Raw genomic sequence first — 57,671 nt, 5'->3', positions numbered from 1 at the left:
TTAAAGCCATGTAAAATTACATGCGATTGAAGGAAACAAAAAAATTTTGCGTCTTTATTAGTTTAAGCGTTTGATTAAATCTTTCACGTGTTTTTATTTACAAATACTTCCGATGAAATAATCCTCTAAAACATTAGTTTTCTGCTAAAAAACCAGTTATTAAGTTCTGAAAAATGAGATAAATGCATAAAAAAACACACATAATTAAATGTGTGTTTCATGCAATTTAAGGAATTCCCCTTTTTACATAACCTTGTTGTTAAATAGCAATTTAACTGTAACTCAAATGAGAGATTTGAATTACAATTCAAATTTAAACAAGTAACTTTTTTAAAAACTTAATAAAGCTGAATGAAATTGACATTTGTCAATTTTACCTCATTTTTACATTTCAACCGGATTTAAAACCAGTCTTGATAACGTCTCTGGTCGCATATTTAGTAGTGATGCCAAATATTTTTTGGGCAATCGCTTTATTATTTCGGGGTTGAAGGTTTTTAAAAAATGATCGTATCTGTCTTTTGCACCAGGAATTCTGGCCAATAAAGCCCTGTTTTCAGCTTGCAAATAATAATATTCCATCAAAATACGATTTAAGGCTGCCATATCTGAATAATTTTTAATGGCATAATCCATATCTTCAAAACTCAAACTCTCTGTATACGTATCTTCAAGGCATTGTATGTTTTCTAAAGCCGGTTCATTTTTAAAATAGCCAGAAATTGATGTAACCATTTCACTATCTACACTTACCCATGTTGTTACCTCATTACTGTTAAAATCAAAATATCCTCGTATAAGACCTTTACGTATTAAATGAATCCTATTACATGTTTCACCACTTTTCACAATAAATTCTCCTTTCTTAAAATGTGAAGAAATCATCCTTTGCGATAAAAAACTTTTAAGGGGTTTTGATAATGGTGAAATAGAATTAAGTAATGTGACACTAAAAATATTGTTGTATTTAGTTGTTGGCATATCAATGATTTTGGTACAATATATTTTATTCTAATACTATCATAAAATGATATATATCAGTTTTCATTTAATGAGCATAAATTTTTTACATGTTTCTGCGATATTGGCCTCCAACTTCAAATAGAGCATTGGTAATTTCACCTAATGAACAAACCTTGCAAACTTCCATTAAAGCTTCAAAAATATTTTCGTTATGGATTGCTTTGTTTTGTAAATCTTTTAAAAGACCACTTGTATCTTTTGTTTTGTGAAGATTTTGTAACGTTTTAATTTGAAACTGTTTTTCTTCATCGGTAGCCCTAATAACTTCTTTAGGTAAAATCGTTGGAGACCCTTTACTACTTAAGAAAGTGTTTACTCCAATAATTGGGTATTCGCCATTATGCTTTAAAGTTTCATAATACAAGCTTTCTTCCTGAATTTTTGAACGTTGATACATGGTTTCCATGGCTCCTAAAACACCACCTCTTTCAGTAATTCTATCAAACTCTAACAACACTGCTTCTTCTACTAAATCTGTTAATTCTTCAATTATAAATGAACCTTGTATTGGGTTTTCGTTTTTTGCTAAACCTAATTCTTTATTTATAATTAATTGAATTGCCATAGCGCGACGAACAGACTCTTCTGTTGGAGTTGTTATCGCTTCGTCATAAGCATTGGTGTGTAATGAATTACAATTATCGTAAATAGCGTATAATGCCTGAAGCGTTGTGCGAATATCGTTGAAATCAATCTCTTGAGCATGTAAACTACGACCAGACGTTTGAATATGGTATTTAAGCATTTGTGCTCTTTCATCAGCTCCATATTTATGCTTCATGGCTTTTGCCCAAATTTTTCTGGCTACCCGACCAATTACTGCGTATTCCGGATCGATACCATTTGAGAAAAAGAACGATAAGTTTGGTCCAAACTTATTAATATCCATACCTCTGCTTAAATAGTATTCAACATAAGTGAATCCGTTTGAAAGTGTTAAAGCCAATTGAGTAATTGGATTAGCTCCTGCTTCTGCTATATGATATCCAGAAATAGAAACTGAATAAAAATTACGCACATTGTTTTCTATAAAATACTCTTGTACATCACCCATTAAACGCAATGCAAACTCCGTTGAAAAAATACAAGTGTTTTGAGCTTGGTCTTCTTTTAAAATATCGGCTTGAACAGTTCCTCTAACTTGCGTAATTGTTTTAGCTTTAATGTCTTCGTATATCGCTTTAGGCAATACCTGATCTCCTGTTACACCAAGTAGCATCAATCCTAAACCATTATTGGTTTTTGGTAATTCACCGTTATATTTTGGTCGTTCTTTATCTTTAAAAAGATTGGAAATTTTATTCTCAACCTCATTTTCCAATCCATTATCCTTGATATAAATCTCACATTGCTGGTCAATGGCAGCATTCATAAAAAAGCCTAATAACATAGGTGCAGGACCATTAATAGTCATACTTACCGAGGTCATTTCATCTGCTAAATTAAAACCTGAATACAACTTTTTAGCATCATCTAAACAACATATTGAAACACCTGCATTACCTATTTTTCCATAAATATCCGGTCTTAAATCTGGGTCGTTTCCATAAAGTGTAACACTATCAAAAGCTGTTGATAATCGTTTAGCTGGCAAACCTTCACTTACATAATGAAATCGCCTATTTGTTCTTTCAGGACCGCCTTCGCCAGCAAACATACGTGCCGGATCTTCACCCATTCTTTTAAACGGATATAAGCCTGAAGCAAAAGGAAATTCTCCTGGCACATTTTCTTGTAAAATCCAACCCAAAATATCACCCCAAGCCTTATATTTTGGTAATGCCACTTTTGGAATTTGAGTATGAGATAATGATTCAGTATGCGTTTTTACTTTTATTTCTTTTTTTCTTACTTTAAATGAATATATGGGGTCTTTATACTTTTTAATTTTATCATTCCAACCAACTATTACTTCCCAATTATATGGATCGAGATTTAATTTTACTTTATCAAATTCAGCTAAAAGAAGTTTAATAAAATCATCATTTGCACTTGTTTTTATAGTTTCTGAATTGATACCATATTTATCTAATTCAGGAGTATTTCCTATTACAGATTCTATAGTTTTAAAAATTCCATATAATTTTTGCGCAACTTCCACTTGTTGACTGGTAGTTTTATCGTAAGAACGATTGTTTTCTGCTATTTCAGATAAATAACGTGTTCTGGAAGGAGGAATGACAAAAATTTTCTCACTCATTTCATTTGAAATAGTAAACGTAGACTTTAAATCTGCGTTTGTTTTTTCAACTACTTTATCTATTACTGCTTTGTAAAGCGTATTCATTCCTGGGTCATTAAACTGTGATGCAATGGTTCCGTAAACAGGTAATTTATCCTGAGGAACATCCCATAAATTATGATTTCTCATATATTGCTTTTTCACATCACGTAACGCATCTAAAGATCCTCTTTTGTCAAACTTGTTGATAGCAACCAAATCTGCAAAATCGAGCATATCAATTTTTTCTAACTGCGTAGCTGCACCAAATTCTGGCGTCATGACATATAATGATACATCGCTATGCTCAATAATTTCTGTATCTGATTGCCCAATACCAGAAGTTTCCAAAATGATTAAATCAAATTCAGCAGCTTTTAAAACCTGAACGGCTTCATTTACATATTTTGACAAAGCCAAATTAGATTGGCGTGTTGCCAAACTACGCATATATACACGAGGATTATTAATCGCATTCATACGAATTCTATCACCCAAAAGCGCACCACCAGTTTTTCTTTTTGAAGGGTCAACCGAAACTATTCCAACTGTTTTATCAGGAAAATCTATTAAAAATCTACGAACCAATTCATCTACTAAAGACGATTTTCCGGCTCCACCAGTTCCTGTTATACCTAAAACTGGGGTTTTAGAAATTTTGTTTTTAACATGAATTTCTTCAATTACTTTTTTGGCTACTTCAGGAAAATTTTCAGCTGACGAAATAACTCTGGCAATTTCAATAGCATTTTTAGCTTTAAGTTTATTTACATCAACATCTAATTTGTCGCCTATTGCAAAATCCGATTTTTCAACCAAATCATTAATCATACCTTGCAATCCCATTTCACGTCCATCATCAGGAGAATAAATACGAGAAATGCCGTAATCCATTAATTCCTTAATTTCAGAAGGTAAGATTACGCCGCCACCGCCGCCAAATATTTTTATATGCTCTGCTTTTCTTTCTTTAAGCAAATCAAACATATACTTAAAATACTCGTTATGTCCACCTTGATATGAGGTTAAACAAATAGCGTTCACATCTTCTTGAATAGCTGTATTTACAACTTCATCTACACTTCTGTCATGCCCTAAATGAATCACTTCAACACCGGTTGCCTGAATAATTCTACGCATGATGTTTATAGAAGCATCATGACCATCAAACAATGAAGCTGCAGTTACAATTCTAATTTTATGCTTTGGCTTATAAAGAGTAGTTTGTTCCATTGATAAAAATATCTTCTTTTTGACGTGCAATTTACGGAATATTCAAAAAATTACGCTATTTATCTTTAATTATCTAAAATTAGATCAATTAGAAATTCCAATAATAAATTAGTTAATTTTGAACATTAATTGATAATGTAAATCATGAATAAAGTTACCCTATTAATATACTGTAAAGACAGACCAAACATTATTGCTTCGGTCACCAATTTTATTGCTAACAATCAAGGTAATATTGTTTATATAGATCAGCATGTTGATAGAGAACAGGACATATTCTTTATGCGTTTAGAGAGTGAATTTGATGTTAATACATTTTCCATTGAAACTTTTAAAGAGTTGTTTAAAAATACATTAGTTGATCAGTTTAAAATAAAATGGCGCATGTATTCATCAAACAGAAAACCAAAAATGGCTTTGTTTGTATCAAAATACGACCATTGTTTATATGATATTTTAGGACGCTACAATTCCGGGGAATTATTTTTAGAAATTCCTTTTATATTGAGTAATCATTTAGATTTAAAACCTATTGCCGAAAGTTTTAAAATTCCTTTTTATCATGTTCCGGTAACTAAGGAAACAAAAAAAGAAGCAGAACAAAAGCAATTAGAATTATTAATATCCCATGAGATTGATTTTATTGTGCTAGCAAGATACATGCAGATAGTATCAGACACCTTAATAAACAAATACCCAAATAAAATCATAAATATACACCACTCCTTTTTGCCGGCTTTTGTCGGTGCAAAACCTTATCATTCGGCTTATAAAAGAGGTGTGAAAATTATTGGAGCCACCAGTCATTATGTTACAGAAGAATTAGATGCCGGTCCAATTATTGAGCAAGATGTTGCTCGTGTATCACATACACATTCTATAGAAGATTTAATAGCAAAAGGCAGGGATTTAGAAAAAATTGTGCTAGCCAATGCCATTAAATTACATACTAACAGAAAAGTTTTAGTTTACAACAATAAAACAATTATTTTTTCTTAATATTGAATAATTGACAAAAACCTACTTTATTTTAATCATTAAAAACCCCTGAATATGATTCGTAAATTTTTATTTTTCATCTTAATTTTTAATTTAACTGCTTGTGCAGAATTACAACAAGTAGTCAACCAATTACCTCAAAGTGGAGGTGTTTTAAGTAATGCCGATATTGCAGCTGGTTTGCGTGAAGCATTAAATTTTGGAATTGAAAAACAAGTAAGCAAACTAACACAAACAGATGGTTTTTATAAAAATGAGTTAGTAAAAATATTATTACCAGATGAACTTAAAAAGGTTGACAAAGCCCTAAGAGATATAGGTTTAAGCAGTTTAGCTGATGATGGTTTAAAAGTACTTAATAGAGCAGCAGAAGATGCTGTTAAAGAAGCTACTCCAATATTTGTCGATGCCGTTAAGGGCATTACATTTACAGATGCAAAAAATATTTTAATTGGAAATGATGACGCAGCAACAAAGTATTTAACAACAAAAACACAAACTGCTTTATATGATAAATTTAATCCAGTAATTAAAAATTCCTTTAGTAAAGTAGGAGCCGATAAGATTTGGAGCAATTTAATTTCTAAATACAATAATATTCCTTTTACTGCTGATGTAAATCCTGACTTAACAGATTATGTAACCAATGAAGCTTTAAAAGGTGTTTACACAATGATTGCCGTTGAAGAAAAAGATATTAGAACCAAGTTGTCTTCAAGAACTACAGACTTATTAAGGAAAGTTTTTGCTTTACAAGACTAAAACCCTTATAGGTTCGTATCTCTTTTTTAAATTGTTAAAAAAAAAACGCATGTTTCTTTTCGTTTCTGAATAAAAAATGTATATTTAAATACTTGTTATTCAGTTATATATCATGGGAATAAACGATAACATAAAAAATCGCCAGAATAAACTTAATGAGCGCTACAAAGAACTTATTGAGCAAGCTTATAATTTCCGTCAAACTGATTCAGAAATTAGTGATTTTTCTGAATTTAGAGCTATGAAACTTTTAAATAGGCTTAATACATTAAGATATTTTTTCAGAAATCAGGCTAAACTTTAAGTTTAGAATTATTTATCAATTCTTTAACTTTTTTATTACATCCAAAATTTTCAAACTCACGTACTTTATATAAAAATAAGTTATGAGTTCACATTTTTGTAAAGTTGGAAAAATTAAGCCCAACTTAAATAAGCTAATTAGTTTGACTGAATTTGAAAAAAGAATTTCAAACTTTGTAGAAGATATTAATAAGGTAGATTACCCAAAAAACTTTAATGGAATAACTATTTAAGCATAATTGCTTTCATTTCCTGCTGAATCTCTTCAGCTTTTTTGGCAGCAACGAATGCGAAATCTTCTTTATTTGAAGCATAAATAATTCCTCTAGAGGAATTAATAAGCAGTCCTATATTATTATTTATACCATATTTACAAACATCTTGTAAGTTTCCTCCTTGTGCTCCAACTCCTGGAACCAACAAAAAGCTGTCTGGTATGATTTGTCTTATTTCTGCCAAATACTCAGCTTTTGTAGCGCCAACAACATACATTAAGTTTTCAGAATTTTTCCATGTTTTTGAAGTTTCTAAAACCTGTTTATATAATTCTTTCCCATCAACCGTTTTAGTTTGAAAATCGAAGGCTCCTTCATTAGATGTTAAAGCTAAAAGAATGGTATGTTTATTTTCAAAAGCTAAAAAAGGCTCTACTGAGTCTTTTCCCATATATGGTGCAACTGTAACAGAATCGAATGATAAATCTTCAAAAAAAGCTTTGGCATACATGCTGCTTGTATTTCCTATATCGCCACGTTTTGCATCGGCAATAGTGAAAATATCTGGATACCTTTCATTCAAATAATTAATGGTTTTTTCTAAAGATTTCCAGCCTTTTAATCCATAAGCCTCATAAAATGCCGTATTAGGTTTGTATGCAACACAAAGGTGATGTGTAGCATCTATAATGGCTTTATTGAATTCGAAAATTGGATCTTCGGCTTTTAATAAATGCTGAGGGATTTTATTTAAATCAACATCCAATCCTATACATAAAAAGGATTTTTTTTTGTGAATTTCCTGTATGAGTTTTTCAGTAGTCATAGTATAAAAAAGCCTCAATAAAGAGGCTCAAATTTTTAAATCACATCACTATTAGCTTTTAATTTTTCTGTATTTTCGGCTAATTGCAATTCGTCAATTATTCTTTGAATGTCGCCATTTACAATGTTTGATAAATCGTAAAGCGTTAGCCCAATTCTGTGGTCCGTAACACGTCCTTGCGGATAATTATAAGTTCTGATTTTTGCGCTTCGGTCACCAGATGTTACCATAGAACCTCGTTTTGCAGCATCGACCTCATTCTTTTTAGCAAGTTCAATTTCATATAATCTAGAGCGTAAAACCCTGAAAGCTTTTTCTTTATTTTTATGCTGTGACTTTTGATCCTGACATTGTGCTACCAATCCTGTTGGAATATGGGTTAAACGCACTGCTGAATAGGTCGTGTTTACCGATTGTCCTCCAGGTCCAGAAGAACAGAAAAAATCTATTCTAACATCTTTTGGGTTGATTTCCACATCAAACTCCTCGGCTTCAGGAAATACCATCACTGTGGCAGCACTTGTGTGAACTCTTCCTTGAGTTTCAGTTTGCGGAACACGTTGTACACGGTGTACACCAGCTTCAAATTTTAAAATTCCGTAAACATCTTCACCATTAACTTCAAATTGAATTTCTTTAAAGCCTCCATTGGTTCCTTCACTAAAATCTACAACATCAACTTTCCATCCTTTGCTTTCGCAGTATTTAGAGTACATTCTGAATAAATCACCTGCAAAAATACTAGCTTCATCTCCACCTGTTCCTGCTCTTAATTCAACAACCGCATTTTTTGAATCTTCAGGATCCCTAGGTATTAAAAGAAATTTTATTTCATCTTCCAGTTTAGGGATTCTAGCTTTGGCTTCTTCATATTGCATTTTTGCCATTTCTACCATTTCTGCATCACCACCTTCAGAAATAATAGATTCAGCTTCAGCTAAATTATCTAAAAGTGTTTTATACTCATCACGTTTTTCAACAAGAACTTTTAAATCTTTATATTCTTTATTTAATGCTATATAACGCTTTTGATCTGTCATAATATCCGGCTGAATGATTAAATCACTCACCTCATCAAAACGTTGCTTAATTATTTGTAATTTATCTAACATTTACTTTTTTACTTATGCCGCAAAAATACGATAATTTATGAATTTTCAATATCTGATAAGTGAGTATTAAAACTATACCGACATTATTGAAGAACCAAAGATTCTATAATTTTTATACAATATGGAATTATAATAAAAAAGGAAGCTAAATAGCTTCCTTTTTTAAACTCTAATACTTTATTATCCACATTTTGAGGAGCCACAATCTTTACATGTCAGGCAGCCTTCTTGATAAATTAAATTATCTGATTTACAATTATCGCACACATGCCCTTTAGCTTTTGTACCATCTTCAACATATCGTTTTAAAGCACGTACTACTCCATTTTTCCAAGTGTTAATAGATTCACTATCAAGTTGTAAGCTATTAATTAAATCTACAATTTTATCAATTGGCATACCATGACGAAGCGTACTTGAAATTAACTTTGCATAGTTCCAAAATTCAGGATTAAACTTATGCGACAGACCTTCTATAGTGGTTTTATAACCTCTTTTGTTCTTGTATTGAAAGTCATAACGAGACGTACCATCTTCATTCCTGTTCTTAATAATCAACCCATCATTTACCCAACGCGGTATTAAAATACCATCTTCATCATCTGCCAATCCAGTAAATATTTCATAAGGCTTGTCGTTAATTAATCCTATAAAAGCAATCCACTTTTCTTTACTATTTTGAAAACGCACAACATCTGATTCTAATACTTGAGGTCTCTTTTTTGGGAAAGCAGTTAGTAAGTCCTGAGGCTTATCTTCTTTCTTTTCATCATTTGATATTAATACGCCCGAACGTGAACCATCTCTATAAACGGTAACACCTTTACAACCTTCTTCCCATGCTTTCAAATAAAGCTCTCCAACTAACTCTTCAGTCGCATCGTTTGGTAAATTAATGGTAACACTAATGGAATGATCGACCCATTTTTGAATGGCTCCTTGCATTTTAACTTTACTTAACCAATCCACATCATTTGAAGTTGCCTTATAATAAGGTGATTTTTTTATTAAATCATCCAATTCACTTTGAGAAAAGTTTTTTGATATTTCGATACCATTTACTTGCATCCATTGTTTAAATCTGTGGTGAAACACCACATATTCTTCCCAGGAATCTCCTACCTCATCAACAAAATCAACTCTTACATTTTTATCATTAGGGTTTACTTTTCGCCTTCTTTTATACACTGGCATAAATACAGGTTCAATGCCTGACGTTGTTTGCGTCATTAAACTTGCTGTTCCAGTTGGAGCAATGGTTAACAAAGCTATATTTCGTCTTCCATATTCCAACATTTCATAATACAACTTACTATCGGCCTCTTTCAACCTATTAATAAACGGATTGTCTTTTTCTCTATTGGCATCAAAAATTGAAAAGGCACCACGATCTTTAGCTAAGTAAACAGAGGCTCTATAAGCTTCTATGGCGATAGTTTTATGAACCTCTAAAGAAAATTTATTTCCTTTTTTACTTCCGTATTTAATTCCTAAAGCAGCTAACATATCTCCTTCAGCAGTGATTCCAACTCCCGTTCTTCTTCCCTCTTCCGCTTTCCTTTTAATATTAATCCATAAGTTGCGCTCAATAGTTTTTACGTCCTCAACTTCAGGATCTTCATCAATCTTTCGTAATATATTATCAATTTTTTCGAGTTCTAAATCAATAATATCATCCATAATTCTCTGAGCCAGAGCTATATTTTTTTTAAATAAATCGAAATCAAATTTAGCCTGTTCAGTAAAAGGATTTTCAACATAAGAAAACAAGTTTATTGCCAACAAACGACAAGAGTCATAAGGACACAAAGGTATTTCACCACAAGGATTTGTAGATACCGTTTTATATCCTAAATCAGCATAACAATCTGGCACAGATTCATTAATAATAGTATCCCAAAACAGAATCCCGGGTTCAGCAGATTTCCAAGCATTATAAACTATTTTATTCCATAATGCCGAAGCATCTATTTCTTTTGAAACTTTAGGTTGACTACTAAATATTGGGTATTTTTGAACATAACTGCTACCATTTTTTACAGCTTTCATAAAATTATCATCAATTCTAACTGAAACATTGGCACCAGTAACTTTGCCTTGCTCCAACTTTGCATCAATAAAATCTTCTGAATCTGGATGATTAATTGAAACCGACAACATAAGAGCTCCTCGTCGACCGTCTTGTGCTACTTCTCTTGTTGAATTTGAATAGCGCTCCATAAAAGGAACAATCCCTGTAGATGTTAATGCTGAATTTTTAACTTCAGATCCTTTTGGACGAATATGAGACAAATCGTGACCAACACCTCCTCTACGTTTCATTAACTGTACTTGCTCTTGGTCAATCTTCATAATGCCTCCATATGAATCTGACTCACCAGAATTACCTATAACAAAACAATTTGAAAGGGATGCTATTTGGTAAGGATTACCAATTCCTGCCATTGGACTTCCTTGAGGTACTATATATTTAAAATCTTTAATTAAATCAAAAATAGCATCTTCAGTTAAAGGATTAGCATAGTTTAGTTCAACCCTGGCTAATTCTTTAGCAATTCTACGATGCATATCATTTGGTGTTGATTCATAAATATTACCTTCAGAATCTTTTAAGGCATATTTATTTAACCACACCCTTGCAGCTAGATCATCATTTTTAAAGTATTTTAATGCGGCGTTAAAAGCCTCTTCTTGGGAATAAGTTTTTAGTGTTTGATTGGAGACATCTAAGCTCATTTTTATTTGTTTTTAGGTTTTATTAGCAAACTATAAATTAACAAAATAAAATGAACTTAAACTATGACAAAAATCACAAAGTTTACACGCTTTTTATATCAAACTATTGATTTTTAGTTATTTAAAAATTTATCAACATTAAAAAGTTAACAAGTTTTTGAAATAAAAATATTTTTCTCTTAAAAATCTACTGCAAATCCAATTCCTAAGAATTGCTTCCATTGTGTTTTGGCTCCAGCTTCATCAAACTCTCCTTCAATTTCTGATGGTTTTGTTGTTTTTACATCATCATCATAACGAATATGCGATCCTAAAGTTGCTTTCACAAAACTGTTAACTTTAAAATCAAAGTTAATTTGCCAGTCAACATCAACATTACCAAAACTATTAATATAATCAGTATATAAGCTAACATTATGCTTAAGAGTGATATTTTCTACCAATTCTTTTTGATAACTATTGGTTACTAACAACCCTACTTCTTTATGAATTCGTTTTCCTTCAATAATAACATTTCCTTCTGTATCTAAAACTGCTGGAGTAACACCAAAAGCTCCTGAATTAGCTAGTTCCTGATCCAATACAAAAGTTGTTTTTAATGTTAAGGGTGAAAGATATAATGACATATCTTCTTTTCTTTTAACGTATTCCATTCCTCCACCAAAAAACAAATATCCTGGAGCCATTAGTCTTGATATTGGATTATCGGTGTCTGGGTATTTATATCCGTTTGTAAATTGGGTCTTGAAATTTAGTCTTGCAGAATAAAACCAATTTGACAAACTATCCGGCTGATAACCTATGTTAGAATTAAATTCAACTAAATCTTCGGTTTTTCTTAGCTCTCTATCTTGTTGTTTATTAATTCCATATCTGGAGATTAAACCATTTTTCCATGTAAAATATTTGTCCTTATAGTCTAAATTAGATTCATAAGTAAATAGCGCGGAAACCGAGTTACTACCTCCAGAATTCCAGTTAACAAAAGTAACCTCACTAAGATCTACACCTACTTTATTATTGTTCTTCCATTCGGGATGAATTTCTATTATTTCACCTTTTTTATCTCTCATAAAAATAGAAGTAGGCTGGGCAATCAAATTTTGAATCAACAAACAAAAGGGAATAAATAAAATTTTTTTCATGGATGGTTACGCTAAATTAAAGTTCAAATTGCATCAAAAATTGTTCCGTTTTAACATCTTAAAGTTAAAAAATTAGTACTTAAACTCTCCAAACTCACTTTTTATTGTAAGTTCTGTTTTATTTGAATTTTCAACTCTTCCAATAATTTGGGCATCAACATTAAAAGATTTGGGTATTTCAATAATGTCGTTTGCTATTTCAGGAGTTACATACAATTCCATTCTATGTCCACAATTAAAAACCTGATACATTTCTTTCCAATCTGTTTTTGATTGCTCCTGAATCAATTTAAACAACGGCGGAACAGGAAACATGTTATCTTTTATAATGTGCAAATTCTTTACAAAGTGCAATATTTTGGTTTGGGCTCCACCAGAACAATGAACCATTCCATGAATAGAATCGCTATTATATTTAGATAATATTTCTTTTATAATTGGCGCATAGGTTCTGGTTGGTGATAATACCAATTTCCCAGCATCTATAGGAGAATCTTCAACACTATCGGTCAATTTAACATTCCCTGAATACACTAAATCTGATGGTACAGAAGCATCAAAGCTTTCAGGATATTTTTCAGCTAAATATTTACTAAAAACATCATGTCTGGCTGAAGTTAATCCATTACTACCCATGCCACCATTATACGATTTTTCATAAGTAGCTTGTCCAAAAGATGATAAACCAACTATAACATCGCCTGCTTTTATATTAGCATTATTAATAACATTGCTACGTTTCATTCTTGCCGTTACTGTAGAATCCACAATGATTGTTCTAACCAAATCTCCAACATCTGCAGTTTCTCCTCCAGTTGAGTGGATAGTCACTCCAAATGATTTTAACTCTGAAATAAGTTCTTCCGTTCCATTAATTATTGCCGAAATAACTTCTCCTGAAATAATATTTTTATTTCTCCCGATGGTTGACGACAACATAATATTATCAACTGCTCCAACACATAATAAGTCATCAATATTCATAATCAAGGCATCTTGAGCAATGCCCTTCCAAACCGAAATTTCTCCAGTTTCTTTCCAATACATATAAGCTAAAGACGATTTTGTACCAGCTCCATCAGCATGCATGATCAAACAATAATCGTCATCATTTGTTAAGTAATCTGGAACAATTTTGCAAAAAGCTTGAGGAAAAAGTCCTTTATCAACGTTTTTTATAGCGTTATGAACATCTTCTTTTGAAGCTGAAACACCTCTAAGCGCATAACGTTTACTAATTTCTTGACTCATTAATATATTTTGTGTGTTGAGTTGCAAAAGTAAGGATTGTTTACTTTTTACTTATACTTTTTATTATTGAATTTATTAATACTAAAAAAGACCTGTTAAACAGGCCTTTTCTTTGATATCATTATATTTTATCTAGTAAATAGCAGTTCACGATATTTTGTAAGTGGCCAAATTTCGTCGTCAACAAGTAATTCTAACTTGTCACAATGATAGCGAATATCATCAAATAATGGCTTTACGTTAAAACAGTATGCATGTGCCTTTTTTTCTATATTATCAATGGCATTTGCCTTTTTTCTTTCATTAGTCATCTTTGTTACTTTTGAATTGATACCTTCAATATGACTAGAAATTTCTTCAATTAAATTAATCTGTTCTTGAGATACGCTATGGTATTTCTCTTCAAAAATATCTTTTAACCCTTTTACATTTTTTATTAAAACGTTTTGATACTTAACTGCTGTAGGCACGACATGATTTCTTGCTATATCTCCTAACACACGACCCTCTATCTGAATATGCATGATATACTCTTCAATTTCAATTTCATAGCGAGCCTCAGTTTCAACTTTACTCATTACGTTCATTTCTTCAAAAAGTGAAATAGCTTTTTTAGAAATTCTTGCTTTCAAAGCTTCAGGAGTGGTTTTATTATTACTTAAGCCTCTTTTTTTAGCTTCTACCGCCCAAGCTTCACTATAACCATTTCCTTCAAACAGAATATTTTTAGACGCTTTAATATATTCTCTCAAAACATTAAAGACAGCTTCATCCTTCTTTAACCCTTTATTATCAATTAAGGCATCCACTTCAACTTTAAAATCTTTTAATTGTTTAGCTACAATAGTATTTAAAACCGTCATTGGATTTCCACAATTTGCTAATGAACCAACAGCTCTAAATTCAAATTTATTACCTGTAAATGCGAACGGTGATGTTCTGTTTCTATCGGTATTATCCAGTAACACATCAGGGATTTTCCCTACTACATTCAATTTTAAATCTGTTTTCTCTTCAGGAGATAATTTACCCGAAGTTACACCTTCAAGTTCTTCCAATACTTTTGTTAATTGCTCACCAATAAACACTGAAATAATAGCTGGAGGCGCTTCATTAGCTCCTAATCTGTGATCATTACTTGCAGATGCTATTGCTGCTCTTAAAAGCTCTTCGTAATCATTAACAGCTTTAATAGTATTAATAAAAAAGGCTAAAAACTGTAAGTTACTCATTGGTGTTTTTCCCGGACCTAATAAATTAATTCCAGTATCGGTTGATAATGACCAGTTGTTATGTTTTCCAGAACCATTAACACCTGCAAACGGTTTTTCATGCAATAAAACCTTAAAATTATGACGAGAAGCAACACGACCCATTATATCCATTAATAAAGAATTATGATCAACAGCCAAGTTGGCTTCTTCAAATATAGGAGCCAATTCGAACTGATTTGGTGCCACTTCGTTATGACGTGTTTTAACAGGAATACCTAATAACATACATTCCTTTTCTAAATCACGCATAAAATTTAAAGCTCTGTTGGGTATAGAACCAAAATAATGATCATCTAATTGTTGCCCTTTTGCAGAAGAATGCCCTAATAAAGTTCTACCTGTAAGAATTATATCTGGACGGGATGATGCTAAAGCCTTATCTATTAAAAAGTACTCTTGCTCCCAACCTAATGATGATGATACTTTTTTAACATTTTTATCAAAATATTTACAAACAGCAGTTGCTGCATCGTCAACCGCATGAAGCGCTCTTAATAATGGCGTTTTATAATCAAGTGCTTCTCCTGTATAGGCCACAAATATTGTTGGAATACATAAAGTTGTTCCATAAATAAATGCAGGAGATGTTGGATCCCAAGCCGTATATCCTCTTGCCTCAAATGTGTTTCTTATTCCACCACTTGGAAAGCTTGATGCATCTGGTTCTTGCTGTACTAATTGATCGCCTCCAAATTTCTCAACAGACATACCTCCACCTATTGTTTCAAAAAACGCATCATGTTTTTCTGCCGTTATTCCAGTTAATGGCTGAAACCAATGCGTATAATGGGTTACTCCTTTTGACAAGGCCCAATCTTTCATTGATGACGCTACTTGATCCGCAATATTTCTATCTATTTTTGTACCATGTTCAATGGCACTCATAACTCCTTTATAGGCATCTTTTGATAAATGTTGACGCATTGCAGATTCATTAAAAACATTTTTTCCAAATAAATCAGATCTCTTTTCCTTTTCTTCAATATGAATTGGAGAATGAGACATAGATTTTTTAATTGAGTAAAATCTTAAAGTTGACATTGTGTGTGTATTTAAAATTATTTAGTTTATTAATATCACAACAAAAATAATCATCAAAAACCTATAAAGACATGTTTTAAAAAAATTCTTGTTAACAATTTTTCAATTTTTATATAAAAAACTATTCTTTTTTTAATAGATACCCTAAAAAAATGGGGTATAAATAAAAATAACATCAGTATTCATTAAAATACCCCTATAAATTTAAAGTGAATACAGAAAAAATTATATTTGCCATTATTATCATTTTTTCATCTATAAAATATTCATTATGGCAAAAATTAAATTAGAATACATTTGGTTGGATGGTTACTACCCAACTCAAAACATGAGAAGCAAAACTAAAGTTGAGGAGCACGAAAATTTCAAAGGAACTCTGGAAGAAATAGGTAATTGGTCTTTTGATGGATCATCTACAAAGCAAGCTGAAGGAGGTTCGTCTGACTGTGTTTTAAAACCAGTAGCTATTTATCCAGACCCAGAACGCATTAATGGATATTTAGTAATGACAGAAGTTTTAAATCCTGATGGAACTCCTCATGTATCAAATGGTAGAGCAACTATTAGCGATGATGATGATGATGATTTCTGGTTTGGCTTTGAGCAAGAATATTTTATCATGGATGTTGAAACCGAATTACCATTAGGATTCCCTAGAGGTGGTTATCCAAAACCTCAAGGTATGTACTATTGTTCTGTTGGTGGATTAAATACACACGGTAGAGATCTTGTTGAAGAGCATGCAGATTTATGTATCGCAGCAGGTTTAAATTTTGAAGGTATTAACCAAGAAGTTGCTTGTGGACAATGGGAATTCCAATTATTTGCAAAAGGTGCTAAAAAAGCTGGTGATGAAATTTGGGTTGCTAGATATTTATTAGACAGATTAACTGAAAAATATGGTTACTATATTGAATACCACCCTAAACCTCTTGGAAAAGAATTAGACTGGAATGGTTCTGGTATGCACGCTAACTTCTCTAACACAACATTAAGAACTTGTGGAGATAAAGCAATATATGATAAAATTTGTGAGGCATTTAGACCAGTTGTAGAAGAGCACATAGCTGTTTATGGTGAGTTTAACGACCAACGTTTAACTGGTAAACACGAAACTGCTTCTATTCATGATTTCTCTTACGGAATTTCAGACAGAGGAGCTTCTATCCGTATTCCAATCTACACTGTTTCTAAAGGATGGAAAGGATACTTAGAAGATCGTCGTCCAGCATCAAACGGAGATCCATACAAAATTGCAGCTAGAATTATTAAAACTGTTAAATCCGCTAAGGTTTAATAATTATACTGAATAAATTGTTCATAATAAAAAGAGCTTACATAATTTGTGAGCTCTTTTTATTTACTTAAATTCATTTCTATTTTTTAGAAAATATAATTATCATAAAAATGCTATAACCAAATACCAAAAAGAATCCCTTAAGTCTTGAAATTTCAAACTTCTTTTTCATAAGCACCAAAGGCAACAATATAAACGCATAACCGAGCATCCAAAAAATATCGTTAGATAGAATTTGAGGTTCAGTAACTGGTATAGGCTTAATAATTGCTGTTAAACCTAAAACCGTTCCAATATTAAAAATATTTGAACCAATTAAATTACCTAATGATATAGCTTTTTCCTGTTTTGCCGCTGCAATAATAGATGCCGCAAGTTCTGGCACACTAGTTCCAATAGCTATTAATGATACACCTATAACTGCTTCACTTACACCAAGCGAAATAGCTATTTCTTTAGCACCATCTACCAACCATTCACTTCCAAAATACAAAGCACATGCACCAATTAGCAACCAAACAACTATTTTAAAGTTAGAAATCACACTCAAAGCTTCATCAACCTCTATCGATACAGCAGTATCTTTCTTAGAATGTTTTATTAATATAAATACAAAGAGAATAATCCCAACAAAGAGAATAGCACCTTCAACAGCACTTAAAAAATTGTCATTATAAAGAAAATAATACACAACAATGGAAAATATCATCATTGCTGGCCAATTCATTTTATAAAAAGATTTATCAACTACAATGGTTCCCACCAAAGCCGTTAAACCTAATACCAAACCAATATTGGCTATGTTAGACCCAACCACGTTGTTTATTGCTATTGCTGGAGAACCTGTTAAAGCTGCTTGTAAACTTACAAGCAATTCTGGCACTGATGTAGCGAAAGACACCACAGTCATACCAATGACCATTTTGGAAATTTTAAATTTAAAAGAGATTGCAACTGAAGATCTAACTAAAAATTCTCCTCCTACTACTAATAGGATAAATCCTAAAATTACCAAAACAATACTCATAAAAATTCTTTTATGCGAAGATACTATTTCAAACTTTTTCTTTATTATAAAATTTCACATTTATTAACAGTTTAACAAGTTTTCATTTTAAAGTTTAGTTAAACTTTTTAAGTAAATCTTAATATGTAATAATTTTATATAGAAGATTAAAAAAAGGAATAATTATGAAAACCAAAAAAGTTTTAAAACTAGGAATAAGCCTGGTAATGATTGTTGCTTTGTGTTTTGCTTCTTTTAAAAGTTTTGCCCATAAAAGTACGAAAACACAGATTGCAAAAGAAAATAATGTTATTGTTACCATTGACAAATCAACAACTTCAGATGAATTTAATGACATTAAAAGTATGCTTAAAGAAAATAACATAACGGCTACTTTTTCAAACATTGAAAGGAATGATTTAAATGAAGTCACAGGTTTAAGCATTGAACTTAATGATGGTAAAAGTGAAACTGTAACAAGCAGAGTATCTAGCAATATGCCAATTGCTCAAATCACATTTGGAAGAAAGAATGGATTACTTTTTATCTCTCAAAGTAAAACCGAAAATGGAGCTTTAGGCTTTTTTAATCAACCTAATATGCTTCCGTTTGGTTTTGAAAACGATTCTATTGTAGGTCAAAATTTTCAATCTTTTGGAAATTTTAATTTTGATGACTTTTTTAATGATGACAACAATTCGTTCTTCTTTAACGGACAAAACATGACTATTGACCAATTGAGAGAACAAATGAAAAAACAGTTGCAATCAAGTGGCATGAATCCTAATGGATTGTCCTGGTTTTTTGATTCAGAAGATAACTCAAACAAAACTTATAATTTCATTGACGACCCAAAAGTAAATAAGCTAATTGTTATTGATGGCAAAGAATCAGATTTTAAAAAACTAAAAAGTTTAGAAGAAGAACACAAACTTAAAGTTGTAGATATGCTAAAACCAGAAACAGCTATAAGTCTTTATGGCGATAAAGCTAAAGACGGAGCTATTATTGCTACAACCAAGTAATTTTACGCTTTTTATTGCTACTCAAAAGACGCTTTGAAGCGTCTTTTTTATTTATAAAACTTAAATTTTAGTTAAATAACTACAGATTTAGTTGTATAACTATAAAAATAGTTATACGTTTGTTTTGCTTAAAAAAGTAAAAAGAAAGTTAAAAAGTATTTTAAGTTATTGGTATGGAAAAGTTGACAAACAAAGAGGAAGAAATCATGCATATTTTATGGAAGCTTGAAAAAGCTTTTGTAAAAGATGTATTAGCAGAAATAAAAGAGGACAAACCCCATTACAACACCTTATCAACTATAATCAGGAATTTGGAAGACAAAGGTTACGTAGGTTATCATGCTTTTGGAAAAACTCATCAATATTTCCCTATTGTAAGTAAAGAAGACTACAGAAAACGCTTTATGAATTTAGCTATAGACAACTACTTTAACAATTCTTATAAAAACATGGTGTCATTTTTTGCTAAGGAAGAAAAAATAAGCGTTGAAGAACTTAAAGAGATTATAGCATTAATTGAAAAAAACAACTAACCATGGAATACTTATTAAAAGCCAGTGCCATTATCGTAATTTTTTATGCTTGCTATAAAATCTGTTTACAACGCGATACCTTTTTCGAGCAAAACAGATTGTTCTTATTAACTGGATTAATTACAGCTGTTTTCATTCCTTTAATAGTTATACCAATTTATGTAGAACAACCAGCAATTAATTTAGAAAATCTTGTTTTTGTTGAAGATGATACTGCAGTAAAACCAACTGGTAATCCATTAGATGTGTTATTTCTTTTAAACACTATGTATTTATTAGGTATTGTTGTTTTTAGTTTGAGATTTATATTACAAATAACATCATTATTACCATTGATAGTAAATAGTAAAAAACAAAAGGTAGAGCATTATAATTTTATAAAAACAAACAAAGCTGTTTTGCCTTTTTCATTTTTTAACTATATAGTTTATAATCCAAAGCAATTTAGCGACTCAGAATTAGAACAAATTATCACTCATGAAAAAGTGCATGCATCACAATATCACACCTTTGATATTTTATTAGCACAACTTGCTTGCATTGTATTTTGGTTTAATCCGTTCATTTGGTTTTACAATAAAGCTTTAAAACAAAACCTGGAGTTTATTGCCGATAAAACTGCTATAAACTTTTCTAATTGCAAAAAAAGTTACCAATACACGTTATTAAAAACAAGTATGCCAACTCATCAATTGGCTTTAACCAATAATTTTTATAATTCATTAATCAAAAAACGAATCGTTATGTTACACAAATCAAAATCAAAAAAAATCAATTTATTAAAGTTTGCTTTAATCATTCCTGTATTGGTATTATTTTTAATGAGCTTTAATACTAAAGAAGTTATTATTGAAAAAAAATTAGCTCCAACAAATTCAAATTCTCCTGAAGAACTTCCGGTTTTTAATGAATTACTTAATATTCTTAAACCAGAGACAGTAAGTAATCCTATTGTTAAACCTTTATTAAACAACTTAATATCAAAAAAACCTGAATTAACATTTTCTAGTTTAGAAGTTATTATTACCAAAGATTATTCAGATAGCGACTTTGAAAAGTTAAAAACAAAGTTTAAAAATGAAGGAGTCATATTAAAAATTAAAGATGTAAAACGTAATAAGCAAGGTGAAATTACTGCCATTAAAATTGAAGTAAATTCAAAATCATCAAACGCAAATTATAGCACAAATACTGATGAGGCAATTAGTCCTATTAAAATTAGTGTAGATGAAGATGGCAAAAATATATCCATTGGAAACGGCCATTTAAAAAAAGAACATCAAATGGTTTTTATTTCAAAAGATGGTAAAAAGCATGAAATAAATAATTCAGATTCTGATAATAATGTTTTTGTTATTTCTTCAGATGATGACGATTCTGATGATATTGAAATTAAAACCTTTGTTTTAAAAGATGGAGACACTTCAAAAATCTTGAAAAAGCATAAAGTAAAAATGATTCACTTTAATTCAGACGAAGATTCAACATTAGTAAGAAAAAAAGGGGGTAAAAAATTATATAAAGTTACTGTTAAAACTGATGGAGATAACAATGATATGACCTGGACTACAGAAGACACTGATGACAAAAAAGTTATGATTAAAAATGCAGGCCATGAAACTGTAAAAATAGTTTCAACAGATGGAAAAGAACCTTTGTTTTTAGTTGATGGAAAAGAAATTTCTCAAGAAGAAATGAGCAATATAGAACCCGATACTATAGAATCAGTGAGCGTTTTAAAAGGTGATGGTGCTACTAAAAAATATGGAGACAAAGGGAAAGATGGGGTTGTTGAAATTACCTTAAAAAAATAAAACTAAACTAAATTATATATCTTACAAAAGGCTGAACAAATTAAGTTCAGCCTTTTTTTGCTTTTATGTAATTAAAAGCTTTTTATTTCTGTATTAAAAAATAATTAAAGATGATATTGTAAAAAGTTAGTGATTTTTAAATCAAAGACCTCTACACTTAACAAAACAACTACAAAAACAATCTACAATAATTACAAATTGTAACTTATAAAATACTTTTGTATTTCAATTTAAAACTTTATTGAAGATTTAAATTGAAATATTGTAATAAATATCATTTTTTTAGTTATAAAACGGCATTAAAGTTTATAGATTTATTAAAAATCCTTTGGAAGTAATATTACTTATTTTATATCTTCAAAATACAATAAAAATTAAACTAATTTATTAACCTCTAAAATCTTAAAACATGATTACACTTGCTTTAATTTTCATCGATATTATTATTTCTATGTAAAATTCAAAAATAGTAGAACTTAGTCTAGAATAAGTTTTACTAATTTTACAGAATGCAAAAGCAAGTATTTAAAATTTTAGCGAAGATTAATAAGATTATTTTTCCTAGTTATTCAAAAAGACAGTTGGATTTAAGTAAAGCCACAAAACTTCAATTAGCCATTATAGGTTGGCGGTATTATGTTACTATCAGAGCTATTTAATTTATCATGGGTTGGCTGACTATTTAGTATATTCTTTTCTGCTTCCATCACTATCTATTTCAAATAGAAGAACCTTCTTTCCGGCATGTGGCATTTGTTAAGGATGACAGACCATACTTAACGTATTTTTTGTTTCACAACTTAGAAGGGTTGGAGTTATTTATACACTAAAGTTATGATTTACAAATACTTAAAAACATAATAACTAATAGTTTTTAAGTAAAAAAGGTTTTTTTAATCCTAAAAAATAGTATTTCGTCGATTAAAAATCGATCTTTAAAAATAATGTGAGCTTAATACTTCCTGAAAGTTTATTAATTCTAAGTTACTTCTCAAAAATTCAAACAGTCTTCTCTTCATTTTTAGCTTGCAGATTCTAAATCATTGCTCTTTTCACTCAAACAGATTTCCTCTTCTATGGGTAGTGTAAAAAAGAATGTACTTCCTTTACCTAAAACAGAATTGACCCAAATATTTCCGCCTAATAAATCAGTTAATTTTTTAGCTGTAGCTAGACCAATCCCCATGCCTTCATACTTTCTTGTAAATGAACCATCTACTTGTCTAAATAAATCAAAAACAAAATTTTGACTATCTTCATGAATGCCTATTCCTGTATCTTCTACAAAGAATTTCAACATAGGTTTTTCATCTACTTGAAAAAGATAAAAACCATAATTTATATAACCTTCTTCAGTAAAAGTAAAGGCATTATTTAAAAGGCAATTAAAAATTTTAATGAGTTTATTTTTATCAGTTTTTATTCTGATATTTTTATATTCTGGTGCTACTATTAAATTGAAATCTAAATGGTCTTTTTTGTTTTTTGCTTGTTTAGCTCTCATTGAACTATCAATTTCAAATAATACAGAATTTATATCTGTTTCTTTTTTTAACACTTTTAATTGGTTTGATTCTATTAATGATAGATCAAAAAGGTTATCAACAATATCTAGCAAATGTTCTCCGCTTGAATTTATAATTTCATTAAACTCCATAATATCATCAAGAGATGTATCTCTATCAATTAAACTGGACAACCCTATAATTGAGTTTAAAGGTGTTCTAATTTCATGTGATATATTTGATAAAAACTCAGATTTCAGCTTATCAGATTCTCTGGCTTTGGCTAAAGCAATTTTTAAATTATCTATATGCATTAAACGCTCCCTTATATCTCGTTGAATGCCCAAAAAACCAATGATGTTACCATTTCTGTCTAAAATTGGATCTGCAGACCCTTCCACATCAATAATTTCTCCAAACTTGGTTATATTGGTGTATTGTTTGGTATGGATACTTTGTTTGTTAATAAGGGTTTCCCAAAATGATTTAAAATCTCTATTCTCTTTAGGGTTTTTAAGTATTCTGGGGGTTTTAATTCCTAAGACCTCTTGGGGTTCGTATCCATAAATGATAGTAAATTGTTCATTTACAAAGGAAAAAAAGCCATCAACATCTGTCATGAACACAATTTCTTGTGATTTTTTAAGTGCTGAGTGTAGTTTTTGCAACTCATTATATGACTTTGTACGTTCTGAAATATCTCTTATAATACCTGTAATTTGAATGCTATTTTCAGATTCCCATTTTGAAACTGAAAGCTCTATGGGAAACTCTGTTCCATCTTTTTTTTTGGCAATAAATTCTGTTGTCTTTCCTGTTATATTTTGCAACCAAATTTTAATTAACCTTTGTACCCCAATATGTTGTTGATACTTGTCTGGTATAATTTGAGAAATATCTTTATTTATAATTTCATCGGACTCATAGCCAAACATGGCAAGTGCCGCTTTATTCCAAGATGTAATATTACCTTTTTCTGTAATAGTTATGATAGCGTCTATAGCAGAATCTATGATTGAATTACTGAACAGTTCATTTTCAAAAGCTTTCTGTTTTAATGCCTTAATTTCAGCTAAAAGCTGTTCCGTGGTTCTCTCTTCATTTTTCATAGTAACTTGCTTTTAACTTGTATGTCAAGGTAACTTAAAATAATATCATATAATGTTTGTTTTGAAACCGGCTTTGAAACGTATTGGTTACAGCCTGCATTCATAGCTCTTGTTTCTTCTTCTGCTAAAGCATAAGCAGTAATAGCAATTATAGGTATGGTTGAGTTTATTTTTCTAATCTCTAAAGTTGCTTGATAGCCATCCATTATGGGCATTTTTACATCCATCAACACCAAATCAATAGTATCTTTGTTTTCTTTGAACATTTTAACGGCTTCCGATCCATTTTCGGCATGAAGAATATTTAAATTGAAAGCTTTAAGCACTTCCCTTATGTAGATAAAATTTGTAACTTCATCTTCTGCTATTAAAACAGTAATCTTTAAATTATCTTTATCCATAACAAATTGATTTAAAGTTGATTTGTAAATTGTTCTTTATCTGCTTTTACATATGGGATTGTGAAAACAAATTTAGTTCCTGCCAGAGATGTTTTTTCTATCCAAATAGAGCCTCCTAAAAGTTCAACTAAACCTTTTGCAATGGCCAACCCCAAACCATTTCCTTTTGAAGCTTTTGTATATTCATGACTGCCTTGATTAAATCTTTGAAAGATTGATTCTTTATCCTTTTCTAAAATGCCTGTACCCGTATCTTCAACAAAAAATGCTATCATATTATCTTCTATGGTGTAACCAAAATGCACAAATCCTTTGTGGGTAAACTTTAAAGCATTTTCAATAAGGTTTGATAACACTTGAAAAACTCTGGTTTTATCAGTTTTAATATAGCAAAGTGTATCATCTAAAGCTTTTGAAATTTCTAAATGAACTTCTTTTGATTTTATTTGAATTGAGAATTGAAGATATACATTATCAATAATTTCGTTCAGGTTATGAGTGTCTAATTCAATTAATAATTGATTTGAATTAATTTTTGAAACGTCTACTACATCTGAAATGATCTGTAATAACCTATTTCCTGCCTCGTTAATCAGCTTTATAAATTCACTTCTTTTTTCTTGATCTAACTCATTATCATTTAATAAATCGGAGAATCCTAGAATGGCATTCATAGGTGTCCTTATTTCATGAGACATATTTGCTAGAAAAGCCGATTTTAACTGTTCACTTTCTTCGGCACGTTCTTTGGCCTTAATAAGCTCTAGCTCCATTTTTTTCCTTTCGGTAAAATCTCGTATTACTCCTATAATAAACTTATTACCATCCTTATCTACATACCTTGTTTTTCGTGTTAAAATAGTTTTTATATCTTCACCTTTTAAAGTCAATGTTTCTTCATTAATGCTTTCTTCTCCGGTTGTTAATACTTGTTTGTCAATTTTTAGAAAAAATTCCTGTTCTTCTGGTGCAACATTTTCTGCCAGTGTTTTTCCTATTATATGTTGGCGTTCTAGTTTTAACATGTTACAAAAGGCATTGTTAACCAATTCAAATCTGTTTTCTTCATCTTTAACTAAAACTGCATCTCCTATATTATTAACAATGTTTTCAAGGTAATTCCAACTTTGCTCAGCTTTATTTTTTGCTTCTAGTATTTCTAAGTCCTTTTTTTTACGCTCAGTAATGTCTCTCCAAACACAATAGATAATTTCCTCATTTGGTTTGTTTACTATTGCTGTTAACAGTACTTCTACAGGAAAATCATCGCCATTGGCCTTTCTATGAATCCACTCGAATCTTTGAGAACCTTCTTTCATTGCGCGATGCATTTTCTCTATTGCCAACTCATAAGAGTCTTGTCCATTCGGCTGTTTTTTTGGAGATAATTCAGACGGATGCTTATGCAAAATCTCTTTCTTTGACTTATAACCAAGCATTGTAACGGTAGCATCATTACAATCAATAAATGTTTCATTTTTAATAATTAGTAAAGCATCATTTGATTTTTCAAATAACAACTTGAATTTTGCTTCACTTTCCTTAAATGCTCTGGTACGTTCCTTAACTTTTTTTTCAAGTTTTAATTTAAAATCATCAAGTCTTTGATAAGCGGTTTTAAGTTCATTGGCTGTTATAGTAAGTATTTCTTCTTCATTTATTTTTTTTAGGTTTATTATTTCAACAACATTCTCGCTTTTATATAATGGTTGTAAATCATTAACAAATTTTTTAATGGGTTTAGTAATACTTCTGGAAACATAATATGTTAAGAAAAGAGCTAAAAGAATAAAAAAAGCAATGATTATCCAAAAATAGTGTATTCTCTCATTTTCTCTTTTCAAAACATTACCAAAGAATTCTTGAGCTTTATATTGAGTAAAATTTGAAATGATTTCTGCTTTAGATAATACATTATTTATTTTAGATTCATGTAATTGATTTAATAAATCTTGAGCCTGTGGGATATCATTTTTTTGTTTAAGAAAAAGAATATGTTCATCAAAATTTCTAAAATCTTGATAAGTAATTTTTAGACTATCAACATCAGATGGATTTCCTAAATAATGGCTTTCAATGGTTTCAATTGAATTTAAAGCTATACTATCATTGAATATAATTATTTTGCCCAACCTATATATTTCCTCATTAGTTTCTTCAGTTACATAATGACCTAACCAATGATTAATATTTATCACACTGCCTTTTAACTGATTTATAGCTCTATTAACAACTAAAGGATGATTATAAAATTGCTCCTTGTTGTTGTTTGAATTATTCATTATATAAAGCGCATAACCACCTAAAAGCGTTGTGAATAATAGAAACGAAAATGCAATATTGATTCTAGCTTGAAATCTTAATTTTTTTACTTGAGATATTAATTTTCCCATTTTAACTGAACAATATTATTTAGCTAAAGATTTACTAAAAACGGATTTACGTTAATTTTAGGAGAGACTAAATCTTAAATAATTTCTAAAAAGCAAAATAAGTTGTTTGCACGCGAGATAACTATGACTTAAATCATATCTGCAAACTTCTGTCTAAATTAAAAACGTTATATATAGTAGATATTTGTAATAGATTTACTAGTGCTATATATAAGAAAGAAAAAGAAATAAAGAAAAAAAAAGAGAACAATTCTTTTTCAGAACTACTCCCCTTTTTTGTTATCAACCAACCAATAAATAACATTACAAAGAAACATAATGATTATATTATAAAATATGATTTTTGTTAGGTTTCAAAAAAAATTAAAAAATTTATAAAATAAAAAAAAGGGTGAATAACTTCAACCCCTTTTTTATGCAAATTAAGTTTTAAATTAGTTCCAGAATGCCGCATATAAAGCTGCAACAACAATCATAACTGCAAAAGCACCAATATTAAATAATGGTGTGGTTTTGAATAATTCTTTAGTAATTGGGATTCCTTTCTCATCATCAGCACCTTTATGTTGCGAATAGCTAACAAGAGCTATTACTGCCATTGTTAACAACAAAGTATAACCCATTTGATCCATAAATGGAACATTCACAAAAAATGAACTTGTTGACCATCCGTTTGGAGCCACTTTAAAATATAAAGCAATTGGAATAGATGACAATGCGCCAACTATTGCTGCTTTATTGGTTGTTTTCTTCCAGAATAAACCTAACATAAATACTGCTAAAATACCTGGGCTTACAATACCCGTGTACTCCTGTATAAACTGAAATGCCTGATCTATACCTCCTAAAAGTGGTGCCATAATACAAGCTATAACTAAAGCAACAGCTGCCGAAATTCTACCTACATTAACTGTAGCTTTATCACCCGCATTTGGGTTAATATATTGCTTATAAATATCCATTGTAAAAATAGTTGAAGTAGAATTTAACATGGATGCCAGTGAAGACACAATAGCAGCTGCCAAGGCTGCAAATGCCACACCTTTCATACCAGTTGGTAAAAATTGTAACAACCATGGATAAGCTTTATCTGCTTGTTCTAAAGATGGCAAGTTGTGGAGTGAAGACTCTCCTAATCTAGCCATAATCTCAGGATCATTAATCATAACATAAGCAGCTATTCCAGGAATTACTACAATTAACGGAATAATTAATTTTAAGAAAGCTGCTAATAAAATACCTTTTTGAGATTCCTTTAATGATTTAGCTGCTAAGGTTCTTTGAATAATATATTGGTTGAAACCCCAGTAATATAAGTTAGCAACCCACATACCACCAATTAAAACACCTACACCGGGTAACATATCATAATATTTGTTTGATTTATCAAAAATCATGGCAAATCTTTCTGGAGCCGCTTCGTACACTGTTTTAATGCCAGAAATAACACCTTCTCCATCAGAAACTGTATTTAAAGCTATATAAGTTGTTACTAATCCTCCTAAAACTAAAAAGATTACCTGAATTACATCTGTCCAAGCTACCGCTGAAAGACCTCCATATAATGAGTATGCTGCGGCAAATAGGGATAAACCTATTACGCCATACACCATTGGTATTCCCATGATAGTTTCTAAAGCCAGACTCCCTAAATATAAAACAGAAGCTAGATTTACAAACACATATAAACCAATCCAGAATACCGCTAAAATAGTTTTTAAGTTTGTCGAGAAACGTTGTTCAACAAATTCAGGAATGGTATACAGTCCTTTTTCAATAAAAATGGGCAAAAAGTATTTACCAACAATTATTAAAGTTATAGCTGCCATCCATTCATAAGAAGCAATTGCAAGCCCCAATGCAAAACCAGAACCAGACATTCCTATAAATTGTTCTGCAGATATATTTGCTGCAATAAGTGAAGCTCCAATAGCCCACCATGGTAAAGATTTACTTGCTAAAAAATAATCTTCTGCATTTTTCTGGTGCCCTGCTTTATCTCTAGAAACCCATAACCCTACACCTAATATTAAAACGGCGTAAGCTACGAATATAAAGTAATCCCAAAATTCAAAATGTGTAGTCATAGTTTGTGTTATATATAATTAATTTAGTTTTTTCTTAGTAAAATTTTAAAATTTAAGAATTGTAAATCTAATATTATTTTTTATAAATGAAAGAATTAATCAATAAATATAAGGTCCTGCAAACTTCACAAAAAATCATCTTCATAATTAATTTTAATAAGTTTATTTTTTAATTAATTTATTCAAAAAGTGAAACAATTCATTTAGCTTTGAATAAACAAATTAGTTAATTTTTAAAAATCAAAATATTATTATGAGCTATGTAGCAAATCCGAACAGATATAATGAGATGCAATATAATCGCTGCGGAAATAGCGGCATCCTATTACCTAAAATATCACTAGGCCTTTGGCATAACTTTGGTGGTGTTGATGTTTTTGAAAATTCCAGGACTATGGTTCTAAGAGCTTTTGATTTAGGTATTACTCATTTTGATTTAGCTAATAACTATGGGCCGCCACCTGGTTCGGCTGAAATTACTTTTGGCTCTATTTTAAAGAATGATTTAAAATCATATAGAGATGAGATGATTATCTCTTCAAAAGCAGGTTATTTAATGTGGCCTGGCCCTTATGGAGAATGGGGTTCCAGAAAAAATTTAATAGCAAGTTGCAATCAAAGTTTAAAACGCATGAAGCTTGAGTATGTTGATGTTTTTTATAGTCACCGCCCAGACCCAAACACTCCCATAGAAGAAACCATGATGGCTTTAGATCAAATTGTACGTTCTGGAAAAGCACTTTATGCTGGAATTTCCAACTATAGTCCAGAGCAGTCACAAATTGCTTTTGATATTCTAAAATCCTTAGGAACGCCTTGTTTAGTTCATCAACCAAAATATAGTATGTTTTACAGGTCTGTTGAAGAAGGGCTTCTTGATACTTTAGAAAAAAATCGCGTTGGTTCTGTGGTTTTCAGCCCTCTTTTTCAAGGTTTACTTACTGATAAGTATTTGAATGATATTCCTAAAGACTCCAGAGTTGCAAAGTCTCATGGCTTTTTAAAAAATTCTGATTTAACACCAGATAAAATTGAAAAAGTTAAAAAACTGAATGACATTGCTTTAAAACGTGGTCAAAAAATGTCTCAAATGGCTTTAGCCTGGGTTTTAAGAGACAAACGAGTTACATCAGTAATAATTGGCGCAAGTAAAGTCTCTCAAATTGAAGAAGCAGTAGCCATTCAAGACAATCTCAATTTTACATCAGAAGAATTAAAATTAATAGACAATATTTTAAACTGACACAAATTAAAACTACAGTTAGTTTTTTTATCTTTTTTCATTTGAGCTTAATAAGACTTCATCAAATAATGACCCTTTTTTTAAGAGATAATAAAAGAATTCTTGTAAAAAAAAGTTAATTAAGCAATACTAATTGCTTGAATAACCATTTGCGAAAAAAAAACTTATTTTTACTTCAAACCCAATTAAAAAACATCCAACTATATAACATTTACATATGATTAACAAAGGTTCTGAAGCAGAAAGATTAGCCATTTCTGACAGTTACAAAAATTGGAAAAAATGGGGGCCTTATTTAGCAGAAAGACAATGGGGAACAGTCAGAGAAGATTATAGCGAACATGGAAATGCTTGGGAGTTTGTAAATCATGAAAGGGCTCGAAGCAATGCGTATAGATGGGGAGAAGAAGGCATAGGAGGCTTTTGCGATTCAAGAGAAATATTATGTCTAGCTCCAGCATTTTGGAACGGCAAAGACGCTATTATAAAAGAACGCCTGTTTGGTCTTACCAATAATCAAGGCAATCATGGTGAAGATGTTAAAGAACTCTATTTTCATCAAGTATCTTCACCAACACATTCCTATTGTAAATACCTCTATAAATATCCACAAAAACAATTTCCTTATGCCGATTTGGTTACAAACAATAACAACCGAAACCGAGAGCAGGAAGAATATGAGCTTTTAGATACAAACTGCTTTAAAAAAAATAGGTATTTTGATTGTTTTATAGAATATGCAAAAGCTGATTTTGATGATATTCTTATGAAAATCACTGTGGTAAACAGAAGTAAAAAAAAGGCTGAAATACATGTGCTTCCACATCTTTGGTTTAGAAATTTCTGGAAACATAACAAGCGTTTTTCACGCCCAAACATGAAATCTATAGCAGATGATTGTGTACAATCTAGAAGTATTAGAAACGGTAGATACTATTTTTATCATGAAAATGGAAAACAGCTATTTTGTGAAAACGAAACTAACAACAAACACATTTATAATTTCTCAAACGAAACAGATTATGTTAAAGATGGCATAAATGATCATGTTGTTGATGGAAAACCAACTGTGAATCCAGAAAAAAATGGTTCAAAGCTGGCTGTTTGGCATAAATTTAAACTTAAAGGTGGTCAAGAAAAGGTTATAAAGGTTCGTTTAAGTAAAAATAAATTACAAAACCCTTGGACAGATTTTGATGCTGTATTTGAAAAAAGAATAAATGAATGCGAAGAGTTTTATAGCGAAAAAATAAAGAGCGATATACCTAAAGAACACCAGGCAATTGCTAAAAGTGCATTTTCAGGATTATTATGGACAAAACAATTTTACTATAATGATGTTTTTAAGTGGCTTTTTGGAGGTCCAGGGGAAGCAACACCAAATCGGTCAAACCCAAGAAATTTTAGTTGGCAACACCTTACCAACAGACATGTTATATCAATGCCAGATAAATGGGAATATCCATGGTATGCCGCTTGGGATCTTGCATTTCATATGGCCTCGTTTGTGGAAATAGACCCGTTTTTTGCCAAGGAACAACTGTTGTTAGTATTACAAGAAAGCTATATGCATCCTAATGGACAAATCCCAGCATATGAATGGAACTTTAGTGATGTTAATCCACCTGTACATTCTTGGGCAGTTTGGACAGTTTATGAAAAGGATAAAAAACTGAAAGGAAAAGGAGATACTGATTTTTTAGAAAAAGCATTTCAAAAACTCCTAATCAATTTTACATGGTGGGTAAACCAAAAAGACAAAAGTGGAACAGATCTTTTTGAAGGTGGATTTTTAGGTTTGGATAACATAGGTGTATTTGATCGCAATCACATGCCTCAAGGTATTACAAGGATGCAGCAAGCTGATGCTACTAGCTGGATGGCAATGTTTACATTAAACATGTTACGTATGTCTTTAGAACTTGCAAAAACCAATAAAACTTATGAAGAGTCTGCTGCCAAGTTTTTTAGGCATTTTTTAAATATTGCCTGGGCAATGCACCATATTGGTAAAAAAGACATTTCGCTTTGGGATGATGAAGACAATTTTTATTATGATGTAGTAGAAATGAATAATGGTGCTGCTGAGAGATTAAGAGTCAGATCTTTAGTAGGTGTCATTCCCATGTTTGCGGTTGAGATTATTAACAAGGATTTATTTGAAGAATTAAAAGAATTTAGAATTAGAGCGAATGAAATTATAAGAACACGACCAGACCTAGCATCTTTAATTTCAAATTTAGATAAAACAAATGAAGATGGAGATTATTTATTTTCAATCATGCGCGCTTTTAGGTTAGAGCACTTATTAAAACGCTTGTTAGATGAAAATGAATTTTTATCAGATTATGGAATTCGTTCACTTTCAAAATACCACAAAAAACATCCTTTTGTGTTTCAACACTACGGACATCATCAAATACAATACGAACCTGGTGAAAGCCGTTCCAATATGTTTGGAGGCAATTCTAACTGGAGAGGCCCAATTTGGATTCCCTTAAACTACATGATAATTCAATCATTACGTAAGTATTACAAGTATTATGGGCCAGAATATGTTTATGAATTCCCTACTGGTTCTGGAAAAAAATATAATTTACAAGAAATTGCCAACGAACTTTCAAAAAGATTGATCAAGCTTTTTGAAAGAAATAAAGAAGGTAAATTTCAATATCATTCAGACGATCCAAATAAGGTGTATTCAAAAGATGAGCACTTTAAAAATCAACATTTGTTTTATGAATTTTTTGATGGCGACAATGGAAAAGGTCTTGGTGCTTCACATCAAACAGGGTGGACAGCTTTAATAGCCAATTTAATTATGGAATTAGAAGAAAAATCTAAATAGTTTAAACAAAAACCCCCAGTATAACTGGGGTTTAATTTGTGACCTCGACTGGATAAAATCAATTAACTAATAAATCTTTTTCTAATTGTTTTGCCTTTGGATGTAAAATATTATTCTCTAAATGAATGTGTTGATGTAAATCTTGTTCAAACTCGTCTAGTTTTGAATAAAGTGCTCTAAATGTATTACAGGCTTCCTGTGGTGGCGTATAATTATTAGTTAACCTTGCTATTTCCTTAAAAATATCTCCAACAGATTCGTGTTCTGATTCCATCATTGCTATTGGATTATTAATATCACCAAACGGTGGAGGACTTAAAGGCTGTTCTTCATTTTTTAGATGCAATAGGTTTTTTATATATGGAAATAAAACATTTTCTTCTTTTTTCAAATGAGAGGATAGTTCGTTTGCTGCTTCATTAAAAAGTTTATTAATCTCAATGACTTCAGTATAATGATGTCCATGAACTTCTGCTACTCTGTTTGAATATTGTAGAATTAATGGAATTGATTCTTTAACATAACTGTGATGAACATTTATAATATGATCGATTAAAAAATCAAGATTCCATGAATTGTAATTATAAGCTTTAGAAGCCTCATCTACATTCAATAATTCTTCTTTGATTTGAGAATAATCAAGGTTCTTTTTTTGGCAAGCTTTTTCTATGGTGATTCCTCCACCACAACAAAAATCTATACCAAATTTTTTGAAAATATGTGCTGTTTTAATGTTTCCGGCAACTACTTCTGCTACTGTTTTGTTATCTATTGTATTCATGATTAATTTATATTAAATGATTTTTTTATTGGTTTTTTATTCTTTAAATTTTGAAAGAGTTTATTATTTAAATTTTTATTTGATTAAATTTTATTGCTCTAAAAGTCTTTTCTTTTTGATTTGTAAACAATTCTGAAAACGGGAAAAATGACCCAAAGTGTTAACATGATAAAGGACACAATTAGTCCAAAATTTGTTCCGAAAAATTGTTTAAAAACAGCTCCGGTGTAACCCAATAAAGCTGAAATATCTAACTTTAACAAAATAAGTGTTCTCGATAAATCTATTGGATTTAACATGGTACCTACTAATGATAATTTATCTAACGGATAATCTTCAAAAAGGATAAGAGACATCAAGAATATACCATCATATATGATGGCTAAAAGCAACCATAACAAGATAGCATAGCCAAATCCTTTAATTTTATTTTCGTTTGACAAGGCTATGTTAAATGCCAGTGCAGTGAAAATAAATGTGAGAAAGGTACCAGTAATGATCAATAGAGAAAAATCCCAAATAGCATTAGATTTAAATAATCCATAAAAAATAAAGGGCAACCCCAACCCCAAAATTAAACTCATTGATAATGAAAAGGCAACACCTAAATATTGACCCAAAAATATTGAGGAACGCTTTAAAGGCTGAGCTAATAAAAGCTCAGTAAATTCCTTGGAATTATAGTAGTACATTACTCCGAAAATAGTTCCAATTAAAGGCACTAAAACAATGATGATGTTCATTAAAGTTATGACCGCTTTTGAGAGATCATTATTTAAAAACAACAAGACAATGCTTAGTAATAAATAAAAGGCAAAGTATACGTAACTCCATCGGCTACGCATTAAATCGTAAAAACTATATTTTAATATCTTAAGCATGGTTTTCTGTTAATATGGATGCAATGGCATGTTCGAAATCTGTTTGGTTGGTCTTTTCTTTAAGCTCGTTAATTGTTCCTTTAAAATAAATTTGTCCTTCTAACAGAAAAACTATTTCATCAGATATTTCTTCAACAAAACTCATAATATGAGATGTGATTAATATGGTTTTTCCTTTAGCTTTTTCAGATTGAATTAAATCTTTTAAGCGCAACAACGAAATAGGATCTAATCCAGATGTTGGTTCATCTAAAATAATTAGTGGACTATCAAACATAAACGTTAAAACCAGATTGACTTTTTGCTTAGTGCCTCCTGAAAGGTTTCCTAATTTTTTATCTAGAAATGGTTGAAGTTTAAATTGATTAATCAAATCATCATCATGTGTTGTTTTATTACCTCTTAAATCCTTAATCATGGTAATGAGCTCTTTCACTTTTAAATTATTTGGAAAGTTTGCTATTTGTGGCAGGTAATCAATCTTATTTCGGTAATCTGAATTGTTTTTAATGCTTTTTCCTAGTAAATTAATGGTTCCTTTATTTGGAATTACCATTCCTAAAATTGATTTTATAAGGGTTGTTTTCCCAGAACCATTCGGACCAAGAACCGCGAAAATCCCTCCTTCCTTAATATCAAGATTTACACCGCTAAGCACAATGTTTTTTCCAAATTTTTTATGTAGATTCTGAATATTAATCATGGTATTTTTTTAATTAAAGGATTGTTGTCCATTAGGTTGTCTGGTGTGAAAACCGGAGACACTTTTTCAGAAAAATCAATAATATCAATAAATAAACTTCTAAGTAAAATGATTGTTTCTGGTGTTCTATTTACAATATAAGAAAACAGTTTTACTGGTCTGTAAGGCACATCGCCAATGCCGTTTTTATCTAAATCGTAACCAGTGTAATTGCTCCAGTAATTTCTATCAAAAACATTGTCATTTATATTACTGTTATATGAAATATCAAAAGAATTATATAAAAAATTATTTTCCAAAAATTGATTTGTATAACAAGCACCTCTAACTTTTATGGCCCAACCATTATTAATGAAATCGTTGTTTTTATATACAATTCTGTTTGAACCTTCTATATTGATACCTATAGTGTTTTCTTCAAAAGTATTACCCAAAATTTCTGCATCATTAATCTCTTTTAACAACAAACCATAAGAAGCTGTACCCCAATTTTCCTTAAATACATTGTTATACATTTTTATTTTTTTTGAAAACATAACTGCAACTCCTGCACCGTTTTTAGAAAACTTATTGTTTTCATATATATCATTATTTGAAAACATAAAATGCAAACCATAACGAAGATTATTGGTGCTTACGTTATTTTTTATAATGCAATCATCTGAAAATTCTAAATAAATACCATCTCTAACATGTTGTACAATGTTATTTTGAATACTGATTTTTTTGCTATACCATAATTGAATAGCGTTTCCCGAATTATGCTCTTCAATGGCCTGTCCAATTACTTTGTTGTTAAGTACTTTACCATCTTCGGCTTTTTCTAGATAGATGCCAAAAAATAATTTTTCAAGCACTAAATTTTTTATTTCAAAATGTTTGCTTCGCTTTACTCTTATGGCCGCATAATCTTCAGTATAACTTGTACCTACGTTAATAATATGCAAACCATCCACATTAACATAATCTGAAACGATAGTGATAATTTCTCCTTTTAATTCACCATCTATAACTGGATAATTTTCGCCAATAATCGTTAGAGGTTTATTTATTTGGATATTATATTCTTTATAAATGCCCTTTTTAACAAGAATTGTATCATAATCTTTAGCTTTTAAAATAGCTTCTTTCAGTGATTTGGTTTCACAATCTTTACACACTTCAATATGTTGCGCGTCAACTACTTGTGATAATAAAATCACAACAAATAAAACACTATATTGAAAGTATAATTTCATATATATTTACTATAAATTATATTTTACACCAAAATTAATGGTTACATTTTCATTCATTTGAGTGCCATTATAATGTTCATAAATTGGCGTCCCAACTTCAGCTCCAAATCTAAAATTATTTAAACTAGATGTTACAGGAAACGATACGTTAACTCCAATAAAGGCTCTTATCTTTTCGCTTCCATAATTATTGGTATTGGATGTTGGTACCATCATTGGATTTAATTCTGTATCTGCTCCTTTTATTTTACCTTCACTAATTCCAAGAGCTCTTGCAGATAAACTGAAATTTTGAGACAGTTTATAAGCACCCCAAAAATTTAATCCATAAGTATTTCCTAAATGATAATTTTCACTATTATCTCCAATTCTAAATGTTCCTAAAGCTTGTGTTCCCCAAGAAGTATTTGTATAAATCTCTTTATAGGTTGCTCCAAGTGTTATATCGAAAGTGCCGCTTCCAAGTTGCATTGCATAAGGTAATTTTGTGTTAGTACTCATAGGAGTATCGTCTTTTTTGGAAATACTTCCTATCGGAATATTAAAACTGGTGTTAAAATGTAAGGATTTTTCATGATGATTAAAAATTCCATATAAAACTCCAAATTTCAAATCGCCTAAACCTGAACTTTCGGTTGAAAAATCATTTAACATTGGCATATTGTTCTCCGTCATTTTTGCCGTTAAATCCATGTTTTTTCTTAAAAAATTCTGCATTATAACGAGGGTGAGTTTATTTGAAGGAGAATACATAATACCTAACATATACATATCCATATTCATTTTTTGAGGTGCAACCATGTAATTGTTATATATAGTTTCATCAGAAACATTGTCTGATCCTGATATATTTCCCTTCATAAACATATTCATATAACGTAAGGAAAGCATAAACTCCCCTTTTTGGTGTAAATGATCGCCCATAACTCCTATTGGAGCATGAGCATCTGGTCTGTAATGGTCATGTTTAATAGCATTACCTTCTTGAGAGTTGTTAAACTTGGCTACAATCTCTTTCCAGGAATATAATTGTCCTCCTTTTTCATTTATAATGCTTTTAATTTTTTCCTGATTACTAAAAGCTGTTAAATCAGCACCCATTGGACTGGGAATTGATTTACTAATTAAAAAGAAAGCAGTTTTTGCATCAATAAAGGATTGCGTGTTGTAATCTGAAACTTCTATGGATGAAAATTCATTTTGATTGTAGGATTTTAAATAATTAATCAAACATTCAGCCGAATCAAAATTGAGAATCACACCATTTTTTTCAGCTCTGGCTTTGTGTGCATTGTCTCTAATAACCATATTGCACTCTGTACAATGATTTATGTTTTGTGCTTCAAATTGCAAAAAAAATAGGCACAAAAAGAGTGTGAAAAATACTTTAATGTTTTTCATGATAAAAAAATGGAAACTTAAATATTATTTAAAATGCTTTAATAATTCTGGCCAGGTATATAGATTTCCTCCCTTTTCAGATTTAATTTTAATAGCTTCATCTTCATTTTTGAAAGCCGTTAAAAACGCACCCATTGGACTGGAAATATTTTGACTGATTAAAAAGGTTGCCTTAGTGGCATCGGTTAATTTTTCTGGTTCTGTAAAACTATTAACTAAGTAAAGTTCAATTTCGGATGAATCAAACTCCTTTAGAAAATTAATCATACATTCTGATGAATCAAATTTATAGACCTTTCCTTTTTTTGTAACAATTTCTGCAGCATGAACCTTATCTACAATAGTCATTTTACAATAATGACAACCGTCTGAGCCATAGTTTATTGCTTGAGGAGATACGTTACAACTAGCAAAAAGTACCAGTAATGAAAATGTTAAATAATATTTTATTGGTTGCATTTTTTTAAAGTATTAAATGTTTAAACTATTTAAACTTTCAAAGTTTTTTTATGAACTTTTAAGCCAACATAATAAGCCAATAGCGAAGTTGCAATTCCTAATCCTAAAAAGAATGCACCTAATCTTGGGTATGAATGAGCTGTAAAATTCAAAATATGTTTAGTACCAAACAAAGGAGGTTGGAAACCCATCACCGTTCCGTCTGGATTTGTAAATTTCATGATGGCTTTTGGATCTAAATCATGACCGTAATCATGTTCCCAAATATAAAAATCATAAATCCCAGCAGCACTTAATACGACCATTAAAATAAACCATCCTAAAAACCATTTATAGTTTCCTTTAAAAGCAATTAGCAATCCTATAAGTGAAGATATGATGATGCCTGCAGGAAATATTTTAAATTCTGGAATAGCTTCGGGTATATATTTCATGCCCACATAATGATTCATCAAATTAATATTTTTAATATCAAAAGGATTTGCGTCAACAAAATCGTTGATGTAAATATTCATTCCCAATGGAATTGGATATTGAGGTGCTTCTAATGTTATATTCCATAATGGAAAAATAAAAAGGGCTAAAGGGAATAATGCCGCAATAAGCATTATAATATTTGATTTTTTCATGAAATTAAATATTTGATTTTTAAAAGTGTTTTTTAATTAAAGGCGAGAGCGAAAACTCTCGCCTTTATAGTATTCAACTTTTTAATCTATTTGTTATTTTAAAAATCTTCTCCTAAAGACCAAGACAGTTCAATATTTGAAGAGGCAGGTGAAACTCTTACATAACCCTGCATTTCTTGATGCAAAGCAGAACAGAAATCAGTACAGTAAAATGGCCAAACTCCCACTTCTTTAGGCTCCCAAACAAAAGTTTCTGTTTGTCCAGGCATAATTAACAACTCTGAAGTATTGGCTCCAATCATTGCAATTCCGTGAGGAACATCATAATCTTGTTCTAGATTTGTTACATGGAAATAAACTTTATCTCCTACTTTAACACCTTCTATATTATCTGGAGAGAAATGACTTCTTATCATTGTCATTTGAACATGAACTTCATTTCCTTTTCTTGTAACCTTGGTATCAGCATCACTTTTTGCTGCATAAGGGTGTCTGTTCTTACCTAACTCATATAATTTTTTTGAATTTGCTCTTATTAAATCTGCAGGACAACCGGCAGCATAATGAGGTTCTCCTATTGTTGGGAAATCTAATAGCAGCTCCATTTTATCACCTGTAATATCATATAATTGGGCAGATTGTGTAACCTCAGGACCGGTAGGTAAATAGCGGTCTTTTGTAATTTTATTCATTGCCAATACATATTTTCCAAAAGGTTTTGCAGAATTTCCACCTGGAATCATTAGGTGACCAACAGAATAATAAGTTGGTTTTCTATCAATAACTTCCCAAGTTCCTAATTTCCATTTTACAACTTCAGAAGATATAAAGAATGTCGTGTAAGCATTACCTTTACCATCAAATTCAGTGTGTAATGGTCCAAGACCAGGTTGAACAACAGAACCTGCTAAAACATCTTCAAATTTCAAAATTGGAATTCCATATGCTTCGCCTGCGAATTTTTTATTTTCAATAGCGTCTAACATTTTAGTGAAAGAGTGTACTGTTAAATTAGCTGATAATTTTCCGTTTCCAACTATATATTCGCCTGTTGGATCTACATCACAACCATGAGGAGATTTTGGTGTAGGTAATAAATAAACAGCACCTGGAACATCTAAAGGATTAACTGTTAACACTTCATCCATCATGGTAGAAGTTGCTGAATGGGTTTCATCACTGTATAAATTGTGAGCATATTTTGATGGCATTTTTGTGCCTCCACCATTATTTACGTACTCTTCAATTTTCTTCCAGTTAATGGCTGCAATAAAATCTTTATCATTTTGGGACGCATTCACTTCTAAAAGAGAATTTGCTTCTTCTGTATTATATGTTGTAAAGAAGAACCAACCATGAGATTTTCCACGTCCAGGGTGAGATAAATCATAATTAAATCCTGGCATCAATAATTGGAATTTAATTGCCATTTCACCGTTGTCAGGATTGATTTTCAAAAAAGATAAGGCTCCTTTAAAGTTTCCTTTATAATCTTTTATAGACATATCCCTTTGGGGAATTGGAATAGAAAAACGGGTTCCAGCTACTACGTATTCTGTGTTTTCTGTTACAAATGAAGAACTGTGATTTCCTGCACTATTTGGAATCTCAATAATTTCTGTAGTTTCAAATGTTGTTAAATCAATTTTTGCAATTCTTGGTGTGTTATTAGCATTTATATACACATACCTTCCATCAACAACGCCATTGGTTTGTGAGATGTCTGGATGGTGAGAGTCGTCCCAAGGGATAAATCCATGAGAGGTATTTAGCATTGGTTTGGTTTCCTCGTTATATCCCCAAGCTTTTTCTGGGTCTTGAGAGAATACTGGAATTACTTTAAACAATCTTCCAGATGGTAAACCATAAACAGATAATTGCCCACTAAAACCTCCAGAAATAAAGGCGTAAAACTCATCGTATTCTCCAGGAGCTACATATACTTTCTCTGCAGCACTTGAACTTAATGCACTATTTGATTTTGAAGATTTATCATTATTGCAACTAGTAAATGCAAGAGCAATAATTAAAAACCCAACTGATATTTTAAAAATTTGTTTCATTATATTATGTATTTAGTTTTAATTTTCAGGTAATATTACTTTATCTACAACATGAACAATCCCGTTTCCAGCTGGGATACTTGCTATAATTTTGGCTCCTCCAACATAAACATCATCACCTTTAACTTCAACACTAACATTTTCATTGCTGGCTTGACCTAGGTGCTTAAATTTTTTTAAAAATTCTTTCGAATAGTTACCAGGAGTAACATGGTGTTTTAAAATAAGAGCAAGTTTTGCTTTGTTTTCTGGTTTTAATAAGTTTTCAACAGTTCCTTCCGGAAGGTTAGCAAAAGCTTCATTTGTTGGCGCAAACACCATTAAAGGACCCGCATTTACAAGAGCATTCTCTAATTCAGCGGCTTGTACTGCAGCTACCAAAGTAGTATGATCTTTTGAATTAATTGCAATTTGTAACACGTTTGGTTTTGATTCATCATCTTTAATAAAAGCTTGCCCTTGCTTTTCAGAAGTAGTATTGCTTGCTGCAACTGAAGTTTCTTTAGTATCTGAGTCTTGACTATTTTTACAACTAAAAGCGCACAAGACAACAAAAAAGGTTAATAAAATGTTTAGTTTGGTTTTCATATGTATTATTTTAAAGTTCTGAAGTATTCTAAAACTGCTCTGGCTTCTTCTTGAGTAAGATTTTGATTTGCCATAGGAGCACCATTAAATTCAGCTAATAATTCTTTAGCCAAAGGATCTTTTTGGAGCATCTCTTCAGGGTTCAAAATCATGTTCATAATCCATTCTGGTGTTCTTCTCTCCATAACTCCTGCTTGAGCTGGGCCTATAAATTTTTTGTTTGGTCTGTGACAGGCAGTACACATTTTGTTATAAACTTCTTGTCCATGTGCTACCATTGCTTGGTCAATTTCAGCATTTAACTCAAGTGAGCTAATTGGACCAATTCCTTTATTGGTTAGATCTACTTTTGCTGAAGCTGGAACCATTTCAGTTTTAACTGGAGTTTTTGCTTCTGTAGTAGTCTTTTTTTCATAAGAAAATGACTCTTTCTTTTTTTCGTCTTTCCCACCACAACTAATAAGTAAGCTGATTAATAAAAGTGAGAATAATTTTAACATTGTTTTCATGTTGATTTTTAAGTTATTTTAAATAAAAAATTGATTTAACAGCACAAAAATAAAATGTAGATAGGTTAAAAAATATGATTTAAATCATATTTAAGACAAAAATATCTTTTTTATTTTGTCACATATAATTATTAAAAATAATGATCTCAAATTCATCAAAATATGCCATTAAAGCTGTATTGTTTTTAGCAATCCATTCTAATGAAGAAAATAAAATAATGGTAAAAGATATTTCTGAACCTATAAATGTTCCACAAGCTTATATTGCTAAGCTATTGCAAGAACTTGCAAAGAGAAAATTGATATCATCTACACGTGGCCCGAAAGGAGGATTCTATTTAAGCGAAGAAGATAAAAAAAGAAATGTAATGGACATTGTTAATGTTATTGATGGAGATAAAAAAATGAATGCCTGTTTATTGAGTTTAGAGCGTTGTAATTCAAAAAATCCTTGTCCTGTTCATCATCTTGCAAACCAATCAAGAGTCGTTTTGATGGAGAACTTGAAAAGCACTACAATTAATGAATTAGCGTTAGATGTAAAAAATGGTAAGTCATCACTTCCGCTTTAATGTTTAAAGTAAAATCCACGCTAGTTTTTAGGTATAAATAATTTTAAGCAGCAAACGAATAGAACGATATAATATCAAAATAGCTTAAAAACAAAAAAACCCAGTAATTACTGGGTTTTAATTTGTGACCTCGACTGGATTCAAACCAGTAACCTTCTGAGCCGTAATCAGATGCGCTATTCAGTTGCGCCACGAGGCCATTTTTGTGGCTGCAAATATAGTATTTTTATTAAATTACTGCCAAACTATTTATTTCAATTTTGAAAAATGATTACTTTTGAGCATGACAAATAAATTATTACAGCAAAAATTTAATCAAATTCTTGATGATAACCTATTAAATGAAATTTTTCAAACAGGAATCTACAAAGAATTTAAAAAAGATGATATCATAATAGATATTAATCAGTCACTTAATTACATTCCTCTTTTATTAAGTGGTAACATTAAAATTTTAAGAGAAGATGCTAATGGAGATGAATTACTTTTATATTTTCTTGAAGCTGGAGACACATGTGCCATGTCTCTTACTTGCTGTTTAAAAACTTCAAAAAGTAATATTAGAGCTGTAGCTGAAAGCGATTCAAGTTTAATTTTAATTCCTGTAAAAAAAATTCATGATTGGTTTCATACCAATGAAAGTTGGCGGAATTTCATTTTAGATGCTTATCAGATACGTTTTAACGAAATGCTTGAAACTATAGACACATTGGCATTTATGAAAATGGATGAAAGGGTTTTTAAATATTTAATAGATAAAGTAAAAATTAATGCTTCAACAAGTTTAGATATAAAACATAATGATATTGCAGATGATTTACATACCTCAAGAGTAGTAATCTCAAGGATATTAAAGCAATTAGAAAATGAAAAGAAAATAAAATTAAGCAGAAATAAGATTGATATTTTACAATTTTAATTTTTAAACCATTAACTCCAAAATTTAATTCAAATTACATTCATGGAATATATTTTAAACCCTTGGCCTTGGTATATAACTGGCCCCTTAATAGCATTGATAATGGCAACTCTACTCTATTTTGGAAAAACATTTGCCATGTCGTCAAACCTGGCAACCATGTGTTCAATAGCTGGTGCAGGAAAATTTATAGAGTTCTTTAAATCTGATTGGAAAGATAAAAAATGGAACTTAATAGTTGTTTTAGGTGCTGTAATTGGTGGATTTATTGCTAAAAATTTCCTTTCTAATGATTTGGTTACTAATCTTAATAAAAAAACAATCCTAGAATTAAATGAATTAGGGTTTAAAAATCCTGGAAAAACCATTGTTCCAAATGAAATATTTAGTTTTGATGTATTAACCACATCACATGGTTTGCCAATTTTATTAGTTGGTGGTATATTAATTGGCTTCGGAACGCGTTATGCTGGTGGTTGTACTTCTGGACATGCTATAACAGGACTGAGTAGTCTACAAAAGCCTTCTTTAATAGCTGTAATAGGTTTTTTTGTTGGAGGATTAATCATGACAAACTTCATTTTGCCATATATTCTTTAAATTATGAAATACTTAAAATTTTTATTTGTCGGAATATTATTTGGTATTGTACTCTATAAATCTGAAGCTGTCTCTTGGTATAGAATTTATGAAATGTTCCGTTTTCAATCATTCCATATGTATGGGATAATTAGCACTGCAATTTTAACAGGAATTATATTTTTAAAATTTTCAAAGAAAAATCATTTAAAGAATTTACTTGGAATAGAAATAAATGTACCTGAAAAAGAAAAAGGATTTATTAGATATATTGTTGGTGGAATTATTTTTGGATTAGGTTGGGCTCTTATTGGTGCTTGTCCTGGACCAATGTATATTTTAGTTGGAAGTGGTGTATATACCATGTTAATCGTAATATTTGGAGCTTTATTAGGCACTTTAATTTACGGTGCACTAAAAAACAAATTACCACATTGAAATGGAAACGTTACAAATTTTTGGGTATTTAGGAGCACTAATAGTTGGGTTAGTCTTAGGACTAATTGGTGGTGGTGGGTCAATATTAACTGTCCCTTTGTTGGTATATGTGTTGGGTTATAATCCAATAATTGCAACCGCTTATTCTTTATTTGTTGTAGGCTCATCTTCTTTAGTAGGTACCATCCAAAAATTCAGAAAAGGTTATGTAGATATTAAAACAGGCTTCGCTTTTTCCTTTCCATCGTTTATAGCTGTTTATTTATCAAGAAAATATCTGGTTCATCGTTTTCCCGATATATTTTTAACTATTGGAAATTTTTCCCTAACAAAAAATGTAGCAATAATGATATTTTTTGCTTTTATCATGCTTTTAGCATCTATTTCCATGATAAGAACAAAAAGAGAAGAGAAAGAATTATTAGGTTTCAAGCAACCATATTACATGACTTTTATACAAGGTTTAATTATAGGAACCATAACAGGTATCATAGGTGCTGGTGGTGGTTTTTTATATGTGCCAGCGTTGGTTCTTTGGGCAAAATTACCCATGAAAAAAGCCGTAGGAACTTCATTAATAATTGTAACCATTAATTCATTAATTGGCTTTACTGGCGACATACAAAGTATTGAAATAGATTGGTTCTTTTTATTATCATTTTCTTCATTTACAATAATTGGAATTTTAATTGGTGTAGCTATTTCAAAATTTATAAGCGGAAAAAAACTTAAAAAAGGTTTTGGATGGTTTACATTAATTATGGCAATTTATATTATATTTAAAGAGCTTAATACCAAAATGTAATAATTGTCACATAAAAACAAAGAAGGTTTTTTATTTTTGCGCTTTTAAAAATTTTAGAATGAAAATTGAACAAATATATACCGGATGTTTAGCCCAAGGCGCTTATTATATTGAATCAAATGGTGAAGTAGCCATAATTGATCCGCTAAGAGAAACTCAACAATATGTTGATAAAGCAACCAGTGAAAATGCAAAAATAAAATACATTTTTGAAACGCATTTTCATGCTGATTTTGTATCTGGCCATGTTGATTTGGCAAAAAAGACAGGCGCTTTAATTGTGTTTGGTCCTGGTGCAGAAACCAATTATAAAGCTCACATTGCAAAAGACAACGAAATTTTCAAATTAGGGAACATCAGCATAAAAGTACTTCACACACCTGGACACACATTAGAGTCTTCAACCTATTTGTTGATTGATGAAGAAGGAAAAGATTATGCCATATTTTCTGGAGACACTTTATTTTTAGGTGATGTTGGAAGACCTGATTTGGCTATTAAATCAGACTTAACCAAAGAAGATTTAGCTGCCATGTTATATGATTCTTTACGAAACAAAATAATGCCATTAGCCGATGATGTAATTGTATATCCTGCCCATGGTGCTGGTTCTGCCTGTGGAAAAAACTTAAGCAAGGAAACTGTAGGTTTATTAGGTGAACAAAAACAAACCAATTACGCACTTAGGGCTGATATGAGCAAAGAAGAATTTGTAAAAGAAGTTTTGGAAGGCATTCCACCTCCGCCTCAATATTTTGCAAAAAACGCCATGATGAATAAATCAGGCTACGAAACTTTTGATAATGTATTAAAAAAGGGGAATATAGTTTTAAGTCCTGAAGAGTTTGAAGACATTGCAAATGAACAGCACGCTTTAGTTTTAGATGTAAGATCTCAAAGTGAATATGCAAAAGCTCACATACCAAATTCTATTTTTATTGGTTTAGAAGGCGGTTTCGCTCCTTGGGTCGGAGCTTTAATAACAGATATAAAACAACCTATTCTACTTGTTACACCAGAAAATAAAGAAAAGGAAACTGTTACACGTTTATCAAGAGTAGGTTACGATAATACTTTAGGATACTTAAAAGGTGGTTTAGATGCCTGGAAAGATGCTGGTAAAGATATTGAAACCTTAGAATCAATTCCTGCAGAAAATTTTGCTGAAAGAGCTAAAGAGCACGATTTAAATATTCTTGATGTTAGAAAAAATGGTGAATATCAATCTATGCATTTAGAAGTTAATGGAGTGAAAAATTTTCCTTTAGACTTCATTAATGAAAACATGAATCAAATAGATAAAAACAAAACGTACCACATTCATTGTGCTGGTGGTTATCGTTCGGTTATTGCTGCTTCTATATTAAAAGCCAGAGGTTTCAATAATATCATAAATATTGAAGGAGGTTTTGATCGATTAAAAATGACTAATCTCCCAATATCAAATTTTGTTTGTCCATCAACACTAAAATAAATTAAAATTTATATATCATGAAGAAAAACATGGGAAGTACAGACAAAGGAATTAGGGTTGTTATTGCTTTAGTAATAGCTGCTTTATACTACTTTAACGTTATTGAAGGCACATTGGCATATGTGTTAATGGCATTAGCACTAATTTTCTTAATAACAAGTTTTTTTAGCTTCTGCCCTCTTTATTCGCTATTGGGAATTAACACAAACAAAAAGAAATAGGCGAATAAAATTTCTTAGGCTTTAAACTATTTCAGCATTTAAACCAGCTTCAAGTAACATGGAGCAACGTGGTTTTAAATCGCTGTAAGGGCCCGTTTTTACTGTACATTTTCCATTGTAATGTACAATTAACGAACATTGTTCTGCTTGCTCTGGTGTATGGTCGCATGCATACATTAGTGTTTCTATAACATGATCAAAAGTGTTCACGTCATCATTGTATAATATAATCTCTTTTTGAGAAACTAATTTTTCATCAAGTAACGCCTCTTCTGAAGATTTTTCTCTTGTACTCATAACAGGGATTTTTTACTAATTTAAAAATTTTAGTGAAACCCAATAATTTCTTTCCAACTTTTCTTCAAACTTTAACATATGTTTTTCACATGCTTCTTGTATCATTGGAATGTCTTCTTCATAGAAACCACTTAAAAATATTATCCCATTTTTATTTAAACATGAGACATAAACGGCCATATCATTTAGCAGAATATTTCTATTAATATTAGCAATTATAATATCATACTTTTTATTGCTCAATACGTTGGCATCTCCTTCAATAACTGTAATATATTGGCAATTATTTCGTTCAACATTTTCTATACTATTAAGATAACACCAATTATCGTAATCTACTGCATCAATAGGTTTTGCTCCTTTCATTTCAGCTAAAATGGCCAAAACCCCAGTACCACAACCCATATCGAGAACCGATTTATTTTTAAAATCATTCTTTAAAATATGCTGAATCATCATGTGTGTGGTTTCATGATGCCCAGTACCAAAACTCATTTTGGGCTCTATAACAATATCGTAAACTGTATCGGGCTTTTCATGAAAAGGAGCCCTGACAGTACAAATATCATCTACAACTATTGGGTTAAAATTCTTTTCCCATTCTTCATTCCAATTAACCTGTTCAATATCTTCAAAGGTATAAGTGATTTCAAATTCATCAGAATCTAAAATTTGAATATCTTCCAAAATAGAATCTTTCCAATCCTCTTTTTGAATATAAGCCATAAGTCCATCTTCAGTTTCTACAAAACTTTCAAAGCCTGCATAACCAAGTTCGGCTATTAAAATTTCTACTCCTGGCTGCAATGGCGATACCTTAAATTGATAACCTATATAATTGATGTTTGACATTTTTTACCTTTAATTTATTTGATTAAAAAAAACACTTTATTTTGAACCTTACTTTATCATTTCACATTTGAAACAAAAACAAAACCCCGATCTTTCGGGGTAAGTTCAAAATTATAATTTTTTAATACTTAAAATGCGTTTACAATCGCAAAAAAGTCTGTTGCATTAAGTGCAGCTCCACCAATTAAACCACCATCTACATCTGGTTTCGAGAAAATTTCTTGGGCGTTGTTTGGTTTTACACTACCTCCATAAAGAATAGAGACTGAATCTGCTACTTCATTTCCGTATTTGTCTGCCAATGTTTTTCTAATAAATGCATGCATATCTTGTGCTTGCTCAGGACTTGCAGTTTCACCTGTACCAATAGCCCAAACTGGTTCGTAAGCTAAAACAATATGTTTGAATGCATCAGCATCTAAGTGAAATAAAGCATTTTTAATTTGGCTTCCTACAACATTTTCATGATTCCCTGATTTTCTGTCTTCTAAAACTTCTCCAAAACAAAAAATAACTCGCATTGAATTTGCTAAAGCAGCATCAACTTTTTTAGCTAACATCTCATCTGTTTCATTAAAATATTCACGACGCTCGCTGTGTCCCAAAATCACTGTTTGAATACCAACACTTTTTAACATACTTGCACTAATTTCTCCGGTATATGCTCCATTTACTGCAAAATGCATATTTTGTGCAATCACTTCAATATCAGTATCTTTTAATGATTCAAATGCTTTATAAAGATTGGTAAAGGTTGGTGCAACCATTACCTCGGCAGTTGATGTTTTTTCTATTTTTTTAAGTTCATAAATTAATGATTCTGTTTGAGATAAATCATTATTCATTTTCCAGTTTCCTGCTACAATTTGTTTTCTCATTATAATAAGTCTTTAATTTTTTCATCATCTGCTTCCACAGATTTATATAATTTTATGTTTCCTTGTTTATCTACAACCATATATCTTGGTATCCAATCTAAGGCTGCAAAGGTTCCAAAAGCACCTTTCCAACCAGACTGCATAAAGTAATGGTCACCTTTAATTCCGAGCTTTTCAATGCCTCTTTTCCACGCTTCTTGAGTTTTGTCTAATGACAAAAAAACGTAAGCCGTTTCTTGATATTCAAGTTGTAATTCTTTTACTTTTGGAATTCCTCCAACACAATCTTTACACCAAGAAGCCCAAATATCTATAACAATATTAAAGCCTTTATGCTTATTCAATATGTCTTTAAAAGCTACTGTTTCCCCCTCTAAATTAATAAAAGTATCATTTAAAGCTTCGTTTGAAAATACTGTTGGTTCTTGTGCTAAACATCTAAAGAAAACTAAAGATATTATGACGATAAGGGCGTGTTTTAATTTATTCATTTTATTTTAACTAATTCACTTTTTGAAAGTGCAAATTTACTCTATTTTTATTTGGAGATACCATCAAACCTCTTATTTGTTAATGTTATTTTCTTTTTTTAATTCAAGAATTTATGACACCTCTTTAAGCAAATCCAATATCCATAAGTTTTCTTTTTCTAAGTGTTTAATCTCATCAAGAGAATAATTTTTAAACTTGAAATTCTCACCAAATAAGCGTTTTCCGTTCTCTTCAACCGTCATATCAAATCCAGCTTCCTTTCTCTTTTTATCAACACTTTCCAAATCCTGAATTGGCCAAATGATGTTTATTGGGTTGGGTGATCTTGCATTCAACGTAAAACCTTGAGTTCCATAAATTTGTTTCTTCCCTTGATGCAATAAAAATCTATCTTCCATCATGGCTGCTCTAATAAGAGGTAATTCTCCCTTTTTTCCAGCTTCTTTTATTAATGGTAAATACTTTGAAATATTAAAAGAATGTTGAATCACATAAAAAGCAACTTCATTTGTGTTTTCTCCAACCAATGATTTACCAGGATAACCATATTTTTTTAAAACATTATCGATAAAAACTAGATTAGTACTATCTATTACACTTTGTTCCAAATCATGTTTATCATATGTCTCCCAATCTTTTCTATATTTTTGATCAAAAACCATAATGCTATCTAATTGTCTTTTTAAATCCAAATTTAAATTAAGGTTTGCATTTGAAAAAGATTCAAGTTTCAAATCATCAATATCATTCCAATGTACTTTTTGCATGATAGTTCCTTTATGCAACTCTAAAATACCTGGATTAGAACGCACGACTGTTTTAAGTGCTTTTTCGTCACACAAATAAAAATTGAAATTAAGATTGTAGGCTTTTTTGATTTTTTGTTTTGCTTCGTCACCTGATGCTGTTAAACCAATAACTGTATATCCTTTTTTAATGGCCTCATCAGAAAATGCTTTTAGTTTTTCAGCACCTTGTTTTTCAATGTGCTCTAAACTGTATGATACAATCATAATCAGTTTATCTTCTGACAAAAAGTGCTGGGTTAAGTCTTCATCTTCAGTTTCAATTGAAAAATCAACAATTGGCGGTTGGTAACCTTCATCAATCATTTTTGTGTCAACTGAAATAAAATCTCCTTTCACAGTTGGATAAGCTCCATCTGTTGTAATTACTTTTTCTTCACCATTAACTTTAAATTTCCAATAATACTCAACAACTGGTTTTGCAGCATCTTCTGGAATACGCATACCTTCTTGAATGTTTGCTCCTATTTTATAAGCTCTAAAATCTTTAGCTGGCAAATGCATTAACACATAATAACCAAACCAAAAACTTAGTATAAAACTCAGTAAAGCCAAAATAGTTGTTCCTAATTTATTGAAAATGGGCTTTATATGTTTAACTCCAAAAAATAAAATGAGGATGAAAAATAAGAGCACAATATCCTTAGTAAAACTTTCCCATGGTGTTAATTTTAAAGCATCTCCAAAACAACCACAATCTTTTACTTTATCGAAATACGCTGAGTAAAACGTTAAAAAAGAAAAGAAAACTATCATTAACAGTAAACTCCAGACCGTGAATTTAGGCTTATACCCTATTAGTAGAAAAACACCTAAAACCACTTCAAAGACTACCACTAAAACCGAAATCATTAAAGCATAAGGTTCTAAAAAAGGGATATTTAGAACATCTACACTGAAATATTCCTGCAATTTGTATGAAAATCCTAAAGGGTCATTAAGTTTTATTAATCCAGAAATAATAAATAAAACGCCTACAAAAATTCGAGAAAGGGCAACTAAATATTTCATTTTTTTATTATTGATTTTCCTTTGAAAAGTAACAAAATTTATTTTTCGTTTAAATGAATCAATGCAAAAACAGCATAATTAATCATGTCTTGATAATTAGCATCAATACCTTCACTTACCAAAGTTTTTCCTGCATTATTTTCAATTTGTTTAACTCGAAGTAATTTTTGAAGAATTAAATCGGTTAAAGAGCTAACTCTCATATCACGCCAAGCTTCACCATAATCATGATTTTTGTCTTCCATAAGCTTTTTAGTGATGGCGACTTTTTCATCGTATAACTCAGTAGCTTCAACTGTTGATAAATCTGGTTGTTCCGCAACACCTTTATCCAACTGAATTAAAGCCATAATACAATAATTGATAATACCTATAAACTCGCTTACTTCTCCTTCATCAACCTTTCTAACGTCATTTTGTTGCAAACCTCTAATGCGCTGTGCTTTTATAAAAATTTGATCTGTAAGTGATGGTAGTCTCAAAATGCGCCAAGCACTTCCATAATCGGTCATTTTTTTAACAAATAGGTTTTTGCAGGTATCTACAACGGCATCGTATTGTTTTGAGGTATCTTGCATTGATTACTTTGAATTTTGTGTAAATTTCGCTTAAATAGTTTAAAGTTCAAAGTTTAATGTTCATGATTATTTTTGATATTTAACTTAACTTTGAATTTTTTAATATTCATTTTGAAATCTTTTCTATGACTATAAACTGCAAAGGACAACTTATTGATTTATCATCACCAAAAGTCATGGGAATTTTAAACATTACTCCTGATTCATTTTACGATGGTGGCAAGCATAAAAATGAAAAAGAGATTTTAAAACATGTTGAAAAAATGCTGTTTGAAGGTGCTACTTTTATTGATATTGGCGCCTACAGTTCTAAACCAAAGGCTGATTTTGTGACTGAAGACGAAGAGCTTTCACGGATTTTACCAATAGTTACATCTGTTTTGAAAGAATTTCCAAATGCATTGTTGTCAATAGATACTTTTAGGAGTCAGGTAGCTAAACAATGTATTAATAATGGCGCGGCTTTGATAAATGATATCTCTGCAGGAAAATTAGACAATAACATGCTTAAAACTGTTGCAGATTTACATATACCATACATAATGATGCACATGAAAGGAACACCACAAACCATGCAACAACTTACTCAATATGATAATTTGGTTAAAGACATTTTATTTTATTTTTCTGAAAGAATTGTTGAAGCAAGACAATTAGGTATTGTGGATATTATAGTTGACCCTGGTTTTGGTTTTGCAAAAACCTTGAAGCAAAACTATGAACTATTAAATCAATTAGAACTTTTTAATATGCTTGAATTACATTTGCTTGTTGGTGTTTCAAGAAAATCGATGATATACAAGACTTTACAAAATTCTGCAAACGATGCCTTAAATGGAACCACCGTTTTAAATACCATAGCATTACAAAAAGGCGCAAATATTTTACGTGTACATGATGTGAAAGAAACTGTAGAATGCATCAAATTAGTTCAATCTTTAAAAGCTTAAAATTATTAATGAAACTCCCTTTTTACTGTTTATTACTTACTTTAATATGCTCATGTGGCAAAGAAAAAATTGTTCAATTACCAGAAATAAGTCATTCTGAAATTTCAACAATAAACGATGTTTCAGCTGCCTATTTATTTTACAACGAAAATGAACCTGATAGTATAGAACTCAACAGAAAAAACCTAATTAGCACCACAAACTGGTTGGTTAATGTTGATAAGCGCCTTACTTTAAATCAGGTAATTCCAAAAATTATTTTTCTACAGGAAAAGAAAAGAAATGCTGAAATGCACAAAAACGAAAATGCTAGAAACTATTTTACCTGTAATGATACCAGTATTAAAAATTTAGGATTTATTGATTTTACAGATGTTGTTTTCCATCAAGAAACCTCAAATGCATACATTAATAAGAAAAAGGAAAGCGTTAATCAGCTTATCAACATAAGAGTTCACACACTTGATTCTACTTATATTTCATTTATTTCAAACGATACGTCTTTTACGCATACAACAAATCAAAAAGAGCTATTAAAACATTTAAAAACTAATCTTAACAATCAGGGTGATGCTGTTATAGTGTCTGAATTTGAAAAAACACTCTCCTTTCAAGATTACATAACTTACAAATCTTTGATTTCAAAAATTGATTTTAAGAATGTAACTATAGCTAACGATGAATTTGTTTTTAATTAACCATAATTTACTAAATTTACCAAAACCCTTATACTTTGGATATTTTTAAAGACCTTTTAAAATTCTCAGTTGTCGACATCATAGATGTTATTTTAGTAGCTCTTCTGCTCTATTATATTTATAAACTGGTAAAAGGCACCGTTGCAATTAACATATTCATTGGTATTATTATTATTTATTTAGCCTGGAGACTTACCGATTTCCTAAATATGCAACTGCTAACAGGAATTTTTGGTGGTTTTATGAAGGTTGGAATTATTGCTTTGATTGTGGTATTTCAGCCAGAAATCAGGAAGTTTTTATTAATGGTTGGTTCTACAAATTTTAGCAGAAGAAGAAACTTTTTAAAGCACTTAACTTTTTTAAAAACTGAAACCGGAGATGAAACCGATGTTGACGCCATCATTTCAGCCTGCAACAAATTAGCGTCAACAAAAACGGGTGTTTTAATAGTTTTAGAACGCAATAATAATTTGGATTTTCTAATTACTACAGGTGATGAAATGAATATCAGAGTAACACAGCCAATTTTAGAAAGTATCTTTTTTAAAAACAGCCCGTTACATGATGGAGCGATTATTATAAAAAACAATATAGTAAAGGCCACACGTGTTATTCTTCCTGTTAATAATGAAAAAAATATTCCTCAACGCTTCGGGTTACGTCATAGAGCAGCTATTGGAGTTACAGAAAAAACGGATGCTTTGGCGCTTGTTGTAAGTGAAGAAACAGGGCATATTTCTTATTTTATTGATGGCGAGTTTATAGTTTTTAAAGATACGGACGAACTTACAAGACTTATCAAAAAAGATTTGATGTAATCATGCAATGTAATAATTGTAATACAACTCTATCTTCCAAGGATAATTATTGCAACAATTGTGGGGCAAAAGTTATAAGGAATAGATTAGCCCTTAAAAACTTGTTTTCTGATTTTATTGAAACCTATTTAAACTATGATAATAAATTCATTCAAACCTTTATAAATTTATTTATAAAACCAGAAGACGTTATTGGAAATTACATTACTGGTACTAGGAAAAAGTATGTCAATGTTATCAGTTATTTCACAATTGCTATTACAATTTCCGGATTATATCTGTTAATATTAAAAAAGGGTTTCCCTGAAAGCCTTGACTTTAGTGTTTTTAACACTTCAAGTCCAGGGCAAGCAGAACTCCAGAAAAGAAATATTAGTATTGTACAAGAATATCAAGCTATTTTCATGATGCTCTATGTACCTGTTTATGCAATAATTGGCAGATTAACTTTTATAGGAATAAACAAATATAATTACACCGAACTTCTTGTTGTATTTATATACATTCAAGCACAATTATCTATTACATCTGCTGTTTTGGGTATTATAGTAATTACTGTTTTTGGTGTTAGCCAAGGTGTATATAGTTTATTCGCTCTTCCTTTTATGATTTTATATTCAGCTTACTCTCTAAGACGATTATATGAATTAAATTATAAAAACATGGTATTGAGAACTTTATGGTTCTTGGTTATTTTGATTGTGTTTTTTATTGCTTTATCACTTATTATGGGAGTCATCATGTTTTTAAATGGAGACCTTCAACCATGATAAAAAAATTAAAAACTTATACTATTTCTTCTTTTAAAAACTGAACTTCATACAGATTTTTATAATACCCGTTTTCTTTCTTTAAAAGTTCATCATGGGTACCTTGCTCCACGATATTACCAGAATCCATAACAATAATATTATCAGCCTTTTTAATTGTTGCCAGTCTATGTGCAATAATAATAGAGGTTCTTCCTTTGGTTATTTTATCGGTTGCGGTTTGAATAAGCTGTTCTGAATAAGAATCTACTGAAGAAGTTGCTTCGTCTAAAATTAAAATACTTGGGTTTGTAACGTATGCTCTTAAGAATGATATTAATTGACGCTGACCAGAAGACAACATAACACCTCTTTCTTTCACATTATAATGATATCCTTCAGGCAAACTAGCAATAAATTCATGAATTCCAATATCCTTAGCGGCTTGAATTACCTGAGCTTCAGTAACCTCAGGATTATTGAGCGTAATGTTACTTAAAATAGTATCTGCAAATAAAAATACGTCCTGCAATACTACTGCAATTTGAGTTCGTAAAGATGACAGCGTTACATCTTTTATATTGATACCATCAATTTCAATAACACCATCTTTAATTTCATAAAACCTATTTAGTAAATTAATAATGGTAGATTTCCCTGCGCCTGTTGCTCCAACAATAGCTATAGTTTCTCCTGCTTTGACATCAAAAGAAATTCCTTTCAAAACAATCTCATCTTCAATATAACTGAAATAAACGTTTTTGAAACTTATATTTCCTTTGAATGATTGAACTTCAACAGTTCCTGTATCATCAATATGAGACGTTGTTTCTAGAACTTTAAAGACTCTTGTAGCAGCAACCATACCCATTTGCAACGTGTTAAAGTTATCGGCAATTTGCCTTAAAGGCCTGAAAAGCATAGGAATAAACATAATAAAAGACACTAAATCACCTTCAGAAGCTGTTTTATCAAGAACCACATTTAAGCCTCCATACCAGGCAACCAAACCAATAGTTATTGAAGTTGACAATTCGGCAATTGGAAAGAAAATAGAGTTATACCAAACTGTTTTTAGCCAGCCCTTTTTATGACGCTCGTTTATTTCTTTAAAATTTTTGTATTCGGTTTCTTCTCTTGTAAATAGCTGCAAGATTTTCATGCCAGTGAGCCTCTCTTGCACAAAAGAATTTAAATTAGAAACTTCGGTTCTAACTTCTTCAAAAGCCTTTTTCATGTATTTCTGAAATACTCTTGTGGCATACAGAACCAACGGAAGCATAATGAACACAATTAAACTAAGCTTCCAATTCATAAACAACATGAACACAGAAACGACTATCATGGTAAGCAAATCCCTGAAAATGGTGAATAATCCTTGTCCAAAAATATCAGCAATACGTTCCATATCGGTCACAGCTCTTGTAATCAGGACTCCAACAGACGAATTATCATAATATTGCATTTTAAAACTTAGCAAATGATTGAACAATTTCACCCGAACATCTTTAACAACATTTTGCCCTAACCAACCAGAATAGAAAATAAAAAGCAATTGAAATACAACTTCTAAAAGGAGCATAACTCCCATAACAACCACATAAGGCAAAAAGCCTTCAACCGTTTTGGTTGCTATATTATTATCAATAGCTACTTGCAAAATTTTTGGCCTTACAGCACCAGAAACTGCTATCAAAACTACAGCAAACAGTACTCCGAAAAAGATTAATTTATAGGGTTTTATATAAATTAATAATCGCTTAAATAAGCTAATATCAAAAACTTGTTCTTTAGGTTTACTCATTTATATTTTTATATCTTTTGGATATTCAACTTCAATTAAATACAGTGCATGCGCCGGAACAGAATAGCCTGCT

General features: G+C 30.7%; 53 protein-coding genes and 1 tRNA gene (1 of these 54 cut by a window edge). 22 read left to right on the top strand and 32 right to left on the bottom strand.

What is annotated here, in order from left to right; genetic code table 11:
- Positions 1-384 precede the first annotated feature (384 nt).
- Together V8G69_RS04535 and V8G69_RS04530 are read right to left on the bottom strand one after the other, a co-directional pair.
- A complete protein-coding gene (locus V8G69_RS04535; protein ID WP_394880621.1) occupies positions 385-981 on the bottom strand; it encodes a Crp/Fnr family transcriptional regulator in 597 nt (198 codons plus the stop codon).
- 85 nt (positions 982-1,066) lie between these two features.
- Positions 1,067-4,477 carry a methylmalonyl-CoA mutase family protein gene (locus V8G69_RS04530; RefSeq protein WP_394880620.1) on the bottom strand — a complete coding sequence of 1,137 codons (3,411 nt, stop codon included), beginning with the start codon at positions 4,475-4,477 and terminating at the stop codon, positions 1,067-1,069.
- A 144-nt stretch (positions 4,478-4,621) separates the two neighbouring features.
- On the opposite strand from V8G69_RS04530, the gene purU reads away from it, so the two are divergent.
- The 4 genes from purU (at position 4,622) to V8G69_RS04510 (ending at position 6,774) form a co-directional block, all read left to right on the top strand.
- Positions 4,622-5,476: a formyltetrahydrofolate deformylase gene (gene purU / locus V8G69_RS04525; RefSeq protein WP_394880619.1), complete on the top strand. Its 855-nt coding sequence runs from the start codon at positions 4,622-4,624 to the stop codon at positions 5,474-5,476.
- 54 nt (positions 5,477-5,530) lie between these two features.
- On the top strand, positions 5,531-6,238 hold the full coding sequence (locus tag V8G69_RS04520; protein ID WP_394880618.1) for a DUF4197 domain-containing protein: 708 nt from the start codon (positions 5,531-5,533) through the stop codon (positions 6,236-6,238).
- A 112-nt stretch (positions 6,239-6,350) separates the two neighbouring features.
- Positions 6,351-6,542, top strand: coding sequence for a Lacal_2735 family protein (locus tag V8G69_RS04515; protein ID WP_394880617.1), 192 nt, complete (start codon positions 6,351-6,353; stop codon positions 6,540-6,542).
- An 82-nt stretch (positions 6,543-6,624) separates the two neighbouring features.
- Entirely contained in the window at positions 6,625-6,774 is a 150-nt protein-coding gene (locus tag V8G69_RS04510; RefSeq protein WP_394880616.1) for a hypothetical protein, read from the top strand.
- Here V8G69_RS04510 and pyrF read toward each other — a convergent pair.
- The 6 genes from pyrF to V8G69_RS04480 all read right to left on the bottom strand — a co-directional run bounded on the left by pyrF (position 6,767) and on the right by V8G69_RS04480 (position 16,141).
- Positions 6,767-7,582 carry an orotidine-5'-phosphate decarboxylase gene (gene pyrF / locus V8G69_RS04505; RefSeq protein ID WP_394880615.1) on the bottom strand — a complete coding sequence of 272 codons (816 nt, stop codon included), beginning with the start codon at positions 7,580-7,582 and terminating at the stop codon, positions 6,767-6,769. The genes V8G69_RS04510 and pyrF overlap by 8 nt on opposite strands.
- A gap of 35 nt (positions 7,583-7,617) precedes the next feature.
- Positions 7,618-8,694: a peptide chain release factor 1 gene (gene prfA, locus V8G69_RS04500; protein ID WP_394880614.1), complete on the bottom strand. Its 1,077-nt coding sequence runs from the start codon at positions 8,692-8,694 to the stop codon at positions 7,618-7,620.
- Positions 8,695-8,874: 180 nt separating this feature from the next.
- Entirely contained in the window at positions 8,875-11,430 is a 2,556-nt protein-coding gene (locus V8G69_RS04495; RefSeq protein WP_394880613.1) for an adenosylcobalamin-dependent ribonucleoside-diphosphate reductase, read from the bottom strand.
- A 179-nt stretch (positions 11,431-11,609) separates the two neighbouring features.
- Positions 11,610-12,575 (bottom strand): DUF3078 domain-containing protein, encoded by a 966-nt coding sequence (locus tag V8G69_RS04490; RefSeq protein ID WP_394880612.1) that lies wholly within the window; start codon positions 12,573-12,575, stop codon positions 11,610-11,612.
- A 72-nt stretch (positions 12,576-12,647) separates the two neighbouring features.
- Entirely contained in the window at positions 12,648-13,826 is a 1,179-nt protein-coding gene (locus V8G69_RS04485) for an AIR synthase related protein (RefSeq protein ID WP_394880611.1), read from the bottom strand.
- Between the two features lie 128 nt (positions 13,827-13,954).
- Positions 13,955-16,141 carry a glutamine synthetase III gene (locus tag V8G69_RS04480; RefSeq protein ID WP_394880610.1) on the bottom strand — a complete coding sequence of 729 codons (2,187 nt, stop codon included), beginning with the start codon at positions 16,139-16,141 and terminating at the stop codon, positions 13,955-13,957.
- A gap of 271 nt (positions 16,142-16,412) precedes the next feature.
- Between V8G69_RS04480 and V8G69_RS04475 the strand changes: the two genes are divergently transcribed.
- The gene (locus V8G69_RS04475) at positions 16,413-17,438 is read left to right on the top strand and encodes a glutamine synthetase beta-grasp domain-containing protein (protein WP_394880609.1); all 1,026 of its coding nucleotides are present in this window, start codon (positions 16,413-16,415) and stop codon (positions 17,436-17,438) included.
- Between the two features lie 79 nt (positions 17,439-17,517).
- Here the strand turns inward: V8G69_RS04475 and V8G69_RS04470 are convergent, their stop codons facing one another.
- Positions 17,518-18,465 (bottom strand): calcium/sodium antiporter, encoded by a 948-nt coding sequence (locus V8G69_RS04470; protein WP_394880608.1) that lies wholly within the window; start codon positions 18,463-18,465, stop codon positions 17,518-17,520.
- A gap of 164 nt (positions 18,466-18,629) precedes the next feature.
- On the opposite strand from V8G69_RS04470, the gene V8G69_RS04465 reads away from it, so the two are divergent.
- The 4 genes from V8G69_RS04465 (at position 18,630) to V8G69_RS04450 (ending at position 22,475) form a co-directional block, all read left to right on the top strand.
- The gene (locus tag V8G69_RS04465; protein WP_394880607.1) at positions 18,630-19,469 is read left to right on the top strand and encodes a hypothetical protein; all 840 of its coding nucleotides are present in this window, start codon (positions 18,630-18,632) and stop codon (positions 19,467-19,469) included.
- A 173-nt stretch (positions 19,470-19,642) separates the two neighbouring features.
- Positions 19,643-20,002 carry a BlaI/MecI/CopY family transcriptional regulator gene (locus V8G69_RS04460; RefSeq protein WP_394880606.1) on the top strand — a complete coding sequence of 120 codons (360 nt, stop codon included), beginning with the start codon at positions 19,643-19,645 and terminating at the stop codon, positions 20,000-20,002.
- Positions 20,003-20,004: 2 nt separating this feature from the next.
- Positions 20,005-21,816: a M56 family metallopeptidase gene (locus tag V8G69_RS04455; RefSeq protein ID WP_394880605.1), complete on the top strand. Its 1,812-nt coding sequence runs from the start codon at positions 20,005-20,007 to the stop codon at positions 21,814-21,816.
- Between the two features lie 509 nt (positions 21,817-22,325).
- Positions 22,326-22,475 carry an SsrA-binding protein gene (locus tag V8G69_RS04450; RefSeq protein ID WP_394880604.1) on the top strand — a complete coding sequence of 50 codons (150 nt, stop codon included), beginning with the start codon at positions 22,326-22,328 and terminating at the stop codon, positions 22,473-22,475.
- A 362-nt stretch (positions 22,476-22,837) separates the two neighbouring features.
- On the opposite strand, the gene V8G69_RS04445 is transcribed toward V8G69_RS04450, so the two are convergent.
- The 4 genes from V8G69_RS04445 to V8G69_RS04430 all read right to left on the bottom strand — a co-directional run bounded on the left by V8G69_RS04445 (position 22,838) and on the right by V8G69_RS04430 (position 29,311).
- Positions 22,838-24,430, bottom strand: coding sequence for a PAS domain S-box protein (locus V8G69_RS04445; RefSeq protein WP_394880603.1), 1,593 nt, complete (start codon positions 24,428-24,430; stop codon positions 22,838-22,840).
- Complete coding sequence (locus tag V8G69_RS04440; protein ID WP_394880602.1) at positions 24,427-24,831, bottom strand: response regulator; 405 nt, start codon at positions 24,829-24,831, stop codon at positions 24,427-24,429. Before V8G69_RS04440 ends, V8G69_RS04445 begins: the two co-directional genes overlap by 4 nt.
- Before the next feature lie 11 nt (positions 24,832-24,842).
- Positions 24,843-27,224: a PAS domain S-box protein gene (locus V8G69_RS04435; RefSeq protein WP_394880601.1), complete on the bottom strand. Its 2,382-nt coding sequence runs from the start codon at positions 27,222-27,224 to the stop codon at positions 24,843-24,845.
- A 434-nt stretch (positions 27,225-27,658) separates the two neighbouring features.
- On the bottom strand, positions 27,659-29,311 hold the full coding sequence (locus tag V8G69_RS04430; protein WP_394880600.1) for a sodium/sugar symporter: 1,653 nt from the start codon (positions 29,309-29,311) through the stop codon (positions 27,659-27,661).
- A 253-nt stretch (positions 29,312-29,564) separates the two neighbouring features.
- Here V8G69_RS04430 and V8G69_RS04425 point away from each other — a divergent pair, with 253 nt between their 5' ends.
- Positions 29,565-30,554, top strand: coding sequence for an aldo/keto reductase (locus V8G69_RS04425; RefSeq protein ID WP_394880599.1), 990 nt, complete (start codon positions 29,565-29,567; stop codon positions 30,552-30,554).
- Between the two features lie 217 nt (positions 30,555-30,771).
- Complete coding sequence (locus V8G69_RS04420) at positions 30,772-33,402, top strand: glucosidase (protein WP_394880598.1); 2,631 nt, start codon at positions 30,772-30,774, stop codon at positions 33,400-33,402.
- A 58-nt stretch (positions 33,403-33,460) separates the two neighbouring features.
- On the opposite strand, the gene ric is transcribed toward V8G69_RS04420, so the two are convergent.
- The 10 genes from ric to V8G69_RS04370 form a co-directional block, all read right to left on the bottom strand.
- Positions 33,461-34,183: an iron-sulfur cluster repair di-iron protein gene (gene ric / locus V8G69_RS04415; RefSeq protein WP_394880597.1), complete on the bottom strand. Its 723-nt coding sequence runs from the start codon at positions 34,181-34,183 to the stop codon at positions 33,461-33,463.
- 98 nt (positions 34,184-34,281) lie between these two features.
- Positions 34,282-35,064 (bottom strand): ABC transporter permease, encoded by a 783-nt coding sequence (locus V8G69_RS04410; protein ID WP_394880596.1) that lies wholly within the window; start codon positions 35,062-35,064, stop codon positions 34,282-34,284.
- Positions 35,057-35,767 carry an ABC transporter ATP-binding protein gene (locus V8G69_RS04405; protein ID WP_394880595.1) on the bottom strand — a complete coding sequence of 237 codons (711 nt, stop codon included), beginning with the start codon at positions 35,765-35,767 and terminating at the stop codon, positions 35,057-35,059. Before V8G69_RS04405 ends, V8G69_RS04410 begins: the two co-directional genes overlap by 8 nt.
- Positions 35,764-37,005 carry a nitrous oxide reductase family maturation protein NosD gene (locus V8G69_RS04400; protein ID WP_394880594.1) on the bottom strand — a complete coding sequence of 414 codons (1,242 nt, stop codon included), beginning with the start codon at positions 37,003-37,005 and terminating at the stop codon, positions 35,764-35,766. The genes V8G69_RS04405 and V8G69_RS04400 overlap by 4 nt, the downstream gene beginning before the upstream one ends.
- A gap of 9 nt (positions 37,006-37,014) precedes the next feature.
- Complete coding sequence (locus tag V8G69_RS04395; RefSeq protein WP_394880593.1) at positions 37,015-38,406, bottom strand: nitrous oxide reductase accessory protein NosL; 1,392 nt, start codon at positions 38,404-38,406, stop codon at positions 37,015-37,017.
- Positions 38,407-38,430: 24 nt separating this feature from the next.
- On the bottom strand, positions 38,431-38,865 hold the full coding sequence (locus V8G69_RS04390; protein WP_394880592.1) for a nitrous oxide reductase accessory protein NosL: 435 nt from the start codon (positions 38,863-38,865) through the stop codon (positions 38,431-38,433).
- Positions 38,866-38,894: 29 nt separating this feature from the next.
- The gene (locus V8G69_RS04385; RefSeq protein ID WP_394880591.1) at positions 38,895-39,494 is read right to left on the bottom strand and encodes a hypothetical protein; all 600 of its coding nucleotides are present in this window, start codon (positions 39,492-39,494) and stop codon (positions 38,895-38,897) included.
- A gap of 98 nt (positions 39,495-39,592) precedes the next feature.
- Positions 39,593-41,557: a Sec-dependent nitrous-oxide reductase gene (nosZ, locus tag V8G69_RS04380; protein WP_394880590.1), complete on the bottom strand. Its 1,965-nt coding sequence runs from the start codon at positions 41,555-41,557 to the stop codon at positions 39,593-39,595.
- Between the two features lie 18 nt (positions 41,558-41,575).
- The gene (locus tag V8G69_RS04375) at positions 41,576-42,145 is read right to left on the bottom strand and encodes a fasciclin domain-containing protein (protein WP_394880589.1); all 570 of its coding nucleotides are present in this window, start codon (positions 42,143-42,145) and stop codon (positions 41,576-41,578) included.
- A gap of 5 nt (positions 42,146-42,150) precedes the next feature.
- On the bottom strand, positions 42,151-42,654 hold the full coding sequence (locus V8G69_RS04370; protein ID WP_394880588.1) for a c-type cytochrome: 504 nt from the start codon (positions 42,652-42,654) through the stop codon (positions 42,151-42,153).
- Between the two features lie 140 nt (positions 42,655-42,794).
- Here V8G69_RS04370 and V8G69_RS04365 point away from each other — a divergent pair, with 140 nt between their 5' ends.
- Positions 42,795-43,226, top strand: a complete 432-nt coding sequence (locus V8G69_RS04365; protein WP_394880587.1) for an RrF2 family transcriptional regulator — start codon at positions 42,795-42,797, stop codon at positions 43,224-43,226.
- Between the two features lie 125 nt (positions 43,227-43,351).
- Here the strand turns inward: V8G69_RS04365 and V8G69_RS04360 are convergent.
- Positions 43,352-43,425, bottom strand: a tRNA-Arg gene (locus tag V8G69_RS04360).
- An 84-nt stretch (positions 43,426-43,509) separates the two neighbouring features.
- Between V8G69_RS04360 and V8G69_RS04355 the strand changes: the two genes are divergently transcribed.
- From V8G69_RS04355 to V8G69_RS04330, 6 genes are read left to right on the top strand one after another with little or no spacing between them, the layout of a single operon-like run.
- Complete coding sequence (locus V8G69_RS04355; protein WP_394880586.1) at positions 43,510-44,145, top strand: Crp/Fnr family transcriptional regulator; 636 nt, start codon at positions 43,510-43,512, stop codon at positions 44,143-44,145.
- Positions 44,146-44,187: 42 nt separating this feature from the next.
- Positions 44,188-44,745 carry a YeeE/YedE family protein gene (locus V8G69_RS04350; RefSeq protein WP_394880585.1) on the top strand — a complete coding sequence of 186 codons (558 nt, stop codon included), beginning with the start codon at positions 44,188-44,190 and terminating at the stop codon, positions 44,743-44,745.
- Positions 44,746-44,748: 3 nt separating this feature from the next.
- Complete coding sequence (locus V8G69_RS04345; RefSeq protein WP_394880584.1) at positions 44,749-45,162, top strand: DUF6691 family protein; 414 nt, start codon at positions 44,749-44,751, stop codon at positions 45,160-45,162.
- A 1-nt stretch (position 45,163) separates the two neighbouring features.
- Positions 45,164-45,967, top strand: a complete 804-nt coding sequence (locus tag V8G69_RS04340; protein ID WP_394880583.1) for a sulfite exporter TauE/SafE family protein — start codon at positions 45,164-45,166, stop codon at positions 45,965-45,967.
- 58 nt (positions 45,968-46,025) lie between these two features.
- Positions 46,026-47,441 carry a rhodanese-like domain-containing protein gene (locus V8G69_RS04335; protein ID WP_394880582.1) on the top strand — a complete coding sequence of 472 codons (1,416 nt, stop codon included), beginning with the start codon at positions 46,026-46,028 and terminating at the stop codon, positions 47,439-47,441.
- A 17-nt stretch (positions 47,442-47,458) separates the two neighbouring features.
- Positions 47,459-47,662 (top strand): DUF2892 domain-containing protein, encoded by a 204-nt coding sequence (locus V8G69_RS04330; protein WP_394880581.1) that lies wholly within the window; start codon positions 47,459-47,461, stop codon positions 47,660-47,662.
- 21 nt (positions 47,663-47,683) lie between these two features.
- Here V8G69_RS04330 and V8G69_RS04325 read toward each other — a convergent pair whose 3' ends face one another.
- The 6 genes from V8G69_RS04325 to V8G69_RS04300 form a co-directional block, all read right to left on the bottom strand.
- Positions 47,684-47,959, bottom strand: a complete 276-nt coding sequence (locus V8G69_RS04325; protein ID WP_394880580.1) for an ATP-dependent Clp protease adaptor ClpS — start codon at positions 47,957-47,959, stop codon at positions 47,684-47,686.
- 15 nt (positions 47,960-47,974) lie between these two features.
- Positions 47,975-48,811 carry a 50S ribosomal protein L11 methyltransferase gene (prmA, locus tag V8G69_RS04320; protein ID WP_394880579.1) on the bottom strand — a complete coding sequence of 279 codons (837 nt, stop codon included), beginning with the start codon at positions 48,809-48,811 and terminating at the stop codon, positions 47,975-47,977.
- Positions 48,812-48,939: 128 nt separating this feature from the next.
- A complete protein-coding gene (tpiA, locus tag V8G69_RS04315) occupies positions 48,940-49,689 on the bottom strand; it encodes a triose-phosphate isomerase (RefSeq protein ID WP_394880578.1) in 750 nt (249 codons plus the stop codon).
- Positions 49,689-50,180, bottom strand: a complete 492-nt coding sequence (locus V8G69_RS04310) for a TlpA family protein disulfide reductase (RefSeq protein WP_394880577.1) — start codon at positions 50,178-50,180, stop codon at positions 49,689-49,691. The genes tpiA and V8G69_RS04310 overlap by 1 nt, the downstream gene beginning before the upstream one ends.
- Before the next feature lie 111 nt (positions 50,181-50,291).
- Positions 50,292-51,998, bottom strand: a complete 1,707-nt coding sequence (locus tag V8G69_RS04305) for a BT_3928 family protein (protein ID WP_394880576.1) — start codon at positions 51,996-51,998, stop codon at positions 50,292-50,294.
- 38 nt (positions 51,999-52,036) lie between these two features.
- Positions 52,037-52,576, bottom strand: coding sequence for a DUF1599 domain-containing protein (locus V8G69_RS04300; protein WP_394880575.1), 540 nt, complete (start codon positions 52,574-52,576; stop codon positions 52,037-52,039).
- Between the two features lie 125 nt (positions 52,577-52,701).
- Here V8G69_RS04300 and folP point away from each other — a divergent pair, with 125 nt between their 5' ends.
- Genes folP through V8G69_RS04280 form a run of 4 tightly spaced genes read left to right on the top strand, consistent with a single transcriptional unit; the run spans position 52,702 to position 55,815 of the window.
- Positions 52,702-53,526, top strand: coding sequence for a dihydropteroate synthase (gene folP / locus V8G69_RS04295; RefSeq protein ID WP_394880574.1), 825 nt, complete (start codon positions 52,702-52,704; stop codon positions 53,524-53,526).
- An 8-nt stretch (positions 53,527-53,534) separates the two neighbouring features.
- On the top strand, positions 53,535-54,224 hold the full coding sequence (locus V8G69_RS04290) for a hypothetical protein (protein WP_394880573.1): 690 nt from the start codon (positions 53,535-53,537) through the stop codon (positions 54,222-54,224).
- Positions 54,225-54,259: 35 nt separating this feature from the next.
- The gene (locus tag V8G69_RS04285) at positions 54,260-55,045 is read left to right on the top strand and encodes a diadenylate cyclase (RefSeq protein WP_394880572.1); all 786 of its coding nucleotides are present in this window, start codon (positions 54,260-54,262) and stop codon (positions 55,043-55,045) included.
- Between the two features lie 2 nt (positions 55,046-55,047).
- Positions 55,048-55,815 carry a DUF3667 domain-containing protein gene (locus V8G69_RS04280; RefSeq protein WP_394880571.1) on the top strand — a complete coding sequence of 256 codons (768 nt, stop codon included), beginning with the start codon at positions 55,048-55,050 and terminating at the stop codon, positions 55,813-55,815.
- A 16-nt stretch (positions 55,816-55,831) separates the two neighbouring features.
- Here V8G69_RS04280 and V8G69_RS04275 read toward each other — a convergent pair whose 3' ends face one another.
- Together V8G69_RS04275 and truA are read right to left on the bottom strand one after the other, a co-directional pair.
- Complete coding sequence (locus V8G69_RS04275) at positions 55,832-57,598, bottom strand: ABC transporter ATP-binding protein (RefSeq protein WP_394880570.1); 1,767 nt, start codon at positions 57,596-57,598, stop codon at positions 55,832-55,834.
- On the bottom strand, positions 57,599-57,671 hold the final stretch of the coding sequence (truA, locus tag V8G69_RS04270; protein ID WP_394880569.1) for a tRNA pseudouridine(38-40) synthase TruA. The gene runs 671 nt beyond the window's last position; 73 of the gene's 744 nt are visible here — the last part of the coding sequence; its start codon lies beyond the right edge, outside the window — the gene reads right to left on this strand; its stop codon occupies positions 57,599-57,601.

The organism is Gaetbulibacter sp. M235, assembly GCF_043876835.1.
Lineage (GTDB): Bacteria > Bacteroidota > Bacteroidia > Flavobacteriales > Flavobacteriaceae > Yeosuana.
This window is presented reverse-complemented; position numbering and strand designations above follow the sequence as displayed.

Bases quoted from the DNA above. Each gene is read 5' to 3' on its own strand.
- V8G69_RS04535 (WP_394880621.1), bottom strand. From the start codon at position 981: ATGCCAACAACTAAATACAACAATATTTTTAGTGTCACATTACTTAAT.
- V8G69_RS04530 (WP_394880620.1), bottom strand. From the start codon at position 4,477: ATGGAACAAACTACTCTTTATAAGCCAAAGCATAAAATTAGAATTGTA.
- purU (WP_394880619.1), top strand. From the start codon at position 4,622: ATGAATAAAGTTACCCTATTAATATACTGTAAAGACAGACCAAACATT.
- V8G69_RS04520 (WP_394880618.1), top strand. From the start codon at position 5,531: ATGATTCGTAAATTTTTATTTTTCATCTTAATTTTTAATTTAACTGCT.
- V8G69_RS04515 (WP_394880617.1), top strand. From the start codon at position 6,351: ATGGGAATAAACGATAACATAAAAAATCGCCAGAATAAACTTAATGAG.
- V8G69_RS04510 (WP_394880616.1), top strand. From the start codon at position 6,625: ATGAGTTCACATTTTTGTAAAGTTGGAAAAATTAAGCCCAACTTAAAT.
- pyrF (WP_394880615.1), bottom strand. From the start codon at position 7,582: ATGACTACTGAAAAACTCATACAGGAAATTCACAAAAAAAAATCCTTT.
- prfA (WP_394880614.1), bottom strand. From the start codon at position 8,694: ATGTTAGATAAATTACAAATAATTAAGCAACGTTTTGATGAGGTGAGT.
- V8G69_RS04495 (WP_394880613.1), bottom strand. From the start codon at position 11,430: ATGAGCTTAGATGTCTCCAATCAAACACTAAAAACTTATTCCCAAGAA.
- V8G69_RS04490 (WP_394880612.1), bottom strand. From the start codon at position 12,575: ATGAAAAAAATTTTATTTATTCCCTTTTGTTTGTTGATTCAAAATTTG.
- V8G69_RS04485 (WP_394880611.1), bottom strand. From the start codon at position 13,826: ATGAGTCAAGAAATTAGTAAACGTTATGCGCTTAGAGGTGTTTCAGCT.
- V8G69_RS04480 (WP_394880610.1), bottom strand. From the start codon at position 16,141: ATGTCAACTTTAAGATTTTACTCAATTAAAAAATCTATGTCTCATTCT.
- V8G69_RS04475 (WP_394880609.1), top strand. From the start codon at position 16,413: ATGGCAAAAATTAAATTAGAATACATTTGGTTGGATGGTTACTACCCA.
- V8G69_RS04470 (WP_394880608.1), bottom strand. From the start codon at position 18,465: ATGAGTATTGTTTTGGTAATTTTAGGATTTATCCTATTAGTAGTAGGA.
- V8G69_RS04465 (WP_394880607.1), top strand. From the start codon at position 18,630: ATGAAAACCAAAAAAGTTTTAAAACTAGGAATAAGCCTGGTAATGATT.
- V8G69_RS04460 (WP_394880606.1), top strand. From the start codon at position 19,643: ATGGAAAAGTTGACAAACAAAGAGGAAGAAATCATGCATATTTTATGG.
- V8G69_RS04455 (WP_394880605.1), top strand. From the start codon at position 20,005: ATGGAATACTTATTAAAAGCCAGTGCCATTATCGTAATTTTTTATGCT.
- V8G69_RS04450 (WP_394880604.1), top strand. From the start codon at position 22,326: ATGCAAAAGCAAGTATTTAAAATTTTAGCGAAGATTAATAAGATTATT.
- V8G69_RS04445 (WP_394880603.1), bottom strand. From the start codon at position 24,430: ATGAAAAATGAAGAGAGAACCACGGAACAGCTTTTAGCTGAAATTAAG.
- V8G69_RS04440 (WP_394880602.1), bottom strand. From the start codon at position 24,831: ATGGATAAAGATAATTTAAAGATTACTGTTTTAATAGCAGAAGATGAA.
- V8G69_RS04435 (WP_394880601.1), bottom strand. From the start codon at position 27,224: ATGGGAAAATTAATATCTCAAGTAAAAAAATTAAGATTTCAAGCTAGA.
- V8G69_RS04430 (WP_394880600.1), bottom strand. From the start codon at position 29,311: ATGACTACACATTTTGAATTTTGGGATTACTTTATATTCGTAGCTTAC.
- V8G69_RS04425 (WP_394880599.1), top strand. From the start codon at position 29,565: ATGAGCTATGTAGCAAATCCGAACAGATATAATGAGATGCAATATAAT.
- V8G69_RS04420 (WP_394880598.1), top strand. From the start codon at position 30,772: ATGATTAACAAAGGTTCTGAAGCAGAAAGATTAGCCATTTCTGACAGT.
- ric (WP_394880597.1), bottom strand. From the start codon at position 34,183: ATGAATACAATAGATAACAAAACAGTAGCAGAAGTAGTTGCCGGAAAC.
- V8G69_RS04410 (WP_394880596.1), bottom strand. From the start codon at position 35,064: ATGCTTAAGATATTAAAATATAGTTTTTACGATTTAATGCGTAGCCGA.
- V8G69_RS04405 (WP_394880595.1), bottom strand. From the start codon at position 35,767: ATGATTAATATTCAGAATCTACATAAAAAATTTGGAAAAAACATTGTG.
- V8G69_RS04400 (WP_394880594.1), bottom strand. From the start codon at position 37,005: ATGAAATTATACTTTCAATATAGTGTTTTATTTGTTGTGATTTTATTA.
- V8G69_RS04395 (WP_394880593.1), bottom strand. From the start codon at position 38,406: ATGAAAAACATTAAAGTATTTTTCACACTCTTTTTGTGCCTATTTTTT.
- V8G69_RS04390 (WP_394880592.1), bottom strand. From the start codon at position 38,865: ATGCAACCAATAAAATATTATTTAACATTTTCATTACTGGTACTTTTT.
- V8G69_RS04385 (WP_394880591.1), bottom strand. From the start codon at position 39,494: ATGAAAAAATCAAATATTATAATGCTTATTGCGGCATTATTCCCTTTA.
- nosZ (WP_394880590.1), bottom strand. From the start codon at position 41,557: ATGAAACAAATTTTTAAAATATCAGTTGGGTTTTTAATTATTGCTCTT.
- V8G69_RS04375 (WP_394880589.1), bottom strand. From the start codon at position 42,145: ATGAAAACCAAACTAAACATTTTATTAACCTTTTTTGTTGTCTTGTGC.
- V8G69_RS04370 (WP_394880588.1), bottom strand. From the start codon at position 42,654: ATGAAAACAATGTTAAAATTATTCTCACTTTTATTAATCAGCTTACTT.
- V8G69_RS04365 (WP_394880587.1), top strand. From the start codon at position 42,795: ATGATCTCAAATTCATCAAAATATGCCATTAAAGCTGTATTGTTTTTA.
- V8G69_RS04355 (WP_394880586.1), top strand. From the start codon at position 43,510: ATGACAAATAAATTATTACAGCAAAAATTTAATCAAATTCTTGATGAT.
- V8G69_RS04350 (WP_394880585.1), top strand. From the start codon at position 44,188: ATGGAATATATTTTAAACCCTTGGCCTTGGTATATAACTGGCCCCTTA.
- V8G69_RS04345 (WP_394880584.1), top strand. From the start codon at position 44,749: ATGAAATACTTAAAATTTTTATTTGTCGGAATATTATTTGGTATTGTA.
- V8G69_RS04340 (WP_394880583.1), top strand. From the start codon at position 45,164: ATGGAAACGTTACAAATTTTTGGGTATTTAGGAGCACTAATAGTTGGG.
- V8G69_RS04335 (WP_394880582.1), top strand. From the start codon at position 46,026: ATGAAAATTGAACAAATATATACCGGATGTTTAGCCCAAGGCGCTTAT.
- V8G69_RS04330 (WP_394880581.1), top strand. From the start codon at position 47,459: ATGAAGAAAAACATGGGAAGTACAGACAAAGGAATTAGGGTTGTTATT.
- V8G69_RS04325 (WP_394880580.1), bottom strand. From the start codon at position 47,959: ATGAGTACAAGAGAAAAATCTTCAGAAGAGGCGTTACTTGATGAAAAA.
- prmA (WP_394880579.1), bottom strand. From the start codon at position 48,811: ATGTCAAACATCAATTATATAGGTTATCAATTTAAGGTATCGCCATTG.
- tpiA (WP_394880578.1), bottom strand. From the start codon at position 49,689: ATGAGAAAACAAATTGTAGCAGGAAACTGGAAAATGAATAATGATTTA.
- V8G69_RS04310 (WP_394880577.1), bottom strand. From the start codon at position 50,180: ATGAATAAATTAAAACACGCCCTTATCGTCATAATATCTTTAGTTTTC.
- V8G69_RS04305 (WP_394880576.1), bottom strand. From the start codon at position 51,998: ATGAAATATTTAGTTGCCCTTTCTCGAATTTTTGTAGGCGTTTTATTT.
- V8G69_RS04300 (WP_394880575.1), bottom strand. From the start codon at position 52,576: ATGCAAGATACCTCAAAACAATACGATGCCGTTGTAGATACCTGCAAA.
- folP (WP_394880574.1), top strand. From the start codon at position 52,702: ATGACTATAAACTGCAAAGGACAACTTATTGATTTATCATCACCAAAA.
- V8G69_RS04290 (WP_394880573.1), top strand. From the start codon at position 53,535: ATGAAACTCCCTTTTTACTGTTTATTACTTACTTTAATATGCTCATGT.
- V8G69_RS04280 (WP_394880571.1), top strand. From the start codon at position 55,048: ATGCAATGTAATAATTGTAATACAACTCTATCTTCCAAGGATAATTAT.
- V8G69_RS04275 (WP_394880570.1), bottom strand. From the start codon at position 57,598: ATGAGTAAACCTAAAGAACAAGTTTTTGATATTAGCTTATTTAAGCGA.